The sequence below is a fragment of the Mycobacterium sp. 1245805.9 genome (assembly GCF_001672915.1).
GTDB lineage: Bacteria > Actinomycetota > Actinomycetes > Mycobacteriales > Mycobacteriaceae > Mycobacterium.
In genome coordinates this window covers 1-56602 of sequence record NZ_LZKR01000076.1, presented here as the reverse complement: position 1 = coordinate 56602, position 56602 = coordinate 1, and the positions used below count along the sequence as shown (strand labels likewise).

Genomic DNA, 56602 nt, shown 5'->3' with positions numbered 1-56602 from the left:
TGTTGCCCCCGCCGATGTTCCCCTTGCCGAGGTTTCCGCCGCCGTAGTTTCCGTTACCGACGTTTCCGAAGCCGAAGTTGTTGTTGCCAGAATTGCCCATGCCGAAGTTCTGGCCGGAGGTGGCGGTGGCTCCGGTGTTTCCGAAGCCAATGTTGCCGAAGCCCGCGTTGCCGGAGCCGAAGTTGTTGTTTCCGGTGTTCCCGGCGCCGACGTTCTGGTTGCCGATGTTCCCGCCGCCCACGTTCTGGCTGCCGGTGTTGCCGGTGCCGGCGTTCTGGCTGCCCTTGTTGCCGGTGCCGAGGTTGGCGTTGCCGAGGTTTCCGATTCCCAGGCTGGGCAGGTTGGCGAGAAGGTCTTGCAGCGTGGCCGTGGGCACCAATTGCGCGGCCGCCGCCGACGCCCCGCCGTGGTAGCCCACCATGGCGGACACGTCCTGGGCCCACATCTCCTCGTACTCGCCCTCAAGCTGGGCGATCGCGGGCGCGTTGAGGCCCAACCAGTTCGACATCACCAGCTGCACAAACGAATTGCGGTTCAGCTCGACCATCAGCGGGTGCACCGTCGCCGCCTGCGCCGCCTCGAAGGCGCCGGCCACGGTGCGGGCCTGCAAGGCCGCGCCGGAAGCCTGGGCCGCCGCCTGGCTGAGCCACCCCGCGTACGGTGTTGCCGCGGCCGCCATCGCCTGCGATGCCGCACCCTGCCACGCCTGGCCGGTCAAGCCCGAGGTGACCGCCGAGAACGACGAGGCCGCCGATCCCAGCTCCGAAGCCAGCCCGTCCCAAGCCGCCGCGGCATCCAGCATCGGTGCCGACCCGGCGCCGCTGAACATCAGCAGAGAGTTGATTTCCGGCGGTAGCACGGCGAAGTTCGCCATTTGAAGAACCTCCTACACGTTTCCGCGGCCGCGATGGCGACCGCGCTTGGCGACGCCCGCGCGGCAAGTACAACCGGTCCGATGCGCTACCGATCCCAACAAATGACCCAAAGCAGAACTTATGGACGGCCTGCGTCGGTGGGCTCAAAAAATCGGGAATCTTCCCCATTGTGGTCCCAGCCGCTGCCCGAAAGCGCGATGGTCGACTCGAGTTACCCGACCGGAGAGGTGATTTCGGTTCCGAACCAGCGTCCGTTAGCGAGTAGGGCAACACGTGACTGAGGTTGAAGATCCCCGACGCCAGGTTGCCCATGCTGAAGGCGGCGAACCCGACCCGTTACAGGCGGCCGAGGCTGAAGAGGCCCGCGAAACCGGTGCCGATGTTCAGCAAGCCCGAGTCGAGGCCGCTCACGAGGCCCTTTTGATGGATTACAGGAATTGCTTCAGGACTTGTTGAATGTTGAGCAAGCCGGCGATGCTGCCGAAATTGCACAAGCCCGAGTGGTCGCCGCTGATGCGTGGCTTCGTGCCCCGGAACAAGTTTCCGGAAAAGACGACGTCGGGCAAGCTGCCAAGCCCTGAGGCCTGGCCGCCATGAGCATGGATGGGCTACAGGCGGGCGAGGTTAAACAGACCCGCGATGCCGGTGCCCAGGTTGCCCAAGCCGGAGAGATCGCCGCTGAAGGGGCCGCTCCCGGCGCCGATAATGGGACCCGTGACGCCGGTGTTGAAGAAGCCCGAGACATCGCTGTCGCTAACCGAACCGCCGCTGACTTTGTTGAAGAGGCCCGAGACGTCTCCGTTGAAGGCGGTGCCGCCGCTGGCCGAGTTGAAGAAGCCCGACACAAACTGGCCGGTGTTCCCGAAGCCCGATTCACCCTTACCGGTGTTGTTGAATCCCGAGTTCACCTGGCCGCTGTCGGTGGTGAACCCGATGCCGGTGTTCACGTTGCCAGAATTCAAGAAACCCGTATTTGTATTGCCCGAATTCCCAAAGCCCGTATTGACGTCACCCGCGTTCCAGAAGCCCGTGTTGGCGTCGCCCGAATTTCCGAAGCCTGTGGCGGTGTTGCCCGAATTCCAGAAGCCGGTGTCGGACTGGCCCGCGTTCCCGAAGCCCGTGCCGAGACTATTCGAGTTCCCGAATCCGAAGTTCAAGACGCCGGAGTTTCCGATGCCAACGTTGTTGATGCTGCCCACAACTCCGGCCCCACCCGGCACAAGGGTATTGACGCCCGAGTTGAAGATGCCGATGTTGCCGCTGCCCGAGTTGAAAAAGCCGATGTTGTTCGTTCCGGAATTCCCGAACCCGATGTTGCCGGTGCCCGAGTTCAGCCCGGCGAAAGCGAATTGACCGGTCGCCGAGTTGTAATAAGCATTCCCGACACCGATCAGATTGTTACCCGTAAGCCCGAAGCCGACGTTGCCATTGCCGGTGTTCCCGCCGCCGATGTTCGCATTGCCGAGGTTGCCCAAGCCGAAGTTGCCGTTGCCCTGGTTACCGATGCCGAAGTTATAACCGCCCGGATCTCCGGTCATCATGCTGGCCTCGCCGAAATTCCCAAAGCCGATGTTGGCGTTGCCGACGTTTCCGCCGCCCAGGTTGGAGTTGCCGGTGTTTCCGCTGCCGAGGTTGCCGCTGCCTTTGTTGCCGTTGCCCAGGTTGCCGTTGCCGAGGTTGCCGATGCCCAGGTTGGGCAGCGTGGCGATGATGTCTTGCAACGTCTGCGCGGGCACCAATTGTGCGGCCGCCGCGGACACCCCGCCGTGATAGCCCACCATCGCCGCCACGTCCTGGGCCCACATCGCCTCGTAGTCGCCCTCAAGTTCGGCGATCGCCGGCGCGTTGAGCCCAAACCAATTCGACATCACTGCCTGCACAAAGGAATTCCGGTTGGCCGCCACCGCCAGCGGATGGATCGTTGCCGCCTGCGCCGCCTCGAACGCACTGGCTACCGCCTGCGCCTGGCCGGCCGCGCCCGCGGCCTGGGCGGAGGCCGAGCTGAGCCAGCTCGAATATGGACCCGCCGCGGCCGTCATTGCCTGCGACGCCGGCCCCTGCCATGCTTGACCCGCCAGCCCCGAGATCACCGAGGAAAACGAATCCGCCGCCGCTCCCAGCTCATCGGCCAGAGCGTTCCATGCCGCAGCGGCCTCCAGCATCGGTGCAGATCCGGCGCCGCTAAATATCAGTGTGGAATTGATTTCCGGGGGTAACACCAAGAAACTCATGACCGTTGACCTCCACGCTTGGAACCCATTTATCGGCATCGGGCTGGCCCCCAACGTCGGTGAGAATACGACGCTGCCGGGGGGTTTCTCCCGGTTTTGGCTGAATTCCGCTCACTTCGAAACCCGCGAATTTTCCGCCACCGTGGCGCGGAGGCCGCGTCGGTGATGGGGGGCAAACCCGCGCCCTCGCTGGCCGAGCAAGCGCTTGGTTGATACCCTGATCGGGTGGACCGAGTGGCCGGTCAGGCTAACAGCCGGCGAGACGAGTTGCTTGCGCTCGCCGCGACCATGTTCGCCGAGCGCGGTCTGCGCGCCACCACCGTGCGCGACATCGCCGACGGCGCGGGCATCCTGTCCGGCAGCCTCTACCACCATTTCTCCTCCAAGGAGGAGATGGTCGACGAGCTGCTCCGCGAATTCCTGGAGTGGCTGTTCACCCGATACCGCGAAATCATCGACAGCGAGCCCAATCCGCTGGAGCGGCTCAAAGGGCTGTTCATGGCGTCGTTCGAGGCGATCGAGGATCGTCATGCGCAGGTCGTCATCTACCAGGACGAGGCCAAACGGCTGCTGTCGCAGGCCCGGTTCTCCTACATCGAGGACATGAACCGCCAACAACGCAAGATGTGGGTCGAGGTGCTCAATCAGGGCATCGACGAGGGCTGCTTCCGGCCCGACCTCAATGTCGACCTTGTCTACCGTTTCATCCGTGACACCACCTGGGTGTCGGTGCGCTGGTATCAACCCGGCGGACCGCTCACCGCGCAGCAGGTGGGTCAGCAATATCTCGCCATTGTCCTTGGTGGGATTACCAAAGAAGGAGTCTGAAAGATGGCCCGTGTCGGCGACGATGCAGTGGGGGCGCCCCCAGCCGCGCAGCGGCGAGGGGGACGAAGCGATGAGGAGGAGCGACACAATGGCTGAGGCGTACGTCATCGACGCTGTACGTACCGCGGTCGGCAAGCGCAACGGCGCATTGGCCGGGATCCATCCCGTCGACCTGGGCGCCCTGGGTTGGCGCGGACTGCTCGACCGAGTCGACGTCGACCCGGCCGCCGTCGAGGACGTGATCGCCGGTTGCGTCGACGCCATCGGCGGGCAGGCGGGCAACATCGCCCGACTCTCGTGGCTGGCCGCCGGTTATCCCGAGGAGGTGCCCGGCGTCACGGTCGACCGGCAGTGCGGTTCCAGCCAGCAGGCGATTTCCTTTGGCGCCCAGGCGATCATGTCGGGGACGGCCGACCTCATCGTGGCCGGTGGCGTGCAGAACATGAGCCAGATCCCGATCTCGTCGGCAATGACCGTCGGCGAGCAGTTCGGGTTCACCTCGCCCACCAGCGAATCCAAGCAGTGGCTGCACCGCTACGGCGACCAGGAGATCTCGCAGTTCCGTGGCTCGGAGATGATCGCCGAGAAGTGGAACCTGTCCCGCGAAGAGATGGAGCGCTACTCGCTGACCAGCCACGAGCGTGCGTTCGCGGCCATCCGCAGCGGACACTTCGACAACGAAATCATCACTGTCGAAACCGAATCCGGCCCATTCCGGGTCGACGAGGGCCCGCGTGAGTCGTCGCTGGAGAAGATGGCCGGCCTGAAGACCCTCGTCGAGGGTGGTCGGCTGACGGCGGCGATGGCCAGCCAGATCTCCGACGGCGCCAGCGCGGTGCTGCTGGCCTCCGAGCAGGCCGTCAAAGACCACGGGTTGAAGCCCCGGGCCCGCATCCACCACATCAGCGCCCGCGCCGCCGACCCGGTGTTCATGCTGACCGGGCCCATCCCGGCGACCCGCTACGCAATGGAAAAGACCGGCCTCTCAATCGAAGACATCGATACCGTCGAGATCAACGAGGCGTTCGCGCCGGTGGTTCTGGCGTGGCTCAAGGAGATCAAGGCCGACCCCGAAAAGGTCAACCCCAACGGCGGCGCGATCGCCCTCGGTCATCCGCTCGGCGCCACCGGCGCCAAGCTGTTCACCACCATGCTCAACGAGCTCGAGCGCATCGGCGGCCGCTACGGACTGCAGACGATGTGCGAGGGCGGCGGCACGGCCAACGTCACGATCATCGAACGGCTCTAGTTTCTTTGCCGAGCGTGCGTGTTTGGACGCCGACACGCCGCAGATCGCGTACAACTGCGCACGCTCGGCGCGGGATGCGACCGGTCAGCCGCGGGCCGGATCGAACTCGAGCACTTGGGTGAGCCGAATGTTGTTGCCGGACGGGTCACGGAAGGACGTGTCGATACCGTAGGCCTGCGGCGTGGGAGGATCGTTGAACGTGATGCCGCGAGCAGACAATTCGTCGTAGGCGGCTTGGCAATCGTCGGTCTCCAGGAACAAGGTGCCGCCGGCTCCCTTGGCCACCAGCTCGGCCAGTTGCGCGCTGGCCGCCGCGTCGAGCATCGGTGGTCCCGGAACGGGCATCAACACCAGCCCGACGTCGTCCTGCTCGACGGGTCCGACGCACAGCCACCGGAAGTTCCATGCCTGCATCGTCACGTCGGCCCGGACTTCCCATCCGAGGGTTTTGGTGTAGAACTCCAGCGCTGCCTCTTGGTCGTGCACCCAGAACTGCGCGTTGGCGATCTTAAGCATCGGCTCTCTCCTGACTTTGTTGCGTTGCCTCGACGCTACGGATTACGCGGGTCCGTCGTCTTCTCGAAACGTGCGGTTTTGTGGCCGTCCGTAGGCCAGCGCGACGCAGCGCGGAATTCGTAGGTAACGCTCCGCGGGTGGGAAGGTGGCCCGGTAGCTCTGTGGCGTCACGCCGAACATGCGGCGAAAGCTCGTCGTGAACGAGCCGACGCTTTCCCAGCCCACAGCGATGCAAACGGCGGCCACCGTCCAGTCGGTCGTGCGCAGCAATGCGGCGGCTCGTTCCAGCCGCCGCGTCAGCAGGTACTGGTGTGGCGACTCGCCGAACGTCGCCTTGAAGCGTCGACTGAAGTGCGCCGGGGACAGGCCTGCGGCCGCCGCCAGGTCGGCGACGAAAAGCGGTTCGTAGTAACGCGCGTCGACGAGGTCTTTGGCCCGAAGCAGGTGCCGGGCGACCGGTGCAGATGCCACCTCCCCAGTCTGCCCGCCGTCACCGGGCGGCCAGCACCAGCGCGATCCCGCCCAAGGCCAGCAGCCAGCTCGTGAAGCTGCCCACCAGGAAGTACTCGGTCACCTCGTCGATGCCGACGTCGACGTCGCCGTTGCGGTTCTTTTGGGCGCTGAGCTCGGGAAAGCGGATGATGCCCTTGGCGGCGACGACGGCGCTGGCTGCGGCCACCTGCCCGCCGACGCCGAGGCTCAGGATCAGCAGGCGTTCCATTGGGCCCAGCAGCCGGCCGCCCTTGAGCCGGTCCGACGGCTGCGGCTCGCCGGCCGGACGCACCGCGCCCACCGAGCCAAGCACGAGGCGCACCAACTGATTTCCGGTGGCGAACTGCGCCAGCACCACCGCGACGATCATCAGCAGCCGGCTGGGCGTCACGTGGCTCAGCGGCAGCTGCACCCAGCCGGACCACCGCGCGATCACGCCTTTGACCGGAGATGACCATCCGGACAGCACGATCAGCAGCACCAGCGCGGCGGCGAACACGGCCAAGGGGGCCGCCTGCTGACGGCCGCTGCCCTCGGCGCGCAGGCATAGCCACTCCCAGACGACGGCCGCGGCGGCCGCCAGCACGAGCAGCGGCGTATCGCCGCGATGCCATAGCGCACCCAGTGTCGCGCAGCCCGCGACCACGACCGGACCGATCACTAGCGGGGGCCAGGCCGCGCGGACCGCCCGTCGGCATAGGTCGGCGATCCCGACCGCGATCAGCAGCACCGCGACGGCGCTCATGGCAAACTCCGAAGATATTGGGAGGCACGGACAATCAGGTCCAGACCGTCGCGGGCCGCCCGCTGGGAGACCGCGGAAGGGCTGATGCCCTCCGCCGCGGCGAGTTCCTTCTTGGTCCGCCCCGCCATCAAGCCCCTCACAATCCGTAACGATCTTTCATCGAGCGATCCAAGCAGATGGTCCCGACAAATCAGGGCGGCGTTGACGGCGGCGACGTCGGTGCGCGTGTCCCCGTCCGCCCGGAACGTGGTGCGCACCAGCATGAAGCCGGGCTGCCGCTGGGCCTCGGCCGTCTGCTGGATGGCCGCCCGGGCGGTCCACCAACCCGGCCCGTCCTGGATCCCGGCGTCGGCGTCGAGGATGGCGACCGTGCCCCAGCCGATCCCGAACCGGACATCGGTCTCGGGTGCCAGCAGCAGGCGCACCGTCAACGCGGCGTCGATGGCGGCACCGACGGTCTGGTAGCTGCCCTGGAATTCATCACCCACGGTGAAGGCGGGCGGGTCGACGGCACCGCCGGCGACCTCCCCCAAGGCGGTGGCGACGCGGCGATGCAGCGCCGGCCGGTCGCGCGCGCGCCGGGACCCAACGACGTCGCCGATCAACGTCGCGCGCAGTGAAGTTATAGCCTTCACCTTAGCCATATAAAGATTATAGCTTCATTTACGGCTAATTTAGAAAATAGCTTAATCGCGCCGCCAGTGCCTGCTGTTCAATTTGGCGAATGGTCCGTGAGCCTCAGGTATCCGCCGATGCCGACCCGCTCAAAGGTGCGTCGGCGTTGGGCCGACAGCATGGGCAGGGCCTCCGCCGCGTCGATGATCTCGGGCTGCGCCACCTCGTAGTCTTCGCCCTGGGACGAGATCGTCGCTCGCCCCGCCGCACGCACGTTCCGCAACCAATCCACGTCCGTGCCATAGGGCAGCGGTATGACGAAGCCGTCGGCGATGCGCTCCGCGACCACCGGTGTGGTGTACTGCTTGCCCGAGCGCCGCCCGGTGTGCGTGATCGCCGCCGCGTACCAGTGTTTGTGGCCGGCCAGCTGCACCATCAACGGGTTGAGGAGGTACTTGTTGGAAGCGCGAACGGCGTTCAGAAGCGGAGTGGGCCAAGAGCCCGGTGTCAGCGCACTCATTGCTCCAGGATGGCGCGGCGCCACGCGCGACGGCCAGGGTCCTTAGTCCACCGCTGAGGGTTCTTCGACCAGCGCCGTCGCGGCCTTCAGGTGGGCGATCGCGTCGCGCACGATCGATTCGATCAGCTCGGCGCACGACGGCAGGTCGTCCAGGATGCCGGCCACCTGACCGGACGCCAGCACGCCGGCCTCGGTGTTGCCCTCGACCAGCCCGGCTTTCAGCAGCATCGGGGTGTTCGCCGCCATCACCACCTGCGACCAGGTCAGCTCCTTGCCATGCCGCATCGCCAGGCCGTCGCGGATCATCGATCGCCAGGTCATCTGCGACATCTTCTTAAACTTCGCCGCATTGCCCACCGCCGCCGCCAAACCCCTAACGGGCGAACCGCTTTCCAGCTTCTCGACCAGCCCGGTGCGCAGCACCCGGTGCGGCATGCCGTCGACTCGGGTGGTGACGACCGTGCCGTCCAGCGCCGCCTCGAGGTAGCGGCGTTTGACCGCGTCGGGCACGGTGGAATCCGAGGTGAGCAAAAACCTCGTGCCCATCGCCACGCCGGCGGCCCCGTACGACAACGCCGCCGCGAGGCCGCGCCCGTCGAAGAATCCGCCGGCCGCGATCACCGGGATCCCGCTGCCCTGCACGGCGTCCAGCACCGACGGCAGCAGCAGCGTGGTCGCGACGGGCCCGGTGTGGCCGCCGCCCTCGCCGCCCTGCACGATCATCGCGTCGGCGCCCCAGCCCGCGACCTTGCGCGCGTGTTTGGCCGCGCCGATCGACGGAATGACCACCGCCCCGGCGTCTTTGAGCCGCGCGATCAGTTCCTGCTTGGGCGCCAACGCGAACGACGCCACCTTGACACCCTCGCGGATCATCAACTCGACTCGGTCACCCGCGTCGGCAGCATCGGCGCGGATGTTCACGCCGAACGGCTTGTCGGTCGCCGCCTTGACCTTGCTGATGGCCGTCGCCAACTCGTCCAGGGTCATGGTCGCCGACGCCAGGATGCCCAGCCCGCCCGCATTGGCCGTCGCGGACACCAGCCGGGCACCGGCGACCCAGCCCATCCCGGTCTGCACCACCGGATGCTCGACGCCGACCAGCTCGGTCAGCGGCGTCCGCAGCCTGGTCAACGGATCTCCCTGTCGCGCAGCGCCTTCGGGTCGATGACCTCACGGATCAGGCGCAGCTCGTCGTCGGTCGGCAGCCGGGTCTCTCCCGCCTCGTCGAGGCCATCCACCTCGAACGACGTGTTCTCCCGGACGTCATCGGGCGACACACCGGGGTGCAGGGACACCGCCCGCATCGTCCTGCCGGGCCCGTTGAAGTCGAACACCCCGAGGTTGGAGACCACCCGGTACGGGTTGGCGAACCGGAACGCCGGGTTGTCCGCATCGATCTTGTCCCAGCCGATGCCGCACACCACGTCGACCGCCTCGCAGAACACCCGCTTGGAATGGTTGCCCACCCAGTAGCTGGTCGCGTGGTTGATCGCGTTTCCGGGCGCGCCACGCAGGCCGAACATCTGCCGGGTGGGGTGCTGCAGCGGGCCGAACGCCGAGATGTTCTGATTGCCAAAGCGATCCACCTGATTGGCGCCCATCACGACGTGCCGGCGGCCCCAGGCCAGCGTCTCGAACACCCGGCCGAAGGGCATCCAGCCCTCGATGTTTTTTGGGCGCCCGGCTTCGCCGAGCGCGGGGGTGTCCGCCAGCAGCTGCGCCTCGCCGTCGGTCAGCAGGATGTCCGGCGAGAAGGTGAGCCGGGCCAGCCGCGCCCCGACGGACGCCATGTTCGTCATCGGGCTGATCATGATTTCGCCCGCGTCCCTGAACAACTCGGCGCAGGCGACCGCGCAGACCTCCGCTCGGGTGCTCATCTCGCGGCCTCCTCTCCGAACGCGCGAACGGCGGCCTGGTAGTCGTCCTCGCTGCCCGACAGGTAGGTCTGGACGAAGCTCTGCCAGCCCTCGTCGGTGGACGCCGCCTCGGCGTAGTGGCGCTGAAACTTCTCGTCGCGCCCGTAATCCGGTGCGGCGGTGGTGAAGTGGGCCCCGCCGGGAGCCTCCACGACCGCGTCGACCATCATCCGGTTCACCAGCAGGGCCTGCGGCGGCACCGCCTTGACCAGTTCCTCGGTCGGCACGACGCGTTCCACCGACAGGTAGCGTTTGTCGGCGGCCATCAGGAAGAGGTCGTCGAAGTAGGGGTCGATGCCGCTGTAGGCCGCATTGCCTTGGCTGTCACCGAGATTGAGGTGCACGAAGGCGGCGTCCAGGCGCAGGGCCGGCATCGCGAGCAGCGTCTCGTGGCCGCCGCCGGGCGCGGGGTAGGGGCTGGTGACCGTCCGCAGCTCGCCCTCCCAGAAGTCGGGAACCGAACTGCCCAGGCCGGCGCGGATCGGCAGGAACGGCAGGCGCTGCGCCGCCGCCTGCAACCCGCAGCGCAGCATGCCCTCGTCCATCTCGCGGGCTTCGATGGCGCCGCTGGTGCGGGCCTTGGCGAACCACGGGTCGTAGAACGGCGCGGAGTCCAGCGACACGAATCCGTAGTAGACGCGCTTGACCTTGCCCGCCGAGCACAGCAGCCCGAGGTCGGGTCCGCCATAGGTGACAACCGTCAGGTCCGCGACGTCAGTGCGCAGCATCGCCCGCACGAAGGCCATGGGCTTGCGCCGGGAGCCCCAGCCGCCGATGCCGATCGTCATGCCGCTGCGCAGCTGCGCGACGGCGTCGTCGAGGGTGGTTCGCTTGTCGCTCACGACTTTTCACCCTTCGTCGTCCCGGCGAACGCATCGCGGTGCTCGTCGGCCACCCCGGCGAGGTTGAGCTCGAACGTAAAGCCTTGTTCCATGCGGTAACTCGAGTTGACCCGTTGCACGTCGATGAGGTTGAGCGCCTCCTTGGCCGCGCGGATGACGCGCGTGTCCTTGGCGGCGATGTCGCGGGCGACCCGCAACGCGGCCTCGTCCAGCTGGTCCCGGGGCACCACCTCGTGCACCGAGCCGAAGTGGTGCAGGGTGGCGGCGTCCACGGTGGCGGCGGTGAAGAACAGCCGCCGCATCAGATGCTGCGGCACCAGCCGCGACAGGTGCGTTGCCGCGCCGAGCGCGCCGCGTTCGACCTCCGGCAGCCCGAACGTGGCGTCGTCGGAGGCCACGATGACGTCGGAATTGCCGACCAGGCCGATGCCGCCGCCGACGCAGAATCCGTTCACGGCCGCGATCACCGGCACGGCGCATTCGTAGACGGCGCGAAAGGCGGCAAAGCAGCCGCGGTTGGCGTCGATCAGCGCGGTGAATCCCTCGGTGCGCTGCATCTCCTTGATGTCCACGCCCGCGTTGAAGCCCCGGCCTTCGGCCCGCAGGATCACCGCGTGGGTCTCGGGATTGGCGCCGGCGGCCGTGATGGCGTCGGCCAATTCGAACCAGCCGCGCGACGGGATGGCGTTGACGGGCGGGTAGTCGACGGTGACCGCGACGATGCCCGGTTCGGTGGTGGTGGTTGTGATGGGCAAGGTGCCACTTCCTTGTGGGGTAACTACCTAAGCAAGCACTTGCTTGGTACGCTAGCACAGTGACTCCCGCCGAAGCAGGCTCGCCCCTTTCGGAAGGCATCAACCTCGGGCTGGCTGGGCGGGTGGTTCTGGTCACGGGCGGCGTGCGCGGCGTCGGCGCCGGCATCAGCTCGGTTTTCGCCGAGCAGGGCGCCACCGTGATCACCTGCGCGCGCCGGCCCGTCGAGGGCTCGCCGTACGAGTTCCACCCGTGCGACGTGCGCGACGAGGAGGCCGTCAAGTCGCTGATCGACTCCATCGTCGATAAGCACGGCCGGTTGGACGTCGTCGTCAACAACGCCGGTGGGTCGCCCTACGTGCCGACCGCGGAATCCAGCCCCAAATTCAACCGCAAGATCATCGAGCTCAACCTCATTGGTGCGCTGCTGGTTTCGCAGTTCGCCAACGACAAGATGCAGGACCAGCCGGGCGGTGGGTCGATCGTCAACATCTGCAGCCTGTCCGGCCGGCGGCCATCGCCGGGGACCGGCGCGTACGGGGCCGCCAAGGCCGGCCTGGAGAGCCTCACCCAGACCCTGGCGGTGGAATGGGGACCCAAGGTGCGGGTCAACGCCTGTGTGGTCGGGATGGTCGAGACCGAACAGGCCGACCTGTTCTACGGCGACGCCGAGTCGATCGCGGCGATCTCGAAGAACGTGCCGCTGGGCCGGCTGGCCAAGCCGGCGGATGTCGGTTGGGCCGCAGCGTTTTTGGCCTCGGACGCGGCGTGCTACATCAGCGGCGCCTCGCTGGAGGTGCATGGCGGCGGCGAGCCGCCGCACTACCTGGCCACAACGAATGCCAGTGCGATCAAGTAGAGGAGACACGAACAATGGGTTTGGTTGACGGCCGGGTCGTCATCGTCACCGGAGCGGGCGGCGGTATCGGTCGCGCGCATGCGCTGGCCTTCGCGGCCGAGGGCGCGCGCGTGGTGGTCAACGACATCGGGGTGGGCCTGGACGGCTCGCCGGCGGGCGGCGGCAGCGCCGCCCAGGGCGTGGTCGACGAGATCACCGCGGCCGGTGGCGAGGCCGTCGCCGACGGATCCAACATCGCCGACTGGGACCAGGCGGCCGGGCTGATCCAGAACGCCGTCGAAACCTTCGGTGGCATGGACGTTTTGGTGAACAACGCCGGCATCGTCCGCGACCGGATGATGGCCAACACCAGCGAGGAGGAGTTCGACGCCGTCATCGCCGTGCACCTCAAGGGGCACTTCGCCACCATGCGGCACGCCGCGTCGTATTGGCGAGGGTTGTCGAAAGAGGGCAAGACGGTCGACGCGCGGATCATCAACACCAGTTCCGGTGCGGGCCTGCAGGGCAGCGTCGGGCAGGGTAACTACAGCGCCGCGAAGGCGGGCATCGCGGCGATGACGCTCGTCGGCGCCGCCGAGATGGGGCGCTACGGCGTCACAGTCAACGCCATCGCGCCGTCGGCGCGGACCCGCATGACCGAGACCGTCTTCGCCGAGATGATGGCCACGCAGGACCAGGATTTCGACGCCATGGCGCCCGAGAACATTTCGCCGCTGGTCGTCTGGCTGGGCAGCGCCGAATCCCGCGACGTCACCGGCAAGGTGTTCGAGGTCGAGGGCGGCAAGATCCGGGTCGCCGAGGGCTGGGCGCACGGCCCGCAGATCGACAAGGGCGCCCGGTGGGATCCGGCCGAGCTCGGACCCGTCGTCGCTGACCTGCTTGCCAAGGCTCGCCCGCCCGTCCCCGTTTACGGGGCCTAGGAGCCAACCACTCGCGCCGAAAGTGAAGCTGTTGCGAGATTTTCGCCAATTTTTCGCAGTGGCTACACGCTCGGCGCGGGGTCGCAGATGACGATCGGGATGGTCCGGTCGGTCCACGACTGGTAGTCCTCGAACGTGGGATACATGGCGACCATCTTGGGCCAATACTCCTGGCGCTCGGCATCAGTGGCGTCGCGGGCCGTCAGCGACAAGATCTCGTCTTTGATCTGCACGGACACTTTGGGATTGGCCTTGAGGTTGAGGTACCACAGCGGATGCTTGTCGCTGCCGCCCCGGGATGCGCCGAGGATCACGCGGTCGCCCTCACGCAGATAGAGGAGTGGGCTGACGCGTGGTTCGCCGGTCTTACGGCCAGTCGTGGTGAGCAATGCGACCGGAGCGTTCTGGAAGGTGCCGCCAAGTTTTCCGTTGCTGCGCTTGTAGATCCAGGTGTTGCCCTTGGCCATCCACTTCAGGAACAAGTCGACCCACGGCGCGTTCAAAGCGCGTGGTTTTGATTTCGGCATGACTGTAGATCCTACGGCCGGGCTAGCGCTGAATGAACGGACGCAACCTGGCCCTGATGTGATGGATCAGCCCGTCGGATTCCGGTATCACGAAGGTCTCGTCGACCCGCGACGCGACCCGCCGCCCGCCGAACGAGACCCTGGTCAGCACGTCGTACACGGCGCGCACCTCGTCGCCGGAGACGGTGTACTGCGGCGTCGTCGTGGCCGAGATGATGCGGTATTGCGGTCCGCGATTCAGGCTGCGCCGCAAGTGATTTCCGGAGAATCCGGATTTGAGGCCCACCTCGATCCGGGTGCAATCCGGCGCGAACGGGACGGCGTCGGCGTCGTGGGTGACCAGTGCGTCGATGTACGCCTGGGCCGCCGCGATGCGGTCGGCCTCGGAGACGCCCATTGGATTGCCCGCCTCCTCATCGCGCTTCGCGCTCTGCATCGTCGCCGGGCGCTAGATGCGTTCGATGATGGTGCCAGTGGACAGGGCGCCGCCCGCGCACATGGTGATCAGCGCGGTCGTCTGGTCGGTGCGCTCGAGCTCGTGCAGGGCGGTGGTGATCAGCCGGCTGCCGGTGCTGCCCACCGGGTGCCCGAGCGCGATCGCCCCGCCGTTGACGTTGACCTTGGCCATGTCGGGCTCGTGGACGCGCGCCCAGGACAGCACCACCGACGCGAAGGCCTCGTTGATCTCGGTGATGTCGATGTCGCCCATCTTCATCCCGGCCTTCTCCAGCACCTTCGCCGTCGACTGCACCGGGCCGTCCAGGTGGTAGTAGGGCTCGGCGCCGACGAGCGCGTGGCTGACGATCCGGGCGCGGGGACGCAGCCCCAGCGCCTTGGCCTTGTCCTCGTCCATCCACAACACCGCGGCGGCACCGTCGGAGATCTGCGACGAGGTGCCCGCCGTGTGGATGCCGCCCTCGATGACCGGCTTGAGCTGGCTCAGGCCCTCCAGGGTGGTGTCGCGAAGCCCCTGGTCGCGGGACACCATGTGGCGCTCGCTGGTGGGCTGCTTCTGCTCGTCGAGCACCGGTGCCTCGATCGGCGAGATTTCGCGGTCGAACCGGCCCTCGGCCCACGCCTGCTTGGCGCGCAGCTGCGACTGCAAGCCCCAGGCGTCGATGTCCTCGCGGGTGATGCCACGGCGCTTGGCGATCCGCTCGGCGGCGGTGAACTGGTCGGGCAGGTCGATGTCCCACGAGGCCGGCCGCAGGATGCTGCGGTCGGGGCCGGCGTTGGCGCCGAGCCCGACGCGGCTCATGGCCTCGATCCCGCACGCGATGCCGATGTCGATGACGCCCGCTGCGATCAGGCCGGCGACCAGGCCGTTGGCCTGCTGGCTGCTGCCGCACTGGCAGTCCACCGTCGTCGCGCCGACGTGCTCCGGCAGCCCGGCGACGAGCCAGCTCACCCGGGTGATGTTGTTGGACTGCTCGCCGAATTGCGTCACGCAGCCGCCGACGACCTGTTCCACGTCACCTGCGTCGATGCCGGCCTTTTCGACGAGTGCCTTTTGCACCGCGCCCAGCAGCTCGGTGGCGTGCAGTCCTGAGAGCCAGCCATTGCGCTTGCCGATCGGGCTGCGGGTGGCTTCGACAATTACCGGGTTACCCATGCGGTCAGGCTAGAACACGTTTCATTACTATGACAAGCGACGATGCGTCGGCGCCTTTTTTCTACGGTGGAGGCATGTTTTACTGGCAGCAGAGCTCCACTAGGAGAGCTAGTGTCCTGGGATCGCCAGTCACTGGGGAGTCGCAGAGCCAGTCGCAGGACCAGCATAGGGACCAGCAGTAAGGAGAAGTAGCGTGCCCAGCCCCAACCTTCCGCCCGGGTTCGATTTCACCGACCCCGACATCTACGCGGAGCGGATTCCGGTCGAAGAGTTTGCGGAGGTGCGTTCGACCGCACCGATCTGGTGGAACGAGCAGGCCCCGGGCCACGGCGGCGGGTTCCACGACGGCGGCTTCTGGGCGATCACCAAGCTCAACGACGTCAAGGAGATCTCGCGGCGCAGCGACGTCTTCTCCAGCTACGAGAACTGCGTGATCCCGCGGTTCAACGAGGACATCGCGCGCGAGGACATCGAGCTGCAGCGGTTCGTCATGCTCAACATGGACGCGCCGCACCACACCCGGCTGCGCAAGATCATCTCGCGCGGCTTCACCCCGCGGGCCGTGGGGCGCCTGGAGGACGAGCTCCGGGAGCGCGCCCAGAAGATCGCCCGGGACGCGGCGGCCGCCGGTTCCGGGGACTTCGTCGAGCAGGTGTCTTGCGAGCTCCCGCTGCAGGCGATCGCCGGCTTGCTCGGGGTGCCGCAGGAGGACCGTGAAAAGCTGTTCCGCTGGTCGAACGAGATGACCGGAAATGACGACCCCGAGTATGCCGACATCGATCCCAAGACGTCGTCGTTCGAGGTGCTCAACTACGCGATGCAGATGGCCGCCATCAAGGCGGAGAAGCCCGGCGACGACATCGTCACCACGCTGATCAACGCCGACATCGACGGGGAAAAGCTGTCCGACGACGAGTTCGGCTTCTTCGTGATGATGCTCGCGGTGGCCGGCAACGAGACAACCCGCAACTCGATCACGCAGGGGATGATGGCGTTCGCCGACTTCCCCGACCAGTGGGAGCTGTTCAAGAAGGAGCGCCCGGAGACCACCGCCGACGAGATCGTCCGCTGGGCCACCCCGGTCACCTGTTTCCAGCGGACCGCTCTGGAGGACTACGAACTCTCCGGCGTGCAGATCAAGAAAGGCCAGCGGGTGGTGCTGTTCTACCGCTCGGCCAATTTCGACGAAGAGATCTTCGACGACCCCTACACCTTCAACATCTTGCGGGATCCCAACCCGCACGTCGGTTTTGGCGGCACCGGTGCGCACTACTGCATCGGCGCGAACCTGGCCAAGCTGACGATCAACCTGATCTTCAACGCCGTGGCCGACCACATGCCCGACATCAAGCCGATCTCCGAGCCGGAGCGGCTGCGCTCGGGCTGGCTCAACGGCATCAAGCGCTGGCAGGTGGACTACACCGGTAAATGCCCGGTGGCGCACTGACAATGGACTTCGATCTCACCGCCGAACAGCAGGCCGTCGCCGACGTGGCGACGTCGGTGCTGGACCGGGATCTTTCGTGGGAGGCGCTGGTCAGCGGGGGCGTGACGGCGCTGCCGGTTCCCGAACGCCTTGGGGGCGATGGGGTGGGTCTGCCCGAGGTTGCCACGGTGCTGACCGAAGTCGGCCGCCACGGCGCCATCACGCCGGCGCTGGCCACGCTGGGTTTCGGCGTGGTGCCGCTACTCGACCTGGCGTCCGATGAGCAGCAGGACCGTTACCTGGCCGGGGTCGTGAAGGGTTCGGTGTTGACCGCGGCGCTCAACGAGCCCGGCGCGGCACTACCCGATCGGCCCGGCGTGACGTTCGCGGGCGGGCGGTTGTCGGGCACCAAGATCGGGGTGGCCTACGCCGAGCAAGCCGAGTGGATGATCGTGACCGCCGACAGCGCGGTGGTGGTTGTGTCGCCCAAGGCCGAGGGTGTGCGGCTGGTGAGCACGCCGACGTCGAACGGCTCGGACGAGTACACCGTCACGTTTGACGGTGTGGCGGTTGGTGATTCGGACGTGTTGGCGGGCGCCTCGGCGCGCCGGGTCAACCAGCTGGCGCTGGCGGCGATCGGCGCGTACGCCGACGGGTTGGTCGCAGGGGCGCTGCGGCTGACCGCCGACTACGTCGCCAACCGCAAGCAGTTCGGCAAGCCCTTGTCGACGTTCCAGACCGTGGCGGCGCAGCTCGCGGAGGTCTACATCGCTTCACGCACCATCGATTTGGCGTCGAAGTCGGTGGTCTGGCGGCTGTCCGAAGGGCGTGACGCCGATAGCGACCTGGACGTCCTTGGCTACTGGATCACGTCGCAGGCGCCGCCGGTGATGCAGACGTGCCATCACCTGCACGGCGGCATGGGCATGGACATCACGTACCCCATGCACCGGTACTACTCCACGATCAAAGACCTGACCCGCCTGCTCGGCGGGCCGTCTCTTCGCCTTGACCTGGTGGGAGCGCAATGTTCATAGACCTGACCCCCGAGCAGCGGCAGCTGCAAGCCGAACTGCGGGAATACTTTTCGACCCTGATCTCGTCCGACGAGATGAAGGCGATGGAGCAGGACCGGCACAACGAGGCCTATCGCGCGGTGATCCGGCGAATGGGCAAGGACCGAAAGCTGGGGGTTGGGTGGCCAAAGGAGTTCGGCGGCTTGGGTTTCGGCCCGATCGAGCAGTCGATCTTCGTCAACGAGGCGCACCGGGCCGACGTGCCGTTGCCCGCGGTGACGCTGCAGACCGTGGGTCCGGTTCTGCAGCAATTCGGCAGCGAGGCGCAGAAGAAGAAGTTCCTGCCGGCGATCCTGGCCGGTGAGGTCCATTTCGCGATCGGCTACACCGAGCCCGAGGCGGGCACCGACCTGGCGTCCCTGCGCACCACCGCGGTGCGCCACGGCGACGAGTACATCGTCAACGGCCAGAAGATCTTCACCACCGGGGCGCATGACGCCGACTACATCTGGCTGGCCTGCCGCACCGACCCGGAAGCCGTGAAGCACAAAGGCATCTCGATCCTGATCGTCGACACGAAGGATCCCGGATACTCCTGGACGCCGATCATCCTGTCCGACGGCGCCCACCACACCAACGCCACGTACTATAACGACGTTCGGGTGCCCGCCGACATGCTGGTCGGCGAGGAGAACGGCGGCTGGCGGCTGATCACCACGCAGCTCAACAACGAGCGGGTGATGCTGGGTCCCGCGGGCCGCACCGCCGGCATCTACGACCGGCTGCACGCCTGGGCGTCCAAACCGGGCGGCGACGGCGTCACGCCGATCGACCACGAGGACGTCAAGCGGGCGCTCGGCGAGATCTACGCGATGTGGCGGATCAACGAGCTGCTGAACTGGCAGGTCGCCGCGGCCGGCGAGGACATCAACGTGGCCGACGCCGCGTCAACGAAAGTCTTTGGCACCGAGCGTATTCAGTACATCGGCCGACTCGCCGAGGAAGTCGTCGGCAAGTATGGAAATCCGGCGGAACCGGAGACCGCCGAGCTGCTGCGTTGGCTGGACTCGCAAACCAAGCGCAACCTGGTGATCACCTTCGGTGGAGGCGTTAACGAAGTGATGCGTGAAATGATCGCGGCCGCCGGCCTCAAGGTGCCGCGGGTGCCCCGATGACGGACGCGGACACCATCAAGAAGGCCGTCGCCGAGATCACGTCCACCGTCGTAGCCGCGCCCCGCACGGGCCGGGATCCGGTGAACCAGCCGATCATCAACAACTGGGTCGAGGCCATCGGCGACCGCAACCCGATCTACACCGACGAGGCCGCGGCGCGCGCGGCCGGCCATCCCGGACTGGTGGCGCCGCCGGCGATGATCCAGGTGTGGACGATGTTCGGCCTGGGCGGTGAACGTCCGACCGACGATCCCATGGGCCCCCTCATGGAACTGTTCGACGACGCAGGCTATGTCGGCGTGGTCGCCACCAACTGCGAGCAGACCTACCACCGGTATCTGCGGCCGGGCGAGCACGTGACCGTCCACTCCGAAATGCGCGACGTGGTCGGCCCCAAGCAGACCGCGCTCGGTGAGGGCTGGTTCATCAATCAGCACATCACCTGGCGCGTCGGCGACGAGAATGTCGCCGAGATGGCCTGGCGGATACTCAAATTCAAGCCTCGCGAGGCCGCCGCGACCCCGTCTTCGGTGCCGGAGGATCTGGACGCCGACGCCATGATGCGCCCCGCGGTGTCGCGCGACACCGCCTTCTTCTGGGAAGGCGTGGCGGCTCACGAGTTGCGCATTCAGCGGCGGCCCGACGGAAGCCTGCAGCATCCGCCGGTGCCGGCGGTGTGGCAGGACAAAGAGCAGCCGATCGACTACGTGGTGGCCGGCGGTAGGGGCACGGTGTACAGCTTCGTGGTGCACCACGCGCCGAAGGTGCCGGGGCGCACGCTGCCATTCGTAATCGCGCTGGTGGAACTCGAAGAGGGTGTCCGCATGCTGGGCGAGCTGCGGGGGGTGGACGCCGCCGCGGTGAAGATCGGAATGCCCGTCCGGGCAACCTATATCGACTTTCCCGCGGGGGAGTCCGGCCCCGAATGGACCCTGTACGCATGGGAGCCCCAAGCATGAGCGCACCCGCCATCGAAGTGGGTACGAAGCTGCCCGAGCTCAAGATCGAGGGCACCCCCACGTTCATCATCTCGACGGCCATCGCCACCCGCGACTTCCAGGACGTGCACCACGACCGGGATCTGGCGCAGGCCAAGGGGTCCAAGGACATCTTCGTCAACATCCTCACCGACACCGGGCTGGTGCAGCGCTTCCTGACCGACTGGGCGGGGCCGACGGCGTTGATCAAATCGATCGGGCTGCGGCTGGGCGTGCCGTGGTACGCCTATGACACGACCACCTTCTCCGGTGAGGTGACGGCGGTGGAGGACGGGCTGATCACGGTTAAGGTGGTGGGCCGCAACAGCCTTGGCGACCATGTCATCGCTACCGCCACGCTCACGATTGGGGACGCCTAATGCTGTCGGGTAAGGCCGCCATCGTCGGCATTGGCGCTACCGACTTCTCGAAGAATTCCGGCCGAAGCGAGCTGCGGCTGGCGGCCGAGGCGGTCCTTGACGCATTGGACGACGCCGGTTTGAGCCCGTCCGACGTCGACGGGCTCACGACGTTCACGATGGACAGCAACAACGAGACCGCCGTGGCGCGGGCGACCGGCATCGGTGACCTGAGGTTCTTCGCCCAGACGGGGTACGGCGGGGGTGCCGCGTGCGGGACCGTCGCGCATGCCGCGGCGGCTGTCGCGACCGGGCTGGCGGACGTCGTGGTGGCCTACCGGGCGTTCAACGAACGCTCCGGCCAGCGCTTCGGGCAAGTGCAGACCCGGCTGGTGGGAAATGCAGGCGTGCAAGCCGATTCGACCGCGGCGGACAATTCGTTCTCTTACCCACACGGGCTGTCGACGCCGGCCGCGCAGGTCGCGATGATCGCGCAGCGGTACATGCACTGGTCGGGCGCGACGAGCCGCGACTTCGGTGCGGTCTCGGTGGCGGACCGCAAGCACGCCGCCAAGAACCCCAAGGCGTACTTCTACGAGAAGCCGATAACCATTGAGGACCACCAGAATTCCCGGTGGATCGCCGAGCCGCTGCGGCTGCTGGACTGCTGCCAGGAAACCGACGGAGCGGTGGCCCTCGTCGTGACGTCGGTGGAGCGCGCGCGTGACCTCAAGCAGCGGCCGGCCGTCATCGAGGCGGCGGCCCAGGGCGCCAGCCCCGACCAGTACACGATGGTCAGCTACTACCGCCCCGAACTCGGTCTGCCCGAGATGGGCGTCGTGGGCCGGCAGCTCTGGGAGCAGTCCGGCCTGTCGCCGACCGACATCCAGACCGCCATCCTCTACGACCACTTCACGCCGTTCACCCTGATTCAGTTGGAGGAGTTGGGATTCTGCGGTCGCGGCGAGGCGAAGGACTTCATCGCCGACGGCGCCATCGAGGTGGGTGGCAGGTTGCCGATCAACACCCACGGCGGTCAACTCGGCGAGGCCTACATCCACGGCATGAACGGCATCGCGGAGGGTGTGCGGCAATTGCGTGGGACATCGGTGAACCCGGTGCCCGACGTCGAGCACGTCGTCGTCACCGCGGGTACCGGCGTGCCCACCTCGGGCCTGATCCTCGGCTAGCTTTTCCGCCGAGTGTGCGGCCAGCCGCACGCTCGCGCACGAGTGTGCGGCCAGCCGCACGCTCGACAACGTGTTGATGGCTGAAGTGACGGTACTGCGGCTTCCTGCCACGCTGCCGTAGTGCGAGAGCCATTCATCGGTAGCTCGGCCATTGCCACAGGGGCATTGACCAAGTCGCAGCTGGCCACTCACTTTCGCCGACTCTTCCCAGACGTGTACGTGGAGCGTGATGTCGCCATCACCGCCGAACTACGCGCCAAAGCCGGGTGGCTATGGAGCGGACGCCGAGGTGTTGTCGCGGGGTTCGCCGCATCCGCTCTGCGTGGCAGCAGATGGGTCGACGATGCGAAGGTCGTGGAGTTGCTTCACGACAATCGGCGCAGTCCACCTGGCATCCAGGTACACGGGGACCGTATCGAGGAGGACGAGATCGAGCTGGTGGCCGGTATGCGGGTCACCTCGCCGGTGAGGACGGCACTGGACTTCGGCTGTTGGTACCCGACCATGACCGCTGTGGCGGCGATCGACGCCCTCGCCAGAGCAACGGAAATCAAAGCGGCTGACGTCGAGCTGCTGGCTCGAAAATACGCCGGACGCAGGGGCATCGCACGAGCACGCCGGGCGGCAGACCTGTCCGATCCGGGTGCACAATCACCCAAAGAATCCTGGTTGCGTGTGGTCCTGATCCAAGCGGGCCTACCGCGACCGCAGACACAGATCCCGGTTTTCGACGAGGTCGGCAATGTCTTCGCTTACCTCGATATGGGGTGGGAGGACGTCAAGGTCGCCGTCGAATACGACGGCGACCAGCACCGCAGCGATCGCAAGCAATACACCTGGGACGTAAGGCGATTGGAGAGGCTACGGCGGTGCGGCTGGTTCGTCGTACGCGTGGTCGCGGGCGACGGGCCGGTCGACATCGTCGACCGCGTTCGGGCGGCATTCGCCCGGCGAGCGTGCGGCTAGCCGCACAGTCGAGACCGAACGTGCGGCCAGCCGCACGGTCGGCATGAAAGCCGAGCTATGCGCGGGCGACAACCGGGAAAACGGTCTCCATTCCGCGCCGGCCCTTGATCTCCACCTGCTCGGAGTCGCCCCAAACGTATTGCGCCTCGGCGGCGGCGTGGACGCCGCTGCTGACCATCACGGCCGGGCGCCCGGCCCGCCCGGCGATGCCGGCCAGCCGGAAGGCCACGTTGGTCGCGTCGCCGATCACGGCCGTGACCGTTCTCGTCATCGCGGCGATCGCGGCCCGGCCCTGCACCACGCCCCAGCCCATCCGGATCGGCGAGCCGTCCGGGCTACGCAGCGGGAGCGTCGGGCCGAGCTCCTCGACCCTCCGGTTCGCGGCCAGCGCGAAGTCGATCGCGAGCTCGTTGGCCTTTGGGATCGTCCGCAACTCCCAGACGGCATAGAGTGCGTCGCCGGCGTAATGGTTGAGCGTGCCGCGATGGGCCCGCAGGACACTGTTGAGGTCGCGCCAAAGATAGTTCAGGCTCTGGGCGATCACCCGGTTGTCGGTGACCTCCGAGATCGTCGAGTAGTTCGTGATATCGCCGACGACCATCACCATGGTCTCCTCGACGATCCGGGTCAGGGTCGGGCTGGTGTTCGTCAATCCCGCGGCAGTGAACCGGTCCGACCGGAAGATCAGCACGACGTCGCCTATCGAGATCCGGTCGTCGGGTTTGATGGGGACCTGCATGGCGCGCTCCAGCGGCATGCCGTTGAGCAATGTTCCATTGGTGCTGGTGTCGATGAGGTAGGCCCGGTCGGTGGCGGCGTCCAGGCGGATCTCGAGGTGGTTGCGAGAGATGTTCGGATCCGGGATAACCAGTCGGCGCTCGTCATCGATGCCTGCGCACTGACGGCCCACGAACAGTTGATCGAAGATCGGCACGATTTTCTCGCCGCCGTTCACGTGCACGACCAGCTGGGCCAGCGGCTGGTCCCACCAATCGGAGCGCATGGCCTACCGACCTCGCCGCACTCGAACGGCCGCCTGTGCGAGCGAGACCCATCGTTGGCTGCCCCGCCCGCACTGACCACCCTGTGCACACACTAAGCGTCTGCCATCTGAAGATGCTGAGCTGTTAGCTGCAGGGCTAATCGTATCCGACGCTCAGCGAGCGAGCGCCGGCTGCGACTCGAGGGCCGCGCGGGCCGCCATCCGTCCCGCCGCCAGCGCGGCGTCGATGTTTTTGAAGTCCAACGGACCGATCGCCGAGACGTCCGGCTCGATGATCGCCGTAACTCGGGGAAGCTCGCGCAGGTTCCACTTGGGGGCCGCGAGTTCGACGCTGCGAAGCAACGTGTCTTGCAGCGGCGGGAGGGCTACGTCCGTGCCGGTCACCAGCCGCCGGATGAACGCGGGAGGCTGAAGTTTTGCCGGTAGCGGGCCAAAGCCCTTCGACGGCACCCACGTCGTGCGCAGATCGACGCAGATCACCTCGCCATCGGGGTCGGAACACATCACGTCGGCCGGCAGGATGTTCATCAGTCCGCCGTCGACGAGGAGCCGCTCGCGATGCTGCACCGGCGGCAGGAGGCCGGGGATCGAGATCGATGCGCGCACGGCGACCCACAGCAGCCCTCGCCGATGGATGACCTGATCGCCCGTGATGATGTCGGTGGAGACGGAGAAGAACTCCCTCGGCAGGTGCTCGATCAGGGTGCTGCTGCCGAAGAATCCCTCTATCAGTCGGTCGACACGGCGACCTCGCGTGAGGGCTATCGCGGGGATCGTGTAATCGCTGACCGGCCTGGTCTCCGCGACGTACTTGCGTGCCGCCGCGGTGCACTCCCGCGCGTCCAGGCCCAGCGCGAAGGTGGCGGCGGCGAGGGCACCGGAACTGGTTCCGCCGAACCGGTCGATGACGACGCCGGCACGCGTGAGCTCTTCGTAGACCCCGTAATGCGCGAGGCCCCGCGCGCCCCCACCCCCAAGCACGAGACCCAGAGACCGGCCGGCGATCCGGCGCGCCAGCGCGCCGATGCCGTCGGCGTCGGCGGGGTGATGCGAGATCGGCTGCAGCAGGTCCCACCAGCTCGGATCCGGTACCACGCTGCAGGTGACCAGGTGGACCGGCCCTTGCGTCACGGGCGGTTCGAGCGATTCGGGCGGACGGGCCCGATCGGCGAGGACCACGATTCGGTCGCTTTGCGCGGTGACATACCGTCGCCAGCTGTCGCCCGAGCCTCGGTCGGCCACCAGCAAGACCCAGTCGTTGCTGCGCTCGACGCGGTCGAGGGTCTCGCTGAACGCGTCGACGAGCTCGCCGTAATGGTTGGCCGCGGCCGTCGTTTCGACGGGCGGCGCGACGACGGCGGCCTGGCCGTGCGATCGCAGGCGAGCCGCGATCGCGTCGACGATCGGCATCGCGACCGCATCGCCGGTCGACACCACGCCGACGACCCGGCGACCGCGAGAGACGGTGGCGGCTCGTGACTCGCGCAGCATCACCGCCATCGCCCGGAACATCGCCGATTGCAGTTGCGGCGCCTTCGCGAGCACTTCGCTGAATGTGTCGGCGGCGATCCTCCAGACGACGCCGTCGCGAAGGGCCCGTACGCCGGCCGAGCGAGGGGCGCCGGTGATCACGCCCAGGTCTCCGATCGAATCACCGGATGCCATCTCACGAAGCACCTGTCCATCGAGGCCGACGGCCGCGAACCGTCCCGAGGCAATCACATAGATGGAGTCCGACGGGTCGCCCATCTGGAAGAGCCACTCGTTGGCGGGGACGTGCTGGCGATCGACGGTGCTCGTGAGGAGGTCGAGTTGTCCGTCGTCGATCTCGGCGAATATCGGAATACTGCGCAGCGCCGTTCGCTCGTCGGCCGCACGCGGTTCGGGCGGCTGCCGTTCAGCGACCATGAAAGGACGAAAGCATATTGCGCCGTTTAGCGGTAGTCCGCTCGGAGCGAAGGCGCTATGCGGGCACGAGTTCTACGCCGGAGAGCACCACGGCGTTCTCGCGCGACGGCGCGACAACGGTGGCCACGAAGCGGCCGTTCTCCTTCCAGATGCCGACCTTGAGCGTTTCACCGGGAAACGCCACGCCGGCGAACCGCGCGCCGTACGCGGCCACCGCGCCGGCATCGCCGTCGAGCAGCGCGTCGGTGATCGCCTTGCAGGTCATGCCGTAGGTGCACAGGCCGTGCAGGATGGGCCTGGGAAACCCTGCGGCGGCGGCGAATTCGGGATCGGAGTGCAGCGGGTTGCGGTCGCCACACAGCCGGTACAGCAGCGCCTGCTGCGGCAGGATCGGCACGTCGACCTCCAGGTCGGGCGCCCGGTCCGGCGCCCCATCGGACGACGACGGCCCGCGCTCACCGCCGAAGCCGCCCTCGCCGCGCGCGAAGATCGACCGCCGCTGCGTCCACAGCAGCGTGCCGTCCGGGGCGCTGACCGTCGTCTCGCTCCAGATCACCGCGGCCTTGCCCTTGTCCCAGATGTCGGTGAACCGGGTGACGGCCTTGGCCGAGCCCGACGCCGGCAGCGGCCCGGGCACCTCGACCCGCTCGCTGGCGTGCAACACCTTGGCCAGCTCGATGTCGATGCCGGGGAACTGCACCGTCGGCGGCTTGGTCATGTGAAAGGTGGCGGCGACGTTGCCGAACGTCGGCAGCACCTGCGGGGTGTCGTCCACCAGATAGCGCAGCTCGCGCGGATCCATCGGGTCCGACCCGGCGCCCAGCCCCAGGTGATACAGCTGGATATCGCTGCTGACCCAAGAGAATTCGATGGGATCCAGCTCGGCGTTCAGCGCGACGTCGACGTCGATCGGCATGCTAGTTGGCCCCCGCGATGTGCAGTGCGGCCAGGTAGCCAAAGGTCATAGCCGGCCCGATGGTGCCACCCGGGCCGGGGTAGGTGTGGCCCATCACCGGCGCGCTCACATTGCCCGCGGCGTAAAGGCCTTCGATGACGCTGCCGTCGTCGCGCAGCGCCCGGCCGTGCACATCGGTGCGGATGCCGCCCTTGGTGCCCAGGTCCCCGGGCACCATCTTGGCGGCGTAGAAGGGCGCGTGGCTGATCTCGCCGAGGTTGGCGTTCGGCTTGTTGGTGGGGTCGCCGTAGTACCGGTCGTAGGCGCTCTCCCCGCGGTGGAAGTCCTCGTCGACGCCCGATCGCGCGAACCCGTTGAACCGCGCCACGGTGGCGGTGAAGTCGGACACCGGGAGACCGGCCTTCTCGGCCAGCTGCTCGAGCGTGTCGGCCTGGATGATCACGCCGGAATCCAGCCACTTGCGCGGAATGCGTTGCCCCGGTTGCAGTCCCGCGAAAATGTAGCGGTCGCGGTATTGCTGGTCGAACACCAGCCATGCCGGGATGTTCTCACCCGGTCCGGGACCCTGGCCGAATTCCCCGCCGTACATGTGGTGGCAGGCCTCGACGTAGGGCATCGACTCGTTCATGAAGCGCTTGCCCGACATGTTGACGATGATCGAGCCCGGCGAGTTGCGCTCGGACAGCGCGAACCACGGCGCGCCCACCAGCGGCACCGTCGGGCCCCACCAGGCGTCCTCCATCAGATCCAGTGCGGCGCCGAGCTTTTCGCCGGCGAGGATGCCGTCGCCGGTGTTGGCCTTGGCCCCGACGGTCCATTCGGTGGTGATGGGGGCACGCTGGTATTTCACCCGCATCTGTTCGTTGTGCTCGAACCCGCCGCTGGCCAAGATCACGCCGCGCCGGGCCCGGATGAGTTGTGGATCAACGGAATCCGATGCGGTGGTATCGCGAACGTACACCCCGCGCACCACGCCGTCCTCCACATAAAGGTCGGTGAGCGCTGTGTTCAGCTGCACCGGAACCCCGGCGCGCTGCAACCCGATGCGCAGCGGCCCGATCAGCGCCCGGCCCATGCCGACCAGGTTCTTGCCGGTCGCCTTGGCCCACATCGTGCGCGCGCCCACCTTCAGGCTGCGCGCCACGCCCCGCGGGTGCCGCTTGAGCTGGTTGAGCCGCACGTAGTCCTGTTGCATCACAACGACGTTGAGCGGCACCTTGCCATAGGCGGGCTCCAGGCCCGCTTCGTCGGCGCCGAGCTTGCGGGCGTTGAACGGCTTGGGCTCGATCGAGCGCCCGTCCGCGCGGCCCCCCGGCGCCTCGGGGTAGTAGTCGGAGTAGCGCGGCACCCAGCACATCTTCAGGGGCGTGTGCTTCAGCACGAAGGACAGCATCTCGGGGCCGCGCTCGAGGTAGGTGTCGATGCGCTCCGGCTCCACGATGTCGCCGACGATCCCGTGCAGGTACTTCCGGGCCGCCTCGGGCGTGTCCTTCACCCCGTCGCGCTTGAGCACCTCGTTGTTCGGAATCCACACCCCGCCCCCGGACCGCGCGGTGGAGCCGCCGTAATGGGGGGCCTTCTCGATGACTACTGTCGATAGGCCTCGGTGCGCGGCGGCAAGGGCGGCCACCATGCCGGCTCCGCCGCTCCCGACCACGACGACGTCGTACTCCTGCGATGTCATGTAGAACACGTTATAGAATTGCCCGGGTTGGGCGCTACCGGCCCGGTCACGAGAACGAGGGGACTTCGGTAAATGCTCAGTGTTGCGATCCGCGACGAGCTGGCCGCCGACCTGGCGCAAGCCGAGCGCAGCCGTGAGCCCATCGCCCCGTTGACCGCGGCGTACCCGGACATCGACGTCGTCGACGCCTACGAGATTCAGCTGATCAACATCCGCCAGCGCGTGGCCGAGGGCGCCCAGGTGCTGGGCCACAAAGTCGGGCTGTCCAGCAAGGCCATGCAGCAGATGATGGGGGTCGACGAGCCGGACTACGGTCACCTGCTCGACGAGATGCAGGTGTTCGAGGACATCCCGGTCAAGGCGGGCCGCTACCTGTACCCCCGGGTCGAGGTCGAGGTGGGTTTCATCCTGTCCGACGACCTGCCCGGCGCCGGCTGCACCGAGGACGACGTGCTGGCGGCCACCGAGGCGCTGGTCCCGTCGATCGAGCTGATCGACACCCGCATCACCGACTGGAAGATCGCGCTGTGCGACACCATCGCCGACAACGCCTCGTCGGCGGGCTTCGTGCTGGGCAAGGCCCGGGTATCGCCGGCCGACATCGACGTCAAGGCGATCGACGCGGTGCTGACCCGCAACGGCGAGGTGATCGCCGAGGGCCGCAGCGACGCCGTGCTGGGCAACCCCGTCACCGCCGTGGCGTGGCTGTCCCGCAAGGTGGAAAGCTTCGGGGTGCGGCTGCGAAAAGGTGACATCGTGTTACCGGGATCGTGCACGCGAGCGATAGATGCACGCGCTGGAGACGAGTTCGTCGCGGACTTCACGGGACTGGGTTCCGTGCGGTTGTCCTTTGAATAGCGCCGGAATAGCTTTGAATTAGTCCAGAAAACGAGGAGCATCATGCCGTCCAAGGCGAGTGTGGCCATTGTCGGGTCGGGAAACATCAGCACCGACCTGCTCTACAAGCTTCTCCGGTCGGACTGGCTGGAACCCCGCTGGATGGTGGGCATCGACCCGGAAAGCGAAGGCTTGGCGCGGGCCCGCAAGCTCGGCTTGGAAACCACCCACGAGGGGGTGGACTGGTTGCTGGCGCAGCCGGAGAAACCCGACCTGGTGTTCGAGGCGACCAGCGCCTACGTGCATCGGGACGCTGCGCCGAAATACGCGGCCGCCGGCATCCGGGCCATCGACCTGACCCCGGCCGCGGTGGGCCCGGCGGTGATCCCGCCGGCGAACCTGCGCGAGCACCTGGACGCGCCCAACGTCAACATGATCACCTGCGGCGGGCAGGCCACCATCCCGATCGTCTACGCCGTCTCTCGGGTCGTCGAGGTTCCGTATGCCGAGATCGTCGCCTCGGTGGCCTCCGTTTCGGCGGGTCCCGGCACCCGCGCCAACATCGACGAGTTCACCAAGACCACGTCGCGCGGCGTAGAAACGATCGGGGGCGCCGAGCGCGGCAAGGCCATCATCATCCTGAACCCCGCCGACCCGCCGATGATCATGCGCGACACCATCTTCTGCGCCATCCCCGAGGACGCCGACCGCGACGCCGTCGCCAAGTCCATCCACGACGTCGTCGCCGAGGTGCAGACCTACGTGCCCGGGTACCGGCTGCTCAACGAGCCGCAGTTCGACGACCCGTCGCTCAACTCGGGCGGTCAGGCCCTGGTCACCACGTTCGTCGAGGTCGAGGGCGCCGGGGATTACCTGCCGCCGTACGCGGGCAACCTGGACATCATGACCGCGGCGGCCACCAAGGTCGGCGAGGAGATCGCGAAGGAATCCTTGACCGCATCGGCGGGAGGAGCGCAGGCATGAGTGACCGCGCCAGCGACGATGCAGAGCGCAGCGATGAGGAGGAGTGGCGCCATGAGTGACATTTTCTTCAATCCGATCTGGGACGTCCGGATGACGGACACGTCCCTGCGCGACGGGTCCCACCACAAGCGCCACCAGTTCACCAAGGACGAGGTCGGGGCGATCGTGGCCGCCCTGGACGCTGCCGGCGTGCCCGTCATCGAGGTGACCCACGGCGACGGGCTGGGCGGCTCGAGCTTCAACTACGGGTTCTCCAAGACGCCCGAGCAGGAGCTGATCAAGCTCGCGGCCGAGACCGCCAAAGAGGCCAAGATCGCGTTCCTGATGCTGCCCGGGGTGGGCACCAAAGAGGACATCAAGGAAGCGCAGGACAACGGCGGCTCGATCTGCCGGATCGCCACGCACTGCACCGAGGCCGACGTGTCGATCCAGCACTTCGGCCTGGCCCGCGAGCTAGGCCTGGAAACCGTCGGCTTCCTGATGATGTCCCACACCATTCCGCCGGAGAAGCTGGCCGCCCAGGCGCGCATCATGGCCGACGCCGGCTGCCAGTGCGTCTACGTGGTCGACTCGGCCGGGGCGCTGGTCCTCGAAGGGGTGCGCGACCGGGTGGCGGCGCTGGTCGCCGAATTGGGCGACGACGCCCAGGTCGGCTTCCACGGCCACGAAAACCTCGGGCTGGGCGTGGCCAACTCGGTGGAGGCCGTCCGCGCCGGGGCCAAACAGATCGACGGGTCCTGCCGCCGGTTCGGAGCCGGCGCGGGCAACGCGCCCGTCGAGGCCCTGATCGGGGTGTTCGACAAGATCGGCGTGAAGACCGGCATCGACTTCTTCGACATCGCCGACGCCGCCGAGGACGTCGTGCGCCCGGCCATGCCGGCCGAATGCGTGCTCGACCGAAACGCCCTGATCATGGGGTACTCGGGTGTCTACTCGAGCTTCCTCAAGCACGCGGTGCGGCAGGCCGAGCGCTACGGCGTGCCCGCCCACGCGCTGCTGCACCGTGCCGGCCAGCGCAAGCTCATCGGCGGGCAGGAAGACCAGCTCATCGACATCGCCCTGGAAATCAAGCGCGAGCAAGAGAGCGGCGCCGTCGTCACGCATTAGGCGTCTCGCCGGCGCCGTGCCGATTCGGCCTAGAATTCTTTGAAAACGGCGGAAGGCACCGATCCTCCGCCGGCCTTGGCCTAGCGTTGTTCTGTCGACTGCATGCGCGAGGGGTTCGGATGAGTTTTTTCACGTTGCCGCCGGAGATCAACTCGCTCCTGATGTACGCGGGCGCGGGTTCGGCCCCGATGCTGGAGGCCGCGGCGGCCTGGAACGGGCTGGCGTCTGAGTTGTCGTCCGCCGCACAGTCGTTTGCATCGGTGACGTCGACGCTGGCCAGTCAGGCCTGGCAGGGTGCGGCCGCGCAGGCGATGGCGGCCGCCGCCGCTCCGTACGCCGGGTGGTTGAATGCGGCGGCTGCGCAGGCGGCCGGGGCGGCGGCCCAAGCCCAGGCGGTCGTCAGCGCATTCGAGACCGCGCTCGCGGCGACGGTGCATCCCTTGCAGGTGGAGGCCAACCGCAACGGCCTGGTTCAGCTGGTGATGAGCAATCTGTTCGGGCAGAACTGGCCCGCGATCGCGGAGACCGAGTTCAACTACCTGGAGATGTGGGCCCAGGACGTGACGGCGATGGTGGGCTACCACGGCGGCGCGTCGGCGGCGGCCGGGCAATTGCTATCGGGGCAGGCGAGCCTGCCGCCGATTCCGAGCCTGCCCGGGTTGGGCGGCATCGGCGCCGGCGCCTCGAGCCCGGCGGGTGGTACCGCCGCCACCGGCGCGGGCGGCGCAGCCGCGGCCGGTTCGAGCGGTGGGGGCGGCGACGGCGCGGGCGGCGTGGCCTCGGGTGGCGCCGCTGGCGGCGGCGGAGGAGGCGACACTGCCGGTAGCGCGGTCGCTGCCGGGGGCGCGGACAGCGGTTACGCGAGTGGTGTCGGCACCGCCGATCCCACCGCCGGAGCCGCGGCCACCGGCGGCGGCTACGTCGGAACCGGAGACGCGGGCGCGGCGAACGCCGCTGCCGTGAGTGGTGGTGGCGGCGGCTCCGCTCCCGGCATGGGCATGCTCGGCGCCGGTGGCATGGGCGCGATGATGATGGCGTCCGCCGCTATGGGGGCGTCGAACTCGTCGACCACCCCGTCGGCTCAGCAGGGTCCGCCGGCCAAGGTGGAGGAAACCGCGCCAGCCGCGCCGCCAGTCGAGGAAGCGGTGGCATCGGAAGTCGCGGAAGTCGAAGAAACGATTCCGGTGGCCGCGACACCACTCGGGACGACACAGGCCGCGGCCGGGCCGGCCGCGGAGGTCTCGGCGGCCAAACCCAAGGCCTCGGAGACCCCGGCGGAGGCGGGGGAACGCGAGCGAGTGGCGCTGGCGCTCGACGACGCGCCCGAACCGGAAGCCCGGGCCAACTAACCTTCGGCACACCGCGGGGCGTCGGTCCATGCGTAGTGCGGTCTCGCCCGGTCTGCTGAAAATCGAGATTTTCGTATAGGGGTGCCCTAGCGTTTCCGCTTGTCGTGTCCAGTCGGGCCGAGAAGAGGACCTATCCGATGAGCTTTATGGTGCTGCCCCCGGAGATCAATTCGCTGCTGATGTTTTCGGGCGCGGGGTCGGGCCCGTTGTTGGAGGCGGCGGCGGCCTGGGAAGGCTTGGCCTCCGAATTGGGTTCGGCTGCTTCGTCCTTCGGGTCGGTGACCTCGGGGCTGGCCGGTCAGCCGTGGCAGGGCCCGGCGTCGGCGGCGATGACGGCTGCGGCCGCCCCGTATACGGGGTGGCTCAGCCAGGCGGCCGCGCACGCAGCGGGGGCCGCCGGGCAGGCCCGCGCGGTGGTCAGCGCGTTCGAGGCGGCCCAGGCGGCGACGGTGCAGCCGATCATGGTGGCGCTCAACCGCAATTCGCTGGTCCAGATGGTGACGTCGAACTGGTTTGGGCTGAATGCGCCGGCGATCGCCCAAGCCGAGGCCGACTACGAGGCGATGTGGGCCCGGGACGTGTCGGCGATGTCGGGCTACTACTCCGGGGCCTCGGCGGCCGCTGCGGCGCTGGCGCCGGCGCAGACACTGCAGGACTTGCTGGCGGGTCTGCCAAATTTGGGGATCGGCAACATCGGCCACGCCAACCTGGGCAGCGGCAACGCCGGCAGCCTCAACGCGGGCAGCGGCAACACCGGCAGCCAGAACATCGGCAGCGGAAACTTCGGCAGCGGCAACATCGGCGGTGGCAACGGCGTCGTCGGCATTCCGAGCAGTGGGAACGTGGGCTTCGGCAACGTCGGCAACTCCAATCTCGGATTCGGCAACGGCACCTTCGGCGTCACGAGCGACAGAAACGTCGGCATCGGAAACCTTGGTCTTGCCAACGTCGGCGGCGGAAACAGCGGCAACAACAACTTCGGCTTCGGCAATGCCGGGAACTCGAACGTCGGTCTCGGGAACGGCGGTGGCAACAACAACGTCGGTGCGGGAAACACCGGCAGTGGCAACTGGGGCTTCGGCAACGACGGGGCGGGGAACATCGGCTTCGGCAACACCGGCACCAACAACATCGGCATCGGCCTCACCGGCAGTAACCAGGTCGGCATCAACCTGGCCGGGCTGCTGAATTCCGGCAGCAACAACATCGGCTTGTTCAACTCGGGCACCGGTAATGTCGGCTTCTTCAACTCCGGCAGCGGCAACGTCGGCCTGTTCAACTCGGGCAACGGCAACATCGGGATCGGGAACTCGGGCCATGTCGTCGGCGCATTGCCGGTGGGGCACAACTTCGGATTCGGCAATGCCGGTGACCTCAACACCGGGTTCGCCAACGCCGGCAGCATCAACACGGGCGCCGGAAACGGTGGCCTAGGAAACATGGGTGTGGGCAACGGGGGCGAGCTGAACGACGGCAATTTCAATAGCGGTGAGCTGAACACGGGCAGCTTCAATTCGGGCCTTGTCAACACCGGCTTTTTCAACTCGGGCAACACGAACACGGGTTGGGGCAACTCCGGCAGCACAAATACCGGTGCCTACAACGCGGGGGCGCTCAACACCGGCTTCGGCTTCACCGGCACGGGTCCGGGCCCGAACTCGGGCTTCGGCAACACCGGCAGCGACGAATCGGGTTTCTTCAATTCGGGAATCACCAGCTCGGGCTTCGGTAATGCCGGCTTCGGCGACAGTTCGGGCCTGCTGAACACGGGGACTGCCGACGCGGGTATCCGGAACAGCGGCTCGGATGCCGCCGGCATCCTCAACTCGGGCGACATAGTTTCCGGCATCGGCATTTCGGGCGACGAGAGCTCGGGCGGGTTCAACGCGGGCACCCGGGTGTCGGGCTTCGGGCGCTAGCGGAGCCCGGTTCGGTTGCCGTCGCCGCGGGTAGTGTTGATCGCGACGTCTCTGGCAAAGGAACGATCCGATGACCGTGAAAACTCTGAGCCCCCTCCGGCGCGGACTGTGCGGCCTGGTTGCCGCCGGGATACTGGGCGCCCCCGTGCTCGCGATGCCGCTGGCCGGCGCCGATCCCCAATGCGATCAGACCGTGGGTCAGTCCATCGACTCGTACCTGACCCGGCACCCGGACGTGAAGCAGCAGCTGCAGGCCAGGTCCCAGGCCGAGGGTGGCGGCGGCAACGTCATCGACTACCTGAATCGGCATCCCGATGTGCGGCAGCATCTGATCGACCTGTCGCAGCAGTGCGTGCCATAGCGAGCGGGTGTCGTCTCGAAACGCTGTCGGCGACGCGCGGGAACGTTCGCCATTGACTAAAAAGTAGAACACGTTCTAGCGTCTAGGCGTGTTCTCTGATCCCCTCAACGAAGCCATCGTCGAAGCCGAAAAACTCGTCGCGGCCGCACCGTTTATCGAAACCGAAGCCGACCTGCTCGAAGGGCTGCAATACCTGGGCGGCTGCATCGCCGCGTGCGAGCATCTCGCCTTCGACTACGACCGCGACCATCCATTCCTACAGTCGGGCACCGGGCCGTTCACCAAGATGGGCCTCGACAACCCCGACACCCTCTACTTCGGCACCCGGGTGCATGCGGGCCATGAGTATGTGGTCACCGGCAGGCGCGGCACCACCACCGACCTGAGCTTCCAACTGCTCGGCGGCGAGTACACCGATGACAACGTTCCCGCCAGCCAGGCTGCGTTCGACGACCGAGAGCTCGACATCGCCGAAGACGGCAGCTTCGAGTGGCGGGTGGTCCCCACCAGCGCGGGTCAATTGGTGATGCGCGAGGTCTACGGCGACTGGTCGGCGCAGCGCGGCACCCTGGCGATCGCCCGAACTGATACTGCTGGCACCGCCCCGCCGCCGCTAACTCGCGAAATGATCGAAAGGCGTTACGCGACAGCGGGAAAGCAGCTGGTTCAGCGCGTGAAGACCTGGCTGCAATTTCCCCAGTGGTTCTATGACAATCTCCCGGTCAACACCATGGTGGCACCTCGGCTGACGCCGGGCGGACTGGCCACGCAGTACTCGTCGGTCGGGCACTGGGATCTGCGGCCGGACCAGGCCCTGGTTATCACCATTCCGGTTAGTGATGCTCCCTACCTCGGCTTCCAGCTCGGCAGCCTGTGGTACATCTCGCTGGATTACATCAACCACCAGACCTCGCTGAACAACACTCAGGCGCAAGCGGATCCGGACGGCAAGGTGCGCATCGTCGTTGCCGACCAGAATCCGGGAGTCACCAACTGGGTAGAGACCCTCGGCCACCGGCGCGGATACCTGCAGTTCCGCTGGCAGCGGGTGTCGCGTGAGCTCACCGGTGCGGATGGTCCGACGGTCGAGCTGGTTGACCTCGACGGGGTGCCGAGCAAGTTGCCGTATTTCGACCACAACAAGATCTCCGAGGACGACTGGCGCGCGCGAATTGCGCTGCGGCAGCGACAAATTCAGGCAAGGATGCTGGGATGACGAAGTTGCTAGCCGGCAAGGTCGTGCTGATCAGCGGCGTGGGCCCGGGCTTGGGCACGACGCTGGCGCACCGATGCACGCGGGAGGGCGCCGACCTGGTGCTGGCGGCCCGCACGCCGGAACGGCTGGACGACGTCGCCAAGCAGATAGCCGACGCCGGCGGGCGCGCGACGACGGTGCCCACCGACATCACCGAGGACGACCAGGTGAGCAACTTGGTCGATGCCACGCTCGAGGCCTACGGAAAACTTGACGTGTTGATCAACAACGCGTTCCGGGTGCCCTCGATGAAGCCGTTGGCGGCGACCAGCTTTCAGCACATCCGGGATGCCATCGAACTCAGCGCCCTCGGCGCGTTGCGGCTGATCCAGGCCTTCACCCCGGCGCTGGAACAGGCGCACGGATCGATCGTCAACGTCAATTCCATGGTGCTGCGGCACTCGCAGGCCAAATACGGCGCCTACAAGATGGCCAAGTCCGCGTTGCTGTCGATGTCGCAGTCGTTGGCGACCGAACTGGGCGAGAAAGGGATCCGTGTCAATTCCGTTGCGCCCGGCTATATCTGGGGTGAGACGCTGCAGGCATACTTCAACCATCAGGCCGGCAAGTACGGCACCACGGCCGAGCAGATCTACGAGGCCACCGCGGCCAACTCCGACCTCAAGCGACTGCCGACCGAGGACGAGGTGGCCTCGGCGATTCTGTTCATGGCCAGCGACCTGTCCAGCGGCATCACCGGGCAGTGCCTGGACGTCAACTGCGGGGAGTATCACACCTGATGACCCAACGGACCAACGTCGGCACCGTCGAGGACCTGCAAGCGTCGGCGACCAAGCTGTGCGGGCTGGACGACTTCGGCGCCGACGACGACAACTACCGCGAGGCGTTGGGCGTGCTGTTGGACTCCTATCAGCGTGACGCGGGCCTCACTGAGTTGGGCAGCAAGATGAATCGGTTCTTCTTGCGCGGCGCGCTGGTGGCCCGGTTGTTCGCCGAGTCGGCGTGGAAGCAGTACCCGCAGTACGTCGACGTGGCCATCGAGCGGCCGATCTTCGTCACCGGCCTGCCGCGCACCGGAACCACGATCTTGCACCGCCTGCTGGGCGCCGACCCGGTACATCAGGGCCTGCACCTGTGGCTGGCCGAGTTTCCCCAGCCGCGGCCGCCCCGCGACACCTGGGACGAAAACCCGTGGTACAGCGCGCTGAATGCCCAGTTCGAAAAGGCTCACTCAGAGAACCCGGAGTACACCGGCCTGCACTTCATGGCCGCCTACGAGCTGGAGGAGTGCTGGCAGCTGCTGCGGCAGTCGCTGCATTCGGTGTCATACGAAACGCTGTCGCACCTGCCCACCTATTCGCGCTGGCTGTCGGAGCAGGACTGGACGCCGTCATACCAGCGGCACCGCCGCAACCTTCAGCTGATCGGACTCAATGACGTCGAAAAGCGTTGGGTACTCAAGAACCCCAGCCATCTGTTTGCGCTCGATGCGCTGATGGCGACCTATCCCGATGCCCTGGTGATACAGACCCACCGGCCGGTGGAAACGATCCTGGCGTCGATGTGCTCGTTGGCGCAGCACACCGCTGAGGGCTGGTCGACGACCTTCTCCGGCGCCCAGATCGGCGCTGACAACATGGAAACCTGGTCGCGCGGTCTGCGCCTGTTCAACACCGCACGCGCCAAATACGATCCGGCCCAGTTCTACGACGTCGACTACCACGACTTGATCGCCGACCCGCTCGGGACGGTCGCCAACGTATACCGGCACTTCGCTATCCCGCTGACCGACGAGGCGCGAAAGGCCATGGAGGACAGCCACGCCGAGAGTCAGACCGGCGCCCGGGCTCCCAAGCACAAGTACTCCCTGGCCGACTACGGCCTGACCGCCGAGGTCGTCAAGGAGCGGTTCGCGGGGCTGTAGTCCGCGAGTTGCTCACGCTGGTCACGGCTGCCGCTCCAGCCTCTGCGCCGGGCGGCACCCAATGTGCCTGCCTCACAGCGACAATTGGTTAGCCCGTGGCGCTGTCGCTATGAGGCAGACACAACGGCTGCCCGGCCCGACAGGGGCCCACGGGGAGGTTAGGCCGGATCGTCGGGGTGATCCAGGTAGCCCTCAGCCGCCGCGTGCTCGATGCTGTCGCTCAGCTTCGGGCAGGCCCGCGCACGCGCGGTGTCGCCACCGGATTCGCGTATTTCGGTGAAGTACGCGCAACGCTGCGCCGCCTGGGTGTTCCACTGCACCGCGGTGTGACCCGGGCCGAGCCTCTTGACCGTGACCGTGACGTGGCAGAATCGGCAATCCACCGGCAGCAGCCCCGACGTCAGGTAGCGCTCGCGATCGGCGCGGCTGGCGTCGGCGACCGCGGCGGCGCGATCCGGGTCGTCGGCGAAATCCCTTGACTTCAGCCAGGATCCGGACCCACCGTTTCGCGCGGGCGGCCCGTCGTGATCGTGATGATCGCCGTAGAGCAGCAGCATCGACCGGGCGAGCCGATCGACATCGGGTACTGCCGGCTGGTCCTCGGGCATGGTCTCAGTGCTGCTCGGCGGGTACGCCTTCGGAGTCGGGTTCGGATTCCCGGGCCTTGAGGTTCTCCTCGACCTCGGCGTTCCAGTACTCGTTGGCGCGGGTGGTGTCGATCTCAATCTCGAAGCGCTCCACCATTTCTGGCGTGATGTCGGCGACGTCGACGTAGAACTGCTGGTACCAGCGGCGCAGCTGGTAGACGGCGCCGTCCTCCTCGACCAGCAGCGGGTTGTCGATGCGGGTCTTGTGCTGCCAGATTTCGACGTCCTGCAGGAAGCCCTTGCTGACCCCTTCGGTGAAGACCCGCGAGAGCTTGTCGGTCATCTTTTCGTCCATGCCCTTGGGCTTTTCGACGATGACGCCCCACTGCAGCACGAACGAGTTCTGGGTGACCGGGTAGTGGCAGTTGATCAGGATCGACTCGGCCTTGTAGCCGCCGTAACTGTTGTGCAGCCAGTTGATCATGAACGACGGCCCGAAGTAGGACGCCTCCGAATCCAAGTGCGCCTCACCGTAAGACGTGCCCAGGTCGTTCACGTCGGGCCGGCCCACGTTGTGCAGGTACTGCGACGCGATGTGACCCTCGAAGACATTCTTGAAGTACGTCGGCAACCCGAAATGGATGTAGAAGAAGTGCGCCATGTCGGTGACGTTGTCGATGATGTCGCGGCAGTTGGACCCCTCGATGAGGATGCGGTTCCAGCGCCAGTCGGTCCATTCGTCGCTGGCCGCCTCGGGGATCTCGGGGATCCGGACCGCGGGGTCCGGCGGGTTGCCCTCGTGGTCGTGCCAGACGAACAGCAGGCCCCCGCGCACGTCGGTCGTCCACGAGCGGGTGCGCGCGGTCTTCGGGGTGCGCTTGGCGTAAGGCACCAGCTTGCAGCGGCCGTCGCCGCCCCAGCGCCAGTCGTGGAACGGGCAGGCGACTTCGTCGCCCTTGATGGTGCCCTCGGACAGGTCGCCGCCCATGTGCCGGCAGTAGCCGTCTAGCACCTTGATGTCGCCGTGCGAGTCGGCGAACACCACCAGCTTGGTGCCGAACGCCTGCACCGAATGCGGCTTGCCGTCCTGGAAGTCCTTCGCGACGCCCAGGCAATGCCAGCCCCGGGCATATCTCGTCGGCAAGGCTCCGGGATCGATTTCCCGGATACCCACCGCCTTGGTGTCGGTAGTCACCAGTCACCTCCAGTGGTCTCTAACTAGAACACGTTACAGTTTTGGGGCTGGCCGGCGCAATGACCGCTGGTCTAGCCGCGTTATCGCGGGCGTATTGGCGCAAGGTATATCTAGACGATGCCGCTGTTTGCTTTCGAGGGCCGGTCGCCGCGCGTCGATCCGACCGCTTTCGTGGCCCCGACCGCGACCCTGATCGGCGACGTCACGGTCGAGGCGGGGGCGTCGGTCTGGTTCAACGCCGTGTTGCGCGGTGACTACGGGCCGATCGTGGTGCGGGAAGGCGCGAACGTTCAGGACGGATCGGTGTTGCACGCCCCGCCCGGCATTCCGGTGGACATCGGGCCGGGCGCGACGGTGGCGCACATGTGCGTGATCCACGGTGTGCACGTCGGCAAGGAGGCGCTGATCGCCAACCACGCCACAGTTTTGGACGGGGCGGTGATCGGGGCGCGCAGCCTGATCGCCGCCGGGTCACTGGTGCTGGCGGGCACCCAGATTCCGGCCGGGATGCTGGCGGTCGGGTCGCCGGCGCAGGTGAAGGGGCCGGTTGCCGGAACCGGGGCCGAGATGTGGGTCAACGTCAACCCGCAGGCCTATCGTGATCTGGCGCAGCGCCACATCGCCGGGCTGAGGCCGATCTAGCGTTCGCGGGCAGGCAGTTTCACGGTCGAGAACATTTGCGTGCTCGCGGCCGCCTGTCCTTACAGCTCGAATCGCCGCTCAGCCCTTGGCAATTACGTCAGGCCGGGCGTCCCGGGGAAGCCCAACAACAACCCACGGGCACCACCTGCGCCGCCATTGCCGATAGTGGCCGGCGAGTTGCCGCCATTACCGCCGTTACCGCCGTTGCCGACGAGTTGCGCGTTGCCGCCGTTGCCGCCGTTCCCGCCCACACCCGCAGCAGCGATCGCCTCGCCGCCCGCGCCGCCCGTGCCGCCGGATCCGATGAACCCTGCCTTGCCGCCGTTTCCACCAGCCCCGCCGGACGCGCCAAGTCCGCCGGCACCGCCGGCGCCACCGTCGCCGTCGAGCGTGCCGCCGGCGCCACCGTCACCGCCGTTACCCCCGAGAGTGCCGCCGGCCCCGCCGGCTCCGCCGGCTCCACCGGTGCCGAACAGCCGGGCAGTGCCGCCAGCGCCTCCGCCCCCACCGACGGCGGCCCCCGACAGGCCGCCCGCACCGCCGGCGCCGCCGGCGCCGAGCAGCCCGGATTGGCCGCCGGCGCCGCCAAGCCCTCCGGCGCCATTGACGCTCGTCCCGCCCGCGCCGCCGGTTCCGCCATTGCCGGAAAACAGCGCGCCGCCGCCGCCACTACCGCCGGTCCCGCCCGCGGCACCCTGTGAAAACCCGCCGCCGCCGGCGGCGCCGCCATGCCCGGACAGCCAACCCGCGTTGCCACCCGCACCGCCGATCCCGCCGTCCCCGCCGGCGGTGTTCAGCGAAGAACCGCCGGCACCACCGGCGCCACCGGCCCCGGTGAACATCCCGCCGGCAGCGCCCGCGCCGCCGGCTCCTGCGGTACTGCCGGAGCCCGTGGCAATCCCACCCGCTCCGCCCGCGCCGCCGGTTCCGAACAGGCCGGCGCCGCCGCCGGCACCCCCGGCGCCCGCCGTGCTGGTGGGCGCCGCCGACATCCCGCCGGTGCCGCCCGCCCCGCCGGTTCCGAACACTCCAGAGTGCCCGCCGGCGCCGCCGGCGCCGCCGTTCGCGTTGGGCTGTGCGCCGATGAAGCCGCCGATGCCGCCGGCGCCGCCGCCACCGCCGTTGCCGGAGAGCATGCCGCCTGCGCCGCCTGCGCCGCCGGCGCCGCCCCCGCTGAGCCCGCTGTCCCCGCCGGCCCCGCCGAGGCCGCCGGAGCCGAATAGCCCGGCGTTACCGCCGGCGCCGCCGCCGCCCGCGACGCTGATGGCATTACCGCCTGCGCCGCCCGCTCCGCCGGCTCCGTAAATCAGGCCGCCCGCACCGCCGTTCCCGCCAAAGCCGCTGCGGCCGTTGACACTGATACCGGCCGCGCCGCCGGCCCCACCGGTTCCGAAAAGCCCGGCGGCGCCGCCGGCCCCGCCAGAACCGCTCACGGCGCCGACGGCTTGGGCGCTGCCGCCGGCGCCGCCCGCCCCGGCGGTACCCCAAAACAGCCCGGCCGCGCCGCCGTTGCCACCGTTTCGGCCCGCCGCACCGGACCCGCCGTTGCCGCCGTTGCCGACCAATATCCCGCCCGGCCCGCCGTTTTGGCTTGTCCCCGGCGCGCCGTTGGCGCCGTTGCCGATCAACGGGCGACCCAGCAGCGTCTGGGTGGGCGCGTTTATCGCGTTCAACACGCCCTGCAGCGGCGAAGCGTTGGCGGCCTCGGCACTCGCGTAGGCGACGGCGGCTGTGTTCAGGGCACGCACGAACTGCTCGTGAAGAGCCGACACCTGTGCGCCGAGCGCCTGATATGCCTCGGCATGCCCGGTGAATACGGCCGTGATGGCCGCCGACACCTCGTCAGTCGCCGGCGCCAGCAGTCCGGTAGTGGGGGCGAGCGCGGCGAGATTCGCCTCAGTGAGCGCTGACCGAATAGTTGCCAGATCTGCCGCCGCGGCATCGATCACCTCGGGCGCCGCTATCAGAAAGGACATGTGGCACCCTCCCCGCACGTGTCAACCCTGGGCGTTGGCTTATGGCCGTCAAGCCGGCAGAGCGTAACAGCTGCTGGGACACAAAATCTCGCGTTTTCGCCAAAACGCGCGGTGCGCGGAACCGGCCCGCGTTCTAGACGTGTCGCGTGTTCGCGATGGCGCGGTCCATCTCCCAGTACGCGCGCAGGGCGACCATCTGGCCTTCGTCGTTGGCCTTGTAGGTGAAGACGCCCTCCGCCGTGGTCTGATAGTCGCCCGTGGTGATGAGGATGTGCCCGACGTTGGCTTCCTCGTTGCCGCATTGGTAGGTGTCGCGGAAGAAGAACTCGATCTTGGTGGTGGGCGCGATGGTGTTGTCCCAGAACGCCTCGATCGCGGCACGCCCGCGATGCCCCTTGCCCTCGGGATCGAGGGGCGACGGCCCGATGGGGTCCTCGACGATCGCGTCGTCGGCGAACACCGCCAGCCACGCCTCCTTGTCCCTGGCGATGACCGCCTCGCGGGAGCGGCGCCCGGCCTCGTGGGCGGGGTGCTTGGTCTTTTCCTGAATGTTCGTCATGCCGGGACCTTTTCGGGCTTGTCGGCGCCGACCACCCACATGGAGTAGTACTGCGAGCCGCCGCCGTACGCGTGGCCCAACGCCTTTCGTGCGCCGGGAACCTGGTGATCGCCGCCCTTGCCCATCACCTGAATCGCGGACTCCGCGAAGCGGATCAGGCCTGACGCGCCGATGGGGTTCGACGACAGCACGCCGCCCGACGGGTTCACCGGCAGCCGGCCGCCGATCTTGGTCTCGCCGGCCTCGGTGAGCTTCCAGCCCTCGCCCTCGGGCGCAAACCCGAGGTTTTCCAACCACATCGGCTCGAACCAGGAGAACGGCACGTAGATCTCGGCGGCGTCGATCTCGTCGATCGGGCTGGTGATGCCGGCGGCCTTCCACAGCGCGGCGGCAGCGTCGCGCCCCGCCTGCGGGCTGACCTGGTCGCGGCCGGAGAACTGCAGCGGCTCGGTGCGCAACGCGGTCGCGTGAATCCAGGCCACCGGCTGCCCTTGCGCCACACGGGCTTCGGCGGCCTCCTCGTTGCCGATGACGACCGCCGCCGCCCCGTCGGACGACGGGCAGGTCTCGTCGTAGCGGATCGGGTCCCACAGCATGGGTGACTCCATCACCTTCTCGACCGTGATGTCGGGCTGGTGCAGATGGGCCAGCGGGTTGCGGGCCCCGTTGAGCCGGTCCTTGACCGCGACCATGGCGCCGATGTTCAGCGGCGCCCCCGAGCGGCGGATGTAGGACCGAACGTGCGGGGCGAAGTATCCGCCGGCGCCGGCGCCGACCGGCTTGATGAACGGGATCGGAATCGACAACGCCCACATGGCATTTGATTCCGATTGCTTTTCCCAGGCCATAGCCAGGACGCGGCGGTACTTTCCGGACTGCACCAGGCTGGCGGCGACAACGGCGGTGGACCCGCCGACCGAACCGGCGGTATGCACCCGGATCAGCGGCTTGCCGGTGGCGCCCACGGCGTCGGCCATGAACAGCTCGGGCATCATGACGCCCTCGAAGAAGTCCGGAGCCTTGCCCACCACGACCGCGTCGATGTCGTCGAAGGTCGAACCGGAGTCTTCCAGTGCGCGGTCGATCGCCTCGCGCACCAGGCCGTTCATCGAGACGTCTTTGCGCTTGGCGACATACTTCGTCTGCCCGGTACCGAGTACCGCGGCAAGGTGTGCCCCTGCACCGGCCATCAGTTCTTTCCTTCCATGACCGCTACCAGGTTCTGTTGCAGGGCGGGCCCGCTGGTGGCGTGCGCCAGCACCCGCTCGGCCGAACCGTTCCAGATGTGTTGTGCGGCAAAGCCGATCCGTTCCAGGCCGGCGACGAACATGGGGTTGGCCGCCAGGGCCCCGCCGGACGGATTGACCTTCGTCGCGCCCGGAATGTTGATCGCCTCCGCCAGGATCAGGTGCTGATGGGTGAAGGGGGCGCAAATCTCGGCGACGTCGAGGTTGCGGGTGTTGCCACCGGTGGCGGCCTTCGCCGCGGCCTTGGTCGACGGCGACTCGGTGAGGTCGCGAACGCCCAGCGACGGGGATTCGATGCGGTGTTCGATACCGGTGATCCAGGCCGGGTTTTCGCGCAACTCGCGGGCCCGGTCGGCGGCGGCGAGCACGATCGCGGCGGCGCCGTCGGTGATCGGGGCGATGTCGTGGCGGCGCAACGGATCGGCGAAGAACGGCCGTTCCAGCAATTCGTCCAGGCTGACCGGGGGCTGCACGGAGTCGACGCGCTTGGCGTTCGCGAAGGAATCGAATGCTACGCGCGCCATCTGAATGTCGGTCCACTTGCCGGTGTCGAGCCCGATGCGGGCCTGCAACCCGGCCATCGACACCGAGTCCGGCCACAACGGCGCCACCGTGTAGGGGTCGGTCTGCCGCGACAGGATCTGGCGCAGGATCCCCGCCGAGGACTTGCCGAAGCCGTACACCAGGGCGGTGTCGACCTCGCCGGTCAGGATCTTGATGTAGGCCTCGTACAGAGCCCAGGCCGCGTCCATCTCGACGTGCGACTCGTTGATCGGCGGAACGGCGCCGATGGAGTCGATCGCGGAGATAAACGAAAATGCCCGGCCGGCAAGGTAATCCGACGATCCGGAGCACCAGAATCCGATGTCGGCCTTGGTGATGCCCAGCTCCTCGTAGAGCTGGGCGAAGCACGGCATCAACATCTCGACGCCGTTGGTGGTGCCGTCGGTGCGGCGGACGTGCGGGGCATGGGCGAAGCCGACGACCGCAACATTGCGAGCGCTCATGTGCAGCTGGGTCCTTTACAGGTGGTGCTTGTAGGTGTCGTACTCGGCGTCGGGTTCGCCGGTCGGCCGGAAGTACTCGATGTTGTCGATGCCAAATCCCCACTCGTCGCGGGGTTTCCACACCGCCTCGACACGCATGCCCATCCGCACCTCGTGCGCGTCGACGTCGGCGACCAGATGCAGGAACGGGATGTCGGCGCCGTCGAGCAGCACATAGGCCGCCACGTACGGCGGCTTGATGCGCTGGCCCTGGAAGGGGATGTTGATGATGGCGAACGTCGTCACCGTGCCCTTGTCGGGCAACTCGACGAACTCGGTGGTCGGCTGGCCGGTGGCCGGATCGGCGCCGTGCGGCGGGAAATACACCTTCCCGTTTTCCCCGGTCCTCGCGCCCAGCAGCTTTCCTTCGGCGATGGCGCGAAGGTAGGCGCTCTCCTCGTGCGAGGCGGTGTGCTGGATCGTCAGCGAGATCGGCGTGACGATCATGGTGACCGGGTCCTGGTCGCTTCCGGGGCCTTCCGGTTCGGCCTCCTCACCCAACGCAAAGTAGGCGATGTTGGTGATGGCGCCCACCGTCTCGTCGGCCCAGTGCACGTGGACCCGAGCGCCGGTGCGGATCTTGCCGGGCTCGCCCGCATCGACGGCGTGCATCAGCAGGGTGTCCGCGCCGTCCAGCTTGATCAGCGCCCACGCGAACGGCCGGTCCAGCGGCTGGCCCTCGATCGGCTCGGGCTGCCAGGTCCACGACGCGACGGTGCCGACGCTCGACACCGGTACCATCTCGCCCAGCGGCTCGTAGGTGACGGGGTCATATTCCGCCGGCGGGACGTGCACCCGGCCATCCGATCCGCGCACCCCGAGAATGCGGCGGTCACGCAACGCGGTGAAGAACTTGCTAAGCGTGGCGCCCACCGAACGGGTGTAGTCGAATGACAACGTCAGTGGCGCGGAGAGCGGTGGCTCACGGTGATCCATCAAGGTCGGGCTGCTCGAACTGGCTGTCACGCCATCGAGTAGAACAGGTTCTAAGAATCGTTTCAACATCGGGTCAGGAGAGGCACTCATCATGAAGCTGGGGTTGCAGCTGGGGTATTGGGGCGCCCAACCGCCGGAGAACCACGCGGAGCTCGTCGCGGCGGCCGAGGAGGCCGGATTCGACGCCGTCTTCACCGCCGAGGCGTGGGGATCGGACGCCTACACGCCGCTGGCCTGGTACGGATCGTCGACGTCGCGGGTGCGGCTGGGCACCTCGGTGGTCCAGCTGTCGGCGCGGACCCCCACGGCCTGCGCGATGGCCGCCCTGACGCTGGACCACCTGTCCGGGGGCCGGCACATTCTTGGGCTGGGCGTGTCCGGCCCACAGGTGGTGGAGGGGTGGTACGGCCAGTCGTTCCCGAAGCCGCTGGCCCGCACCCGTGCATACATCGACATCCTGCGGCAGGTGTGGGCGCGTGAGGCGCCCGTGACCAGTTCCGGGCCGCACTACCCGCTGCCATTGACAGGTGCTGCGACGACCGGGCTGGGCAAGCCGCTCAAGCCCATCACCCATCCGCTCCGGGCCGACATCCCGATCATGCTGGGCGCCGAGGGCCCCAAGAACGTGGCGCTGTCCGCCGAGATCTGCGACGGCTGGCTGCCGATCTTCTACACCCCGCGGCTGGCCGACATGTACAACGAGTGGCTCGACGAGGGCTTCGCCCGGCCCGGTGCCCGTCGCACCCGGGAGGACTTCGAGATCTGTGCGACGGCCACCATCGTCATCACCGACGACCGCAGCGCCGCCTTCGCGGCCATGAAGCCGTATCTGTCGCTGTACATGGGCGGCATGGGCGCCGAGGACACCAACTTCCACGCCGACGTCTACCGCCGGATGGGCTACGCCGAGGTCGTCGACGACGTCACGAAGCTCTTCCGCAGCAACCAGAAGGACAAGGCCGCCGAGATCATCCCCGATGAGCTGGTCGACGACGCCGCGATCGTCGGCGACATCGACTACGTCCGTAAGCAGGTCAAGGTGTGGGAGGCCGCGGGCGTCACGATGATGGTGGTCAACGGCCGCAATGCCGAGCAGATCAGCGAGCTTGCTACCTTGGTGTAGCCCGGTCCCAAAGAGGGTTGCCGTCCGAATAGAACGCGTTCTAGATTGGCCCGATGACAGCCTCGCAACACACGATCGCCGGCACGGTGCTCACGATGCCGGTGCGGATCCGACGGGCAAACCAGCACATGGCGATGTTCTCGGTGGACGCCGACGCCGCGCAACACCTGATCGACTACAGCGGCCTGCAGGTCTGCCGTTACCTGCCGAGGCGCACGATCGTCGTGCTGATGCTGATGCACTACATCGACGGCGACCTGGGCCAGTACTACGAATTCGGCACCAGCGTGATGGTCAACCCGCCGGGATCTTCGCCCAGCGGACCGCGGGCGCTGCAGTCGGCCGGCGCCTTCATCCACCACCTGCCCGTCGACCAGCCGTTCACGCTGGAGGCCGGGACCAAGATCTGGGGTTACCCGAAAGTCATGGCGGACTTCACCGTTCGCGAGGGCCGCCATTTCGGATTCGACTGCACCGTCGACGGGCAGCTGGTGATCGACATGGAATTCCGTCGGGGCCTGCCGTTTTCGCTGACCCCGCGCCAGCAAGCGCAGCGCACCTACTCGCACCGCGACGGCGTCACCCGCGAGACCTCCTTCGAACACACCCTGGACGGGGTGCGCACCCGATTCGGCGGGGTGCGGGTCCGGCTGGGCGATCACCCCTACGCGAAAGAGCTGGCGTCGCTGGGCCTTCCGAAGCGTGCGATGGTGTCCAGCTCGGTTGAGAACGTGCAGATGACCTTCGGCGATGCTCAGGAGATCTCATGACGGTGACTTCGGTGACCAGACCCGATGTGGACCTGACCGACGGCACTTTCTACGCCGGTGACTCGCACGCGGTCTACCGCTGGATGCGGGAGAACGAGCCGGTCTTTCGCGACCGCAACGGGCTGGCGGCGGCGTCGACGTACCAGGCCGTCATCGACGCCGAGCGCAAGCCCGAGCTGTTCTCCAATGCCGGCGGCATCCGACCTGACCAACCCGGCGTCGAGATGATGATCGAGATGGACGACCCGCAACATCTGTTGCGGCGCAAGCTCGTAAACTATGGCTTCACCCGCAAGCGGGTGAAAGACCAAGAGGCCAAGATCAATTCGCTGTGCGACACGCTGATCGACGCGGTGTGCGAGCGCGGCGAGTGTGACTTCGTCTGGGACCTGGCCGCGCCGCTGCCGATGGCGGTCATCGGCGACATGCTTGGGGTGCTGCCCGAGGAACGCGCAATGTTCCTCAAGTGGTCCGATGAGCTGGTCGGCGCGTTGAGCAGCACCGCGGCCGAAGCGGACATGCAGGTCACCATGGATGCTTTCGCCGCCTACAGCGAATACATGATGGGGATGATCGCGGCCCGCAAGTCCGAGCCGACCGACGATCTCGTCAGCGTCCTGGTGCACGCCGAGGTCGAGGGATCGCGGCTGGAGGACCACCAGATCGTCACCGAGGTCCTGTTGCTCCTGATCGGCGGCGACGAGACCACCCGTCACACGCTGTCCGGCGGCACCCGGCAGCTGCTGCTGCACCCCGACCAGCACCGGCGGTTGGTCGACGATCTGAGCCTGCTGCCCAACGCGATCGAAGAGATGCTGCGCTGGACCGCGCCGGTGAAGAACATGGCCCGCACCGTCACCGCCGACACCGAATTCCACGGCACGGCGCTGCGTGAGGGCGAAAAGATGATCCTGCTGTTCGAGTCGGCCAACTTCGACGAGAAGGTCTTCGAGGATCCGGAGAGCTTCAACATCGAGCGCTACCCGAACAACCACCTGGCGTTCGGGTTCGGGACGCACTTCTGCCTTGGCAACCAGCTCGCGCGGCTGGAGCTGTCGATCATGCAGACGCGGCTGCTGCAGCGCCTGCCGGACTTGCGGCTGGCGTCTCCAGATGCCGCGTTGCCGTTGCGGCCCGCGAACTTCGTTTCCGGCCTCGAGAAGATGCCGGTGGCGTTCACGCCGAGCGCGCCGCTGGGCTAATCGGCCCTCGTCGCGCCGAGCGTGTTCTGAGGGCGAGGAATCGACCAAATTCCGTGCGTGAGTTCACGTTCGGCGAGACCATGCCGTGGCCAGCCGTGCCAGGATGCTGCCCCGCGTGTGTTCGGCCATGACGCGAATGGTGATCCAACCCATGGCGTTTAGAGCTTCATAGCGCTCGATGTCCCTGCGCAGTTGCCGGCGATCGGTGCGATGGTGGTCACCTTCGTACTCGAGGGCGATTTTGAGATCCTCCCAACCGAGGTCAACAACCGCGACCAGCTCGCCATATTCGCCGTAGACCGGGAGCTGGCTCTGCGGCGGCGGGTATCCGGCCTCGATGACCATCAGTCGCAGCCAAGTCTCCCGGGGTGACTCAGCGCCGGCATCGACAAGTGCAAGCGCGCGCCTGGCTCGCCGTATGTTCCGGTGGCCTTTGTAGCGTTCCGCAACCAATTCCGCGTCGGCGACCTTTAGCCGCGTTGCTCGGGCAAGGGCATCGATAGCAGCGACAGCGTTCCCTACCGGATTGCGGCAGGCCAGGTCGAATGCCGTGCGCGCAGGGTTCGTCGTCAGCACGTCGTCGATCACTTGAGTCTCATCGTCCGCGACGGTGTCCGACCAGGTACGGATGCCGGCCGGGGGGCGACGATGTTCGTAGAGCAATTGCGCCGGCGCGCGGTGATCTACCCATTTCGCACCGTGCAGGGCCGACGCTGATTGTCCCGCGACGATCCCGCGCCGCCGGGACCACAGCCAGGCGGCACGAGCGCGTGTCACTGCGGTCAGATCCGTGTCGCGGGGGACGTAGACGTTGGGATGGATTGCGACGAATCTGCTTCGCAGCGCGTGCCGCGTGACCGCGCCCGCTGCGAGCGCTTCGCTTCCGATGAACGGTTCTCCCACGCGGGCAGTGTGTCCCACGCCACCGACAGGTGCGCCCAGCGTGAAACCAGGTATCAAATTCGGGCGGAATCGCGCCGCCAGTTCACGCTCGGCGCGAAGGGCGTGCGTCAGCGGTTCTGGAAGTTGGGCTTGCGCTTCTCGGCGAACGCCCGCGGGCCTTCCTTGGCGTCGTCGGAGAGGAACACCTTGATGCCGATCTGGGTGTCGATCTTGAACGCGTCGTTCTCGTGCAACCCCTCGGTCTCCCGGATCGCACGCAGGATCGCCTGCACGGCCAGCGGACCGTTGTTCTCGATGATCTCGGCGATCTCTAGCGCCTTCGTCAGCGCCTGACCATCCGGGACGACATGCCCGATCAGGCCCATCTCCTTCGCCTCGGCGGCGGTGATGTGGCGTCCGGTCAGCAGCAGGTCGCAGGCGACCGTGTAGGGGATCTGCCGTACCAGTCGCACCGCGGACCCGCCCATCGGGTACAGGCTCCACTTGGCTTCCGAGATGCCGAATTTGGCGCTCTCACCGGCGACTCGGATGTCGGTGCCCTGCAGGATCTCGGTGCCACCGGCGATCGCGGGTCCCTCGACGGCCGCGATGAGGGGTTTTGTGAGTCGGCGGCCTTTGAGCAAGGCGTCGATGCGTGACGGGTCGTAGCTGCCGTCCTTGAACGAGTCGCCCGGCGGTTTCTTGGTTGCCGTCTTCAGGTCCATGCCCGCGCAGAAGTAACCGCCGGCCCCGGTCAGGATGCAGCACCGGATGTCGTCGTCGTTGTCGACGCGGTCCCAGGCCTGCACCATGATTTCCATCATTTCGGTGCTCAGCGCGTTGCGGGCGTGCGGCCGGTTCAACGTGACGATCAGGGTGTGACCGCGCTGCTCGATGAGTGCGTCGGGTCCCGTTTGCTCGTTTGCTGGAGCCTCGGCCACGGCTGGTGCCTTTCCGTTGACGTTGGGGGTGAGCTTGTCAAGAAATGTAACACGTTCTAATTTGGTGGCCGTGGCCCTGAATATTGCCGACCTTGCCGAGCACGCCATCGACGCTGTGCCTGACCGTGTTGCCCTCATCTGCGGCGACGAGAAGCTGACCTACGCCGAGCTGGAGGAGAAGGCCAACCGTTTCGCCCACTACCTGATCGACCAGGGCGTCAAGAAGGACGACAAGGTCGGGCTGTACTGCCGCAACCGCATCGAGATCGTCATCGCCATGCTCGGCATCGTCAAGGCCGGCGCGATCATCGTCAACGTCAACTTCCGCTACGTCGAGGGCGAACTTCGCTACCTGTTCGACAACTCCGACATGGTCGCCCTGGTCCACGAGCGCCAATACTCCGACCGGGTGGCCAACGTGCTGCCGGACACCCCGAACGTCAAGACGATCCTGGTGGTCGAGGACGGCAGCGACAACGACTACAAGCGCTACGGCGGCGTCGAGTTCTACGGAGCGTTCGCCGACAGCTCGCCCGAGCGTGACTTCGCCCCGCGCAGCGCCGACGACATCTACCTGCTGTATACGGGTGGCACGACGGGCTTCCCCAAGGGCGTGATGTGGCGTCACGAGGACGTCTACCGGGTGCTGCTCGGTGGAACCGACTTCGCCACGGGCGAATTCGTCAAGGACGAATACGATCTGGCCAAGGCCGCGGCCGCCAATCCGCCGATGATCAACTATCCGGTTCCGCCGATGATCCACGGCGCCACCCAGTCGGCCACCTGGAGGTCGATCTTCTCGGGCCAAACCACCGTGCTGGCACCGGAATTCAACGCCGACGAGGTCTGGCGCACGATCCACGAGCACAAGGTGAACATGCTGTTCTTCACCGGCGATGCGATGGCCCGGCCGTTGCTCGATGCGCTCGACAAGAAAAACGACTACGACCTGTCGTCGCTGTTCATGTTGGGCAGCACCGCGGCGTTGTTCTCGCCGAGCATCAAGGAGCGCCTGCTCGAGCTGCTGCCCAACCGGGTCATCACCGACTCGATTGGCTCCTCGGAGACGGGCTTTGGTGGCACCAGCATCGTCGCCAAAGACGCCCCTCACAGCGGTGGGCCCCGCGTGACCATCGACCACCGCACCGTCGTGCTCGACGAGGACGGCAACGAGGTCAAGCCCGGGTCCGGCGTGCGCGGCTTCATCGCGAAGAAGGGCAACATCCCGGTCGGCTACTACAAGGACGAGAAGAAGACCGCCGAAACGTTCAGGACCATCAACGGAGTTCGCTACGCGATCCCGGGGGACTGGGCGGTGGTCGAGGAGGACGGCTCGGTCACCATGCTGGGTCGCGGCTCGGTCTCGATCAACAGCGGCGGCGAGAAGATCTACCCCGAGGAGGTCGAGGCGGCCCTGAAGGGCCACCCCGACGTCTTCGACGCCCTCGTGGTCGGTGTGCCGGATCCGCGTTACGGCCAGCACGTGGCCGCCGTCGTGCAGCCCCGGCCCGGGGCGCGGCCCTCGCTGGCCGAGCTGGACAGCTTTGTGCGCTCCGAGATCGCGGGATATAAAGTGCCGCGCAGCCTTTGGCTGGTCGACGAGGTCAAGCGTTCGCCCGCCGGCAAGCCCGACTACCGCTGGGCCAAGGAGCAGACCGAGGCCCGCCCCGCCGACGACGTGCATGCGAGCCACGTGACGACCTGATCGGCTCCTAGTGGCCTGACCCACTTCCCGGTGGGTCTAGAGTCGAAGCGCGATGACGATCGACGTGTGGATGCAACATCCGACGCAACGGTTTCTGCGCAGCGACATGCTGGCCTCGCTGCGGCGTTGGACCGGGGGAGCGATGCCCGACGCCGACATCCCGATCGAGGTGACAATCGCGGCGATGGACGCCGCCGGCGTCGACTTCGGCCTGCTCAGCGCGTGGAGCGGTCCCAATGGCCAGGACCTGGTCTCCAACGACGAGGTTGCCGGATGGGTGCGGTCGCATCCGACGCGGTTCGCCGGTCTGGCGACCGTCGACCTCGATCGCCCGATGGCCGCGGTCCGCGAGCTGCGGCGCCGCGTGACGGAGGGATTCGTCGGCCTGCGGGTGGTGCCCTGGCTGTGGGACGCACCGCCCACCGACCGCCGCTACTATCCGCTGTTCGCCGAATGCGTCGAGCGCAACGTTCCGTTCTGCACCCAGGTCGGGCACACCGGCCCGCTGCGGCCGTCGGAGACCGGGCGCCCGATTCCCTACATCGACCAGGTGGCGCTCGACTTTCCCGAGCTGGTCATCGTCTGCGGCCACGTCGGCTACCCGTGGACCGAGGAGATGGTGGCCGTCGCCCGCAAGCACGAGAACGTCTACATCGACACCTCGGCCTACACCATCCAGCGGCTGCCGGAAGAGCTCGTCAGGTTCATGAAAACCGGCACCGGGCAACGCAAGGTCTTGTTCGGCACCAACTACCCGATGATCACCCACACGCACGCGCTGGCGGGGCTGGACGAATTAGGGCTTAGCGACGACGCCCGCCGAGACTTCTTGCGCGGCAACGCCCAACGCGTCTTCGGACTGGAGGAAAACAGGTGAACGGCGCACAGGCCCTGATCAATACCCTGGCCGACGGCGGCGTGGACGTGTGCTTCGCCAACCCGGGCACGTCGGAGATGCATTTCGTCGCCGCACTCGACGCCGTTCCCGAAATGCGCGGTGTGCTAGCGCTTTTCGAGGGTGTGGCCACCGGCGCGGCCGACGGCTACGCGCGCATCGCGGACCGGCCGGCCGCGGTGCTGCTGCACCTGGGCCCGGGACTTGGCAACGGCCTGGCCAACCTGCACAACGCGCGCCGCGCGCGGGTGCCTATGGTGGTGGTCGTCGGCGACCACGCCACCTATCACAAAAAGTACGACGCCCCACTGGAATCCGACATCGACGCGCTGACCGGCACCGTCTCGGGATGGATGCGCCGCACCGCGCGAACGGCCGACGTCGCGTCCGACGCCGCCGAGGCGATCGCCGCCAGCCGGTCGGGATCCCACATTTCGACGCTGATCCTGCCCGCCGACGTGTCCTGGTCGGACGGGGGGCAACCGGCGCGAACGCCGCCCGCCGAGCCGCCGCGACCCGATCCCGCCCTGGCCTCCGAGGTGCTCGAGGTTTTGCGTTCGGGGGAGCCCGTGGTGCTCATGGTCGGCGGCGACGCTACCCGGGGGCCCGGGCTGGCCGCGGCCGCCCGTATCGCCCGGGCGACCGGGGCCAAGTTGTTGTGCGAGACGTTCCCGACCCGGCTGGAACGCGGCGCGGGGGTCCCCGCCGTCGAGCGGCTGGCCTACTTCGCCGAGGCGGCCACCGCCCAGCTCAACGGCGCCAAGCACCTGGTGCTGGCGGGCGCCAAGTCACCGGTGTCGTTCTTCGCCTACCCGGGCATGCCCAGCGACCTGGTGCCGGCGGGCTGCCAGGTGCATGTGCTCGCCGAATACAACTGCGCCGCAAACGCTTTGGCCGCTCTGGCCGATGAGGTGGCGCCCGGCACGCAAGCCCCGCTGGCGGCCGCGTCGCGTCCGCCGCTGCCCACGGGTGCGCTGACGTCCGCGTCGGCCGCCGCCGTCGTCGGGGCGCTCCTGCCGGAAGGGGCGATCGTCGTCGACGAGTCGAACACGTCGGGCATCATGCTGGAGCGCGCCACGGCCGGTGCGCCGGCCCACGATTGGCTGACGCTGACCGGCGGCGCGATCGGCTACGGCATTCCCGCCGCGGTGGGCGCCGCGGTGGCCGCCCCCGATCGTCCGGTGCTGTGCCTGGAATCCGACGGGTCGGCGCTGTACACGATCTCGGGGTTGTGGACCCAGGCGCGGGAAAACCTCAACGTGACCACGGTGCTGTACGACAACAGCGCCTACGACATCCTGCGGATCGAGCTGGCGCGGGTCGGGGCTGGGTCGTCGCCCGGCCCGAAGGCGTTGGACCTGCTCGACTTGTCGCGTCCCACAATGGATTTCGTCAAGATTGCCGAGGGCATGGGAGTTTCCGCGCGGCGCGTGACCACGGCCGAGGAATTCGCCGATGCCCTGCGGGCTGCCCTCGCCGAACCGGGACCGCACCTCATCGACGCCGTGGTGCCGTCGATAACGGGCTAGCACCTCAGGCGTCGAAGGTCGTCGTTCCGAGACCGCTGGGGCTTTCCGAGATGTAGACCGGTCCCAGCTCGAAGGGGATGTTCCCGGTGTTCATCACGCTGCCGGTAACCGTGAGGGGAGTCGCGGCGGTGGTCGTGTAGCTGTACAGCAGCTGGCCGGTGCTGGTCTGGACGGTGATGACCGTTCCCACCGGCACGGTTCCGGACGTCTGGCCGGTGCCGAGTAGGGATGCCGGGATCGATCCGAAGTTGTCGCCGGAATCGATGAGCAACGAGGGAACGACCGTGGACGTCGTCGTGCCCCCCGGGGGCGTGACCTGTACGTCCACGTTGGCGACGGTCGGCGAGCCGGTGATGGAGACGGTGCCCGGCAACGGATTTGGGCCGAACACCAGTTGGTTGTGGGGTTGGTTGACGAGCACACCCTGGTCGAGGGTCCCGGGCAGCGCCGTGATCACGGTGCTGGTGCCCGGACCCCCGGCGTTCGGCCCGATGCCCAAAACGCCGACGACGCCGGTGCCGGCCCAGTAGTTTGCGAAGCTTGTCGCGTTGCTGCCGGTGAGGATGTCAACGGCGGTCGGCGCGGTGACGGCGGTGACGGATCCATTCGCCCCCGTCAAGAACGCCACCGATTCGTCGGACGTCGAGTAGTTGACCGTCACCGACGCGCCCGGACCGGAATAGGAAACCGAACCGGTCGCGACGGAGGGGCCGGCGTTCGGGACGTACTGCCCCTCGATCACCAGACCGCTGGATCCGGTGTCGACCAGCACGGGCGCCGGCGGCCCGCCGTTTATCGAGACGTACACGATCGGGAAACGCCCCTGAGACAGCGTCAGCGCGATGGCCTGGTTTTGCGAAATCGGGGTTCCGTTGCTGCCGGCGCTGTTGCCGGGGCCGCTGCCGGCCCCGCCGATGCCGCCGGTGCCGTTGGTGCCGGGCGAGCCGACCGTGCCACCGCTGCCGCCGGTCCCGCCGTTGCCGCCGTTGCCGCCGTTGGCGCCACTGCCGACGGCGCCGACGCTGCCCCCGAAGCCGGCCGCGCCGCCGGAGCCCGCGGCGCCCGCTTTGGCGCCGTTGCCGCCGGTGCCGCCCTGGCCGCCGTTGACGCCGGTGCCGGCCAACGTGGCCGAGCCGCCGTTGCCCGCGTTCGCGCCATCGCCCCCGCGGCCGGCGTTGCCGCCGGTGCCGCCGTTGACGCCCGCGCCGCCGGTTCCGCCGTTGCCCCCGGCGCCGCCGGCGCCGCCGTCGCCGCCGTTATCGCCCTGGGCGTTGAAGGTGGCGCCACTGGCGTCGCCGCCGGCGCCGCCGTTCCCGCCCTGGCCGCCCATGCCTCCGTTGCCGCCAGCGAAGCCGCTGCTGCCTTGCCCGCCGGCGCCTCCGGAGCCGGCGGTGCCCCCGGTGCCCCCGTTTCCGCCGGTGCCGACGGGCAGCCGTTCGCTCCCGGGTGCCGCTTGGAAGCCGGTGCCGGGCGCGCCGCCCGCGCCGGCCGCCCCCCCGTTGCCGCCGGGGCCCCCGGCGGCAGCGGGTGTGTCGTATTCACCTCTCCGC

At 67.5% G+C, this 56602-nt stretch carries 55 protein-coding genes (1 of these 55 cut by a window edge); 27 read left to right on the top strand and 28 right to left on the bottom strand.

Features of this window, described 5'->3' with window-relative positions; all coding sequences use genetic code 11:
- On the bottom strand, positions 1 to 874 hold the 5' portion of the coding sequence (locus A9X00_RS11400; protein ID WP_067152950.1) for a PPE family protein. 779 nt of this gene lie to the left of the window's left edge; 874 of the gene's 1653 nt are visible here — the first part of the coding sequence; its start codon is at positions 872 to 874; its stop codon lies beyond the left edge, outside the window.
- 609 nt (positions 875 to 1483) lie between these two features.
- Positions 1484 to 3106: a PPE family protein gene (locus A9X00_RS11395; protein WP_067152948.1), complete on the bottom strand. Its 1623-nt coding sequence runs from the start codon at positions 3104 to 3106 to the stop codon at positions 1484 to 1486.
- 225 nt (positions 3107 to 3331) lie between these two features.
- Between A9X00_RS11395 and kstR2 the strand changes: the two genes are divergently transcribed.
- Both kstR2 and fadA6 read left to right on the top strand, forming a co-directional pair.
- Positions 3332 to 3934 carry a TetR family transcriptional regulator KstR2 gene (kstR2, locus tag A9X00_RS11390; protein ID WP_156772037.1) on the top strand — a complete coding sequence of 201 codons (603 nt, stop codon included), beginning with the start codon at positions 3332 to 3334 and terminating at the stop codon, positions 3932 to 3934.
- A gap of 88 nt (positions 3935 to 4022) precedes the next feature.
- Positions 4023 to 5183 (top strand): steroid 3-ketoacyl-CoA thiolase FadA6, encoded by a 1161-nt coding sequence (gene fadA6, locus A9X00_RS11385; RefSeq protein ID WP_067152944.1) that lies wholly within the window; start codon positions 4023 to 4025, stop codon positions 5181 to 5183.
- Positions 5184 to 5267: 84 nt separating this feature from the next.
- On the opposite strand, the gene A9X00_RS11380 is transcribed toward fadA6, so the two are convergent.
- The 9 genes from A9X00_RS11380 to echA20 form a co-directional block, all read right to left on the bottom strand.
- Entirely contained in the window at positions 5268 to 5699 is a 432-nt protein-coding gene (locus A9X00_RS11380; protein ID WP_067152942.1) for a VOC family protein, read from the bottom strand.
- A 42-nt stretch (positions 5700 to 5741) separates the two neighbouring features.
- Positions 5742 to 6170 (bottom strand): helix-turn-helix transcriptional regulator, encoded by a 429-nt coding sequence (locus tag A9X00_RS11375; RefSeq protein ID WP_067152941.1) that lies wholly within the window; start codon positions 6168 to 6170, stop codon positions 5742 to 5744.
- Between the two features lie 19 nt (positions 6171 to 6189).
- Complete coding sequence (locus A9X00_RS11370) at positions 6190 to 6936, bottom strand: hypothetical protein (RefSeq protein ID WP_067152939.1); 747 nt, start codon at positions 6934 to 6936, stop codon at positions 6190 to 6192.
- Entirely contained in the window at positions 6933 to 7580 is a 648-nt protein-coding gene (locus A9X00_RS11365; protein ID WP_067152937.1) for a SatD family protein, read from the bottom strand. The genes A9X00_RS11370 and A9X00_RS11365 overlap by 4 nt, the downstream gene beginning before the upstream one ends.
- A gap of 68 nt (positions 7581 to 7648) precedes the next feature.
- Complete coding sequence (locus tag A9X00_RS11360; RefSeq protein ID WP_067152935.1) at positions 7649 to 8071, bottom strand: nitroreductase family deazaflavin-dependent oxidoreductase; 423 nt, start codon at positions 8069 to 8071, stop codon at positions 7649 to 7651.
- Between the two features lie 42 nt (positions 8072 to 8113).
- Positions 8114 to 9202 (bottom strand): (3aS,4S,5R,7aS)-5-hydroxy-7a-methyl-1-oxo-octahydro-1H-indene-4-carboxyl-CoA dehydrogenase, encoded by a 1089-nt coding sequence (gene ipdC, locus A9X00_RS11355; protein ID WP_067152934.1) that lies wholly within the window; start codon positions 9200 to 9202, stop codon positions 8114 to 8116.
- Positions 9199 to 9948 carry a cholesterol ring-cleaving hydrolase subunit IpdB gene (gene ipdB, locus A9X00_RS11350; protein WP_067152932.1) on the bottom strand — a complete coding sequence of 250 codons (750 nt, stop codon included), beginning with the start codon at positions 9946 to 9948 and terminating at the stop codon, positions 9199 to 9201. The genes ipdC and ipdB overlap by 4 nt, the downstream gene beginning before the upstream one ends.
- The gene (ipdA, locus tag A9X00_RS11345) at positions 9945 to 10829 is read right to left on the bottom strand and encodes a cholesterol ring-cleaving hydrolase subunit IpdA (RefSeq protein WP_067152930.1); all 885 of its coding nucleotides are present in this window, start codon (positions 10827 to 10829) and stop codon (positions 9945 to 9947) included. The genes ipdB and ipdA overlap by 4 nt, the downstream gene beginning before the upstream one ends.
- Complete coding sequence (gene echA20, locus A9X00_RS11340; RefSeq protein WP_067152929.1) at positions 10826 to 11584, bottom strand: (7aS)-7a-methyl-1,5-dioxo-2,3,5,6,7,7a-hexahydro-1H-indene-carboxyl-CoA hydrolase; 759 nt, start codon at positions 11582 to 11584, stop codon at positions 10826 to 10828. The genes ipdA and echA20 overlap by 4 nt, the downstream gene beginning before the upstream one ends.
- Before the next feature lie 98 nt (positions 11585 to 11682).
- Here echA20 and A9X00_RS11335 point away from each other — a divergent pair, with 98 nt between their 5' ends.
- A complete protein-coding gene (locus A9X00_RS11335) occupies positions 11683 to 12441 on the top strand; it encodes an SDR family oxidoreductase (RefSeq protein WP_082975068.1) in 759 nt (252 codons plus the stop codon).
- A 14-nt stretch (positions 12442 to 12455) separates the two neighbouring features.
- Entirely contained in the window at positions 12456 to 13361 is a 906-nt protein-coding gene (locus A9X00_RS11330) for an SDR family oxidoreductase (protein WP_067152925.1), read from the top strand.
- A 62-nt stretch (positions 13362 to 13423) separates the two neighbouring features.
- Here A9X00_RS11330 and A9X00_RS11325 read toward each other — a convergent pair whose 3' ends face one another.
- The 3 genes from A9X00_RS11325 to A9X00_RS11315 are packed head-to-tail and all read right to left on the bottom strand — an operon-like array spanning position 13424 to position 15500.
- On the bottom strand, positions 13424 to 13888 hold the full coding sequence (locus A9X00_RS11325) for a nitroreductase family deazaflavin-dependent oxidoreductase (RefSeq protein ID WP_067152924.1): 465 nt from the start codon (positions 13886 to 13888) through the stop codon (positions 13424 to 13426).
- Positions 13889 to 13910: 22 nt separating this feature from the next.
- The gene (locus A9X00_RS11320) at positions 13911 to 14285 is read right to left on the bottom strand and encodes a nuclear transport factor 2 family protein (protein ID WP_067152974.1); all 375 of its coding nucleotides are present in this window, start codon (positions 14283 to 14285) and stop codon (positions 13911 to 13913) included.
- A gap of 51 nt (positions 14286 to 14336) precedes the next feature.
- A complete protein-coding gene (locus A9X00_RS11315) occupies positions 14337 to 15500 on the bottom strand; it encodes a steroid 3-ketoacyl-CoA thiolase (RefSeq protein ID WP_067152922.1) in 1164 nt (387 codons plus the stop codon).
- A gap of 193 nt (positions 15501 to 15693) precedes the next feature.
- On the opposite strand from A9X00_RS11315, the gene A9X00_RS11310 reads away from it, so the two are divergent.
- The 7 genes from A9X00_RS11310 (at position 15694) to A9X00_RS11280 (ending at position 22609) form a co-directional block, all read left to right on the top strand.
- Positions 15694 to 16947 (top strand): cytochrome P450, encoded by a 1254-nt coding sequence (locus tag A9X00_RS11310; protein ID WP_067152920.1) that lies wholly within the window; start codon positions 15694 to 15696, stop codon positions 16945 to 16947.
- A gap of 2 nt (positions 16948 to 16949) precedes the next feature.
- Positions 16950 to 17963 carry an acyl-CoA dehydrogenase family protein gene (locus A9X00_RS11305; protein ID WP_067152919.1) on the top strand — a complete coding sequence of 338 codons (1014 nt, stop codon included), beginning with the start codon at positions 16950 to 16952 and terminating at the stop codon, positions 17961 to 17963.
- Entirely contained in the window at positions 17954 to 19117 is a 1164-nt protein-coding gene (fadE29, locus tag A9X00_RS11300) for an acyl-CoA dehydrogenase FadE29 (RefSeq protein WP_067152917.1), read from the top strand. Before A9X00_RS11305 ends, fadE29 begins: the two co-directional genes overlap by 10 nt.
- The gene (locus A9X00_RS11295; protein WP_067152915.1) at positions 19114 to 20076 is read left to right on the top strand and encodes a bifunctional MaoC family dehydratase N-terminal/OB-fold nucleic acid binding domain-containing protein; all 963 of its coding nucleotides are present in this window, start codon (positions 19114 to 19116) and stop codon (positions 20074 to 20076) included. The genes fadE29 and A9X00_RS11295 overlap by 4 nt, the downstream gene beginning before the upstream one ends.
- Positions 20073 to 20474, top strand: coding sequence for a MaoC family dehydratase (locus tag A9X00_RS11290; protein WP_067152913.1), 402 nt, complete (start codon positions 20073 to 20075; stop codon positions 20472 to 20474). Before A9X00_RS11295 ends, A9X00_RS11290 begins: the two co-directional genes overlap by 4 nt.
- Positions 20474 to 21643: a lipid-transfer protein gene (locus A9X00_RS11285; protein WP_067152911.1), complete on the top strand. Its 1170-nt coding sequence runs from the start codon at positions 20474 to 20476 to the stop codon at positions 21641 to 21643. Before A9X00_RS11290 ends, A9X00_RS11285 begins: the two co-directional genes overlap by 1 nt.
- Before the next feature lie 120 nt (positions 21644 to 21763).
- A complete protein-coding gene (locus A9X00_RS11280) occupies positions 21764 to 22609 on the top strand; it encodes a hypothetical protein (protein WP_067152909.1) in 846 nt (281 codons plus the stop codon).
- 55 nt (positions 22610 to 22664) lie between these two features.
- Here A9X00_RS11280 and A9X00_RS11275 read toward each other — a convergent pair whose 3' ends face one another.
- The 4 genes from A9X00_RS11275 to kstD form a co-directional block, all read right to left on the bottom strand.
- The gene (locus A9X00_RS11275; protein WP_067152907.1) at positions 22665 to 23612 is read right to left on the bottom strand and encodes an adenylate/guanylate cyclase domain-containing protein; all 948 of its coding nucleotides are present in this window, start codon (positions 23610 to 23612) and stop codon (positions 22665 to 22667) included.
- A 153-nt stretch (positions 23613 to 23765) separates the two neighbouring features.
- Positions 23766 to 25520: a patatin-like phospholipase family protein gene (locus A9X00_RS11270; RefSeq protein WP_067152905.1), complete on the bottom strand. Its 1755-nt coding sequence runs from the start codon at positions 25518 to 25520 to the stop codon at positions 23766 to 23768.
- A 55-nt stretch (positions 25521 to 25575) separates the two neighbouring features.
- Positions 25576 to 26436 carry a MaoC family dehydratase gene (locus A9X00_RS11265; RefSeq protein WP_067152903.1) on the bottom strand — a complete coding sequence of 287 codons (861 nt, stop codon included), beginning with the start codon at positions 26434 to 26436 and terminating at the stop codon, positions 25576 to 25578.
- 1 nt (position 26437) lies between these two features.
- On the bottom strand, positions 26438 to 28120 hold the full coding sequence (gene kstD, locus A9X00_RS11260; RefSeq protein ID WP_067152972.1) for a 3-oxosteroid 1-dehydrogenase: 1683 nt from the start codon (positions 28118 to 28120) through the stop codon (positions 26438 to 26440).
- 72 nt (positions 28121 to 28192) lie between these two features.
- On the opposite strand from kstD, the gene A9X00_RS11255 reads away from it, so the two are divergent.
- The 9 genes from A9X00_RS11255 (at position 28193) to A9X00_RS11215 (ending at position 37817) form a co-directional block, all read left to right on the top strand.
- On the top strand, positions 28193 to 28978 hold the full coding sequence (locus tag A9X00_RS11255) for a 2-keto-4-pentenoate hydratase (RefSeq protein WP_067152901.1): 786 nt from the start codon (positions 28193 to 28195) through the stop codon (positions 28976 to 28978).
- 42 nt (positions 28979 to 29020) lie between these two features.
- Entirely contained in the window at positions 29021 to 29941 is a 921-nt protein-coding gene (locus tag A9X00_RS11250; RefSeq protein ID WP_067152899.1) for an acetaldehyde dehydrogenase (acetylating), read from the top strand.
- Between the two features lie 51 nt (positions 29942 to 29992).
- A complete protein-coding gene (dmpG, locus tag A9X00_RS11245; protein WP_067152897.1) occupies positions 29993 to 31048 on the top strand; it encodes a 4-hydroxy-2-oxovalerate aldolase in 1056 nt (351 codons plus the stop codon).
- A gap of 119 nt (positions 31049 to 31167) precedes the next feature.
- Entirely contained in the window at positions 31168 to 32397 is a 1230-nt protein-coding gene (locus A9X00_RS11240; RefSeq protein ID WP_067152895.1) for a PPE family protein, read from the top strand.
- A gap of 137 nt (positions 32398 to 32534) precedes the next feature.
- Complete coding sequence (locus A9X00_RS11235; protein ID WP_067152893.1) at positions 32535 to 34316, top strand: PPE family protein; 1782 nt, start codon at positions 32535 to 32537, stop codon at positions 34314 to 34316.
- A gap of 70 nt (positions 34317 to 34386) precedes the next feature.
- Entirely contained in the window at positions 34387 to 34677 is a 291-nt protein-coding gene (locus A9X00_RS11230) for a hypothetical protein (protein WP_067152891.1), read from the top strand.
- An 88-nt stretch (positions 34678 to 34765) separates the two neighbouring features.
- Entirely contained in the window at positions 34766 to 35893 is a 1128-nt protein-coding gene (locus A9X00_RS11225) for a hypothetical protein (RefSeq protein WP_067152889.1), read from the top strand.
- Entirely contained in the window at positions 35890 to 36672 is a 783-nt protein-coding gene (locus A9X00_RS11220; protein WP_067152886.1) for an SDR family oxidoreductase, read from the top strand. The genes A9X00_RS11225 and A9X00_RS11220 overlap by 4 nt, the downstream gene beginning before the upstream one ends.
- A complete protein-coding gene (locus A9X00_RS11215; protein WP_067152884.1) occupies positions 36672 to 37817 on the top strand; it encodes a sulfotransferase in 1146 nt (381 codons plus the stop codon). Before A9X00_RS11220 ends, A9X00_RS11215 begins: the two co-directional genes overlap by 1 nt.
- 158 nt (positions 37818 to 37975) lie before the next feature.
- Here the strand turns inward: A9X00_RS11215 and A9X00_RS11210 are convergent, their stop codons facing one another.
- Complete coding sequence (locus A9X00_RS11210; protein ID WP_067152882.1) at positions 37976 to 38425, bottom strand: hypothetical protein; 450 nt, start codon at positions 38423 to 38425, stop codon at positions 37976 to 37978.
- Positions 38426 to 38429: 4 nt separating this feature from the next.
- Positions 38430 to 39599: a Rieske 2Fe-2S domain-containing protein gene (locus tag A9X00_RS11205; protein WP_067152880.1), complete on the bottom strand. Its 1170-nt coding sequence runs from the start codon at positions 39597 to 39599 to the stop codon at positions 38430 to 38432.
- Between the two features lie 117 nt (positions 39600 to 39716).
- On the opposite strand from A9X00_RS11205, the gene A9X00_RS11200 reads away from it, so the two are divergent.
- On the top strand, positions 39717 to 40241 hold the full coding sequence (locus tag A9X00_RS11200; RefSeq protein ID WP_067152877.1) for a gamma carbonic anhydrase family protein: 525 nt from the start codon (positions 39717 to 39719) through the stop codon (positions 40239 to 40241).
- A 92-nt stretch (positions 40242 to 40333) separates the two neighbouring features.
- Here A9X00_RS11200 and A9X00_RS11195 read toward each other — a convergent pair whose 3' ends face one another.
- The 5 genes from A9X00_RS11195 to A9X00_RS11175 form a co-directional block, all read right to left on the bottom strand.
- Complete coding sequence (locus tag A9X00_RS11195; RefSeq protein WP_067152875.1) at positions 40334 to 42217, bottom strand: PE family protein; 1884 nt, start codon at positions 42215 to 42217, stop codon at positions 40334 to 40336.
- A gap of 133 nt (positions 42218 to 42350) precedes the next feature.
- Complete coding sequence (locus tag A9X00_RS11190) at positions 42351 to 42776, bottom strand: nuclear transport factor 2 family protein (RefSeq protein ID WP_067152873.1); 426 nt, start codon at positions 42774 to 42776, stop codon at positions 42351 to 42353.
- Entirely contained in the window at positions 42773 to 43966 is a 1194-nt protein-coding gene (locus A9X00_RS11185) for a thiolase domain-containing protein (RefSeq protein ID WP_067152871.1), read from the bottom strand. Before A9X00_RS11185 ends, A9X00_RS11190 begins: the two co-directional genes overlap by 4 nt.
- On the bottom strand, positions 43966 to 45030 hold the full coding sequence (locus A9X00_RS11180; RefSeq protein WP_067152869.1) for a thiolase domain-containing protein: 1065 nt from the start codon (positions 45028 to 45030) through the stop codon (positions 43966 to 43968). Before A9X00_RS11180 ends, A9X00_RS11185 begins: the two co-directional genes overlap by 1 nt.
- A gap of 15 nt (positions 45031 to 45045) precedes the next feature.
- Positions 45046 to 46035: a Zn-ribbon domain-containing OB-fold protein gene (locus A9X00_RS11175; protein WP_197515135.1), complete on the bottom strand. Its 990-nt coding sequence runs from the start codon at positions 46033 to 46035 to the stop codon at positions 45046 to 45048.
- A 61-nt stretch (positions 46036 to 46096) separates the two neighbouring features.
- Between A9X00_RS11175 and A9X00_RS11170 the strand changes: the two genes are divergently transcribed.
- Genes A9X00_RS11170 through A9X00_RS11160 form a run of 3 tightly spaced genes read left to right on the top strand, consistent with a single transcriptional unit; the run spans position 46097 to position 49100 of the window.
- Entirely contained in the window at positions 46097 to 47128 is a 1032-nt protein-coding gene (locus tag A9X00_RS11170; protein ID WP_067152865.1) for an LLM class F420-dependent oxidoreductase, read from the top strand.
- Between the two features lie 53 nt (positions 47129 to 47181).
- A complete protein-coding gene (locus A9X00_RS11165) occupies positions 47182 to 47898 on the top strand; it encodes an acetoacetate decarboxylase family protein (protein WP_067152863.1) in 717 nt (238 codons plus the stop codon).
- Positions 47895 to 49100 carry a cytochrome P450 gene (locus tag A9X00_RS11160; protein WP_067152861.1) on the top strand — a complete coding sequence of 402 codons (1206 nt, stop codon included), beginning with the start codon at positions 47895 to 47897 and terminating at the stop codon, positions 49098 to 49100. The genes A9X00_RS11165 and A9X00_RS11160 overlap by 4 nt, the downstream gene beginning before the upstream one ends.
- 63 nt (positions 49101 to 49163) lie before the next feature.
- On the opposite strand, the gene A9X00_RS11155 is transcribed toward A9X00_RS11160, so the two are convergent.
- The gene (locus A9X00_RS11155; protein ID WP_067152859.1) at positions 49164 to 50003 is read right to left on the bottom strand and encodes a hypothetical protein; all 840 of its coding nucleotides are present in this window, start codon (positions 50001 to 50003) and stop codon (positions 49164 to 49166) included.
- A 107-nt stretch (positions 50004 to 50110) separates the two neighbouring features.
- Positions 50111 to 50923, bottom strand: coding sequence for a crotonase/enoyl-CoA hydratase family protein (locus tag A9X00_RS11150; RefSeq protein ID WP_067152856.1), 813 nt, complete (start codon positions 50921 to 50923; stop codon positions 50111 to 50113).
- Between the two features lie 64 nt (positions 50924 to 50987).
- Here A9X00_RS11150 and A9X00_RS11145 point away from each other — a divergent pair, with 64 nt between their 5' ends.
- Genes A9X00_RS11145 through A9X00_RS11135 form a run of 3 tightly spaced genes read left to right on the top strand, consistent with a single transcriptional unit; the run spans position 50988 to position 55052 of the window.
- A complete protein-coding gene (locus A9X00_RS11145; RefSeq protein WP_067152854.1) occupies positions 50988 to 52628 on the top strand; it encodes an acyl-CoA synthetase in 1641 nt (546 codons plus the stop codon).
- Positions 52629 to 52680: 52 nt separating this feature from the next.
- Positions 52681 to 53505 (top strand): amidohydrolase family protein, encoded by an 825-nt coding sequence (locus A9X00_RS11140; protein ID WP_067152852.1) that lies wholly within the window; start codon positions 52681 to 52683, stop codon positions 53503 to 53505.
- A complete protein-coding gene (locus A9X00_RS11135; protein ID WP_067152850.1) occupies positions 53502 to 55052 on the top strand; it encodes an acetolactate synthase large subunit in 1551 nt (516 codons plus the stop codon). Before A9X00_RS11140 ends, A9X00_RS11135 begins: the two co-directional genes overlap by 4 nt.
- A 4-nt stretch (positions 55053 to 55056) precedes the next feature.
- Here the strand turns inward: A9X00_RS11135 and A9X00_RS31295 are convergent.
- A partial coding sequence (locus A9X00_RS31295; protein WP_197515134.1) for a PecA family PE domain-processing aspartic protease occupies positions 55057 to 56602 on the bottom strand: 1546 nt, incomplete at its 5' end.

What these genes read in the sequence shown, in the direction of transcription:
- A9X00_RS11395 (WP_067152948.1), bottom strand. Translation starts at nt 3,106, where the DNA reads ATGAGTTTCTTGGTGTTACCCCCGGAAATCAATTCCACACTGATATTT.
- fadA6 (WP_067152944.1), top strand. Translation starts at nt 4,023, where the DNA reads ATGGCTGAGGCGTACGTCATCGACGCTGTACGTACCGCGGTCGGCAAG.
- A9X00_RS11380 (WP_067152942.1), bottom strand. Translation starts at nt 5,699, where the DNA reads ATGCTTAAGATCGCCAACGCGCAGTTCTGGGTGCACGACCAAGAGGCA.
- A9X00_RS11370 (WP_067152939.1), bottom strand. Translation starts at nt 6,936, where the DNA reads ATGAGCGCCGTCGCGGTGCTGCTGATCGCGGTCGGGATCGCCGACCTA.
- A9X00_RS11365 (WP_067152937.1), bottom strand. Translation starts at nt 7,580, where the DNA reads ATGGCTAAGGTGAAGGCTATAACTTCACTGCGCGCGACGTTGATCGGC.
- A9X00_RS11360 (WP_067152935.1), bottom strand. Translation starts at nt 8,071, where the DNA reads ATGAGTGCGCTGACACCGGGCTCTTGGCCCACTCCGCTTCTGAACGCC.
- ipdB (WP_067152932.1), bottom strand. Translation starts at nt 9,948, where the DNA reads ATGAGCACCCGAGCGGAGGTCTGCGCGGTCGCCTGCGCCGAGTTGTTC.
- A9X00_RS11330 (WP_067152925.1), top strand. Translation starts at nt 12,456, where the DNA reads ATGGGTTTGGTTGACGGCCGGGTCGTCATCGTCACCGGAGCGGGCGGC.
- A9X00_RS11325 (WP_067152924.1), bottom strand. Translation starts at nt 13,888, where the DNA reads ATGCCGAAATCAAAACCACGCGCTTTGAACGCGCCGTGGGTCGACTTG.
- A9X00_RS11320 (WP_067152974.1), bottom strand. Translation starts at nt 14,285, where the DNA reads ATGGGCGTCTCCGAGGCCGACCGCATCGCGGCGGCCCAGGCGTACATC.
- A9X00_RS11315 (WP_067152922.1), bottom strand. Translation starts at nt 15,500, where the DNA reads ATGGGTAACCCGGTAATTGTCGAAGCCACCCGCAGCCCGATCGGCAAG.
- A9X00_RS11305 (WP_067152919.1), top strand. Translation starts at nt 16,950, where the DNA reads ATGGACTTCGATCTCACCGCCGAACAGCAGGCCGTCGCCGACGTGGCG.
- fadE29 (WP_067152917.1), top strand. Translation starts at nt 17,954, where the DNA reads ATGTTCATAGACCTGACCCCCGAGCAGCGGCAGCTGCAAGCCGAACTG.
- A9X00_RS11295 (WP_067152915.1), top strand. Translation starts at nt 19,114, where the DNA reads ATGACGGACGCGGACACCATCAAGAAGGCCGTCGCCGAGATCACGTCC.
- A9X00_RS11290 (WP_067152913.1), top strand. Translation starts at nt 20,073, where the DNA reads ATGAGCGCACCCGCCATCGAAGTGGGTACGAAGCTGCCCGAGCTCAAG.
- A9X00_RS11285 (WP_067152911.1), top strand. Translation starts at nt 20,474, where the DNA reads ATGCTGTCGGGTAAGGCCGCCATCGTCGGCATTGGCGCTACCGACTTC.
- A9X00_RS11275 (WP_067152907.1), bottom strand. Translation starts at nt 23,612, where the DNA reads ATGCGCTCCGATTGGTGGGACCAGCCGCTGGCCCAGCTGGTCGTGCAC.
- A9X00_RS11270 (WP_067152905.1), bottom strand. Translation starts at nt 25,520, where the DNA reads ATGGTCGCTGAACGGCAGCCGCCCGAACCGCGTGCGGCCGACGAGCGA.
- A9X00_RS11265 (WP_067152903.1), bottom strand. Translation starts at nt 26,436, where the DNA reads ATGCCGATCGACGTCGACGTCGCGCTGAACGCCGAGCTGGATCCCATC.
- kstD (WP_067152972.1), bottom strand. Translation starts at nt 28,120, where the DNA reads ATGACATCGCAGGAGTACGACGTCGTCGTGGTCGGGAGCGGCGGAGCC.
- A9X00_RS11255 (WP_067152901.1), top strand. Translation starts at nt 28,193, where the DNA reads ATGCTCAGTGTTGCGATCCGCGACGAGCTGGCCGCCGACCTGGCGCAA.
- A9X00_RS11250 (WP_067152899.1), top strand. Translation starts at nt 29,021, where the DNA reads ATGCCGTCCAAGGCGAGTGTGGCCATTGTCGGGTCGGGAAACATCAGC.
- dmpG (WP_067152897.1), top strand. Translation starts at nt 29,993, where the DNA reads ATGAGTGACATTTTCTTCAATCCGATCTGGGACGTCCGGATGACGGAC.
- A9X00_RS11240 (WP_067152895.1), top strand. Translation starts at nt 31,168, where the DNA reads ATGAGTTTTTTCACGTTGCCGCCGGAGATCAACTCGCTCCTGATGTAC.
- A9X00_RS11235 (WP_067152893.1), top strand. Translation starts at nt 32,535, where the DNA reads ATGAGCTTTATGGTGCTGCCCCCGGAGATCAATTCGCTGCTGATGTTT.
- A9X00_RS11230 (WP_067152891.1), top strand. Translation starts at nt 34,387, where the DNA reads ATGACCGTGAAAACTCTGAGCCCCCTCCGGCGCGGACTGTGCGGCCTG.
- A9X00_RS11220 (WP_067152886.1), top strand. Translation starts at nt 35,890, where the DNA reads ATGACGAAGTTGCTAGCCGGCAAGGTCGTGCTGATCAGCGGCGTGGGC.
- A9X00_RS11215 (WP_067152884.1), top strand. Translation starts at nt 36,672, where the DNA reads ATGACCCAACGGACCAACGTCGGCACCGTCGAGGACCTGCAAGCGTCG.
- A9X00_RS11210 (WP_067152882.1), bottom strand. Translation starts at nt 38,425, where the DNA reads ATGCCCGAGGACCAGCCGGCAGTACCCGATGTCGATCGGCTCGCCCGG.
- A9X00_RS11200 (WP_067152877.1), top strand. Translation starts at nt 39,717, where the DNA reads ATGCCGCTGTTTGCTTTCGAGGGCCGGTCGCCGCGCGTCGATCCGACC.
- A9X00_RS11195 (WP_067152875.1), bottom strand. Translation starts at nt 42,217, where the DNA reads ATGTCCTTTCTGATAGCGGCGCCCGAGGTGATCGATGCCGCGGCGGCA.
- A9X00_RS11190 (WP_067152873.1), bottom strand. Translation starts at nt 42,776, where the DNA reads ATGACGAACATTCAGGAAAAGACCAAGCACCCCGCCCACGAGGCCGGG.
- A9X00_RS11185 (WP_067152871.1), bottom strand. Translation starts at nt 43,966, where the DNA reads ATGGCCGGTGCAGGGGCACACCTTGCCGCGGTACTCGGTACCGGGCAG.
- A9X00_RS11180 (WP_067152869.1), bottom strand. Translation starts at nt 45,030, where the DNA reads ATGAGCGCTCGCAATGTTGCGGTCGTCGGCTTCGCCCATGCCCCGCAC.
- A9X00_RS11170 (WP_067152865.1), top strand. Translation starts at nt 46,097, where the DNA reads ATGAAGCTGGGGTTGCAGCTGGGGTATTGGGGCGCCCAACCGCCGGAG.
- A9X00_RS11165 (WP_067152863.1), top strand. Translation starts at nt 47,182, where the DNA reads ATGACAGCCTCGCAACACACGATCGCCGGCACGGTGCTCACGATGCCG.
- A9X00_RS11160 (WP_067152861.1), top strand. Translation starts at nt 47,895, where the DNA reads ATGACGGTGACTTCGGTGACCAGACCCGATGTGGACCTGACCGACGGC.
- A9X00_RS11140 (WP_067152852.1), top strand. Translation starts at nt 52,681, where the DNA reads ATGACGATCGACGTGTGGATGCAACATCCGACGCAACGGTTTCTGCGC.